The organism is Bifidobacterium tissieri, from assembly GCF_002259645.1.
Taxonomy (GTDB): Bacteria; Actinomycetota; Actinomycetes; order Actinomycetales; family Bifidobacteriaceae; genus Galliscardovia; species Galliscardovia tissieri.
Genome location: NZ_MWWV01000004.1, coordinates 346,029 through 403,699 on the forward strand (window position 1 = coordinate 346,029; position 57,671 = coordinate 403,699).

Below are 57,671 nucleotides of genomic sequence, written 5' to 3' on the forward strand. Positions count from 1 at the left end.
ACTACACGATGAAGATCAACTCCGTATTCATCTACCGCGTCTTCAAATACGATTTCCAGGGATTCTGGTTCGCGTGACGTGGGCCGCGGTACGTTACGTGGGCCGTCAGCCCCACATAACCAGTCCTCGAAAACGTTGAAATTTCAACGTTTGTACAACACCGTTACGAGAGCCGCCCGGCCCACGTAACAGCATACGGCCCACGTAACGATGTCCCCTCTCCGTAATCTTGAGGCACCCCCTATACTGGAGGAATCATTCAAGCGAAGGAGCCAACCATGGGATTGTCAGATTTTCTGGGAACGCCAAAGAACAATGTCGCCCATCCATACGAAGCCAACGGCCATGCGGTCACCTGTACGCAGTGCGGCGGACGATCGTTCGTCAAAGGCGAGGCGTTGCTCAACACCGCAGGCATGACCTTGCTTGACCTTGATTTCCTCAACCGATCCGCCGACATCCTTGTTTGCGAAGAATGCAGTCACGTTGAGTGGTTCGTCAACCACGTCCGCCAGACCGACCTGTAACCACATCACGCATAACGTACATTATGTAAGAAACGGACGTGGCTGTGTGCGATTATGACAATACACGCGTTCATGCACTTACTCTACGCCCAATCGTATGGCGAAGGATGAGTGAGGGAACGACGACTCCATGAGGCACAGACAGCGCCTCGCATAAGCCGCACAACGCAGTCCGCGTGACGCCGCGGAAACATCGCCATATATGGATATATACGACGATCGCCGTTGGTTCCAGCCAATAATGGACTGGGACCAGCGGCGATCGTTTCGTTTGCGATTCCCCGGTCAGTGCATGATCAGGGGAATCAGTGAGCTGAAATCAACGAAATCAGCTGTGGAAGCCGGTGTAGTTCGGGGCCTCCTTGGTCATCACGATGTCGTGCGGGTGGGACTCACGCAGCGCGGCGTCGGTGATGCGGATGAACTTGCCCTTCTCCTTGAGCTCGGCGATGTTGTGGGCACCCACGTAGAACATCGTCTGATGCAGACCACCGACCAGCTCGTACAGCACGTAGTTGAGCGGTCCGCGGTAGGGCACCTGACCTTCGACGCCTTCCGGAACGACCTTGTCGCTGCTGGTGACGTCGGCCTGGAAGTAGCGGTCCTTGGAGTAGGACTTCTTGCCACGCGGAGCCATGGCGCCCAGCGAGCCCATACCGCGGTACAGCTTGTACTGCTTGCCGTGCAGCAGCACCTTCTCACCCGGAGCCTCCTCGCAGCCGGCGAGCAGACCGCCGAGCATCACGGAGTCGGCACCGGCCACCAGGGCCTTGCCGATGTCGCCGGAGTAGTGGATGCCACCGTCGGCGATGCACGGCACGTTGGCGGCCTTGCAGGCGCGGGCGGCCTCGTACACGGCGGTGAGCTGCGGCACACCAACGCCGGCCACCACGCGGGTGGTGCAGATGGAGCCGGGGCCCACACCCACCTTGACGGCGTCGACACCGGCCTCGATCATAGCCTTGGCACCGTTGTAGGTGGCCACGTTGCCGCCGATGACCTGCACGTTGTTGAAGGCACTGTCGGCCTTGATGCGACGGATCATGTCGAGGGCCAGACGGGCCTCACCGTTGGCGGTGTCGACCACGAGCACGTCCACACCGGCCTCCATGAGGGCGGTGGCACGCTGCCAGGCGTCGCCGAGGAAGCCGATGCCGGCGGCTACGCGCAGACGACCCTGCTCGTCCTTGGTGGCATCCGGGTACTGTTCGGTCTTCACGAAGTCCTTCACGGTGATCAGGCCGGCGAGCTTGCCGTTCTCATCGATGAGAGGCAGCTTTTCGACCTTGTGCTGGGCGAGAAGACGGTGGGCGTCCTCCTTGGAGATGTCGGCCGGACCGGTGACCAGGTTCTCCTTGGTCATCACGTCGGAGACACGAAGACGGTCGTAGTCCTCGGAGGCGATGAAACGCATGTCACGGTTGGTGATGATGCCGACCAGATGATCGTCGTTGTCGACAACCGGCAGGCCGGACACATGATAGGCGGCGCACAGCTTGTCGAGATCGGCGAGCGTGGCGTCGGGGTGCACGGTCAGCGGGTCGGAGATCATACCGGACTCGCTGCGCTTGACGATATCGACCTGATTCGCCTGATCCTCGATGCTGAGGTTGCGGTGGATCACGCCGATGCCACCGTTACGGGCCATCGCGATGGCCATCTGGGCCTCGGTGACCGTATCCATGGCGGAGGACAGCACCGGGGACTTCATGGTGATGTCACGGGTCAGGCGAGTGGTGGTATCGACCTGAGAGGGGATGACATCAGTTTCATTCGGCAGAAGCAGAACATCGTCATAGGCCAGACCAATCTGCTGGAACGGTGCTGCTACGGGATTGTAAAGGGACTCTTGTTCTACAGAAGTGTTAGAAGCCATAAAGTTACTTTATAGTGCCACGTAGACCTCGGCAAATTCGTGTGTTGTAGCTTTATCATGACTCAAGAAAAAACGCTGTCCGACGTCCGGAATCCGGGCATCGAACAGCGTCTCGCAGCATGGCAAAACCGATCGATCAGATGACGACAGTCATATTGATCACGTCATCAGTCACTTGATCAGTCGTCGTAGTACTCGGTGTTGACGTCATCATCCCGATCACGCTTGGCCGGCGGATCAACGTATGGAACACGTGACGTGGCCGCCGTATGGATCTCCGCACCCAGGATCACGGCCGCACCGATCAGCATGAAGATCGCGCACAGCTTCGGATTGAGCCACGACGCATGCTGTACGCCCATGAGGATTACGACCACGATGGCGATCTTGAAGATCCAACCCAGCAGGAACCACGTCAGATACGCGGCCGGACGCAGATGCATACGGCTCAGCACCGCCACCAGCACCGGATTGGTCAGACACAGCAACACCACGGCCACGATGGCCACCAGCGCCGACCATACGCCCAGGATACCGGAGAACATGTATCCGGCGATGGCGCTGAGCACGGCGAACACCAGCAGGAACATCACGCTCTGGTAGATCGCACGATACATCAGGTCCCACACGGTCTCCTCGCCGGCACGACGCGGCTTGGCGAAAAGACGACGTCCTTCCTGACCTGATTCCTGACCTGATTCGGAGTTCGGCGCCGCAGCGGCCCCGGCATTCGTCTCCGTATTCTTCTCCTCCGTCATGTCTAAGCCTTCCCTTCCTTAGGCGTCTGCTCGTCCTCGATCACGGTATCCGTACTGTGTTTCGGTCGCCCGTTCGTCGCGCGGGCGGCGGCCAGCGCCGCGTTCTCCTCGCGGATCTCCGGAATACGCCGGCGAGCGTACGGATACAGCGTGGCCACGGTCAGCAGAATGGTCGCGATCGCGAATCCTATGGCAACGTACTGCGCCTTGAAGAACAGAATCATAATCGAACCGAATGAAATCAGCGCGGCCCATCCCCACAGGATCAGCACGGCTCCCTGCACGGTATGACCGATACGCAGCATGCGATGATGCAGATGCATGCGATCGGGGTGCATCGGCGACTGTCCCTTGCTCACGCGGCGCACGATCGCCAGGATCATGTCGAGCACCGGCAGGAACAGCACCAGAATCGGCAGCAGGATCGGCATGAACACCGGCAGGTAGATGCTGGCGTGAATGGTGGTGGGGTCGAGTCGACCGGTCATCACGATCGATGCACAGGTGACGAGATATCCCAGCAGCATGGAACCGGAATCACCCATGAACAGCTTGGCCGGATGCCAGTTGTGCAGGATGAACCCCACGCAGATGCCCACAAGCGCCACGTCGATCATGGTGGCCATGGATGCGTAGCTGGGCGAATTGCGCGCGATGATATACGAATATATGGCGAACGCGATGCCGCCGATCGCCACGATGCCGGAGGCGAGTCCGTCAAGACCGTCCACGAAGTTCACCGCATTGATCGAGGCGACGATCAGTATGGCCGTGACGGCCATGGATATGCTCGGCGATGTGGCCACAAGCGAACCGAATGGCAGCGAGACGACCTTCAGGCCGCCCCACGCCACGAACACGGATATGATGAGCTGCCCGGAAAGCTTGAGCATCCAGTCGAGATCCCACCGGTCGTCGCATACGCCGAGCAGGCAGATCAGCACCGCACCCACGGCGATGACCACCGGCTGCAGATTGTCGTGAAACAGTCCCTCGGTCAGTGACAGCTGGCTGGCGAAGCACATGGATACCAGAAAGCCGAGCATCATGGCCACGCCCCCCATGCGCGGGGTGGGCACCTTGTGCACGTCTCGGGCGCGCACCTCGCCCACCGCGCCGAATTCTATGGCGAGATGTCTGACAAGCGGCGTCAACAGAAACGTTGCGCCACCGGCGATGGCCGCGATGAAAAAGTAGATCCTCACGCCGTAATACCTCCGTCGTCGTTCGCGTCGGAATCCGCGAGCGGCGAGGCGGCATTGTGCAGCCGCTGCGATTCGCTGTGCAACCGCAGCGATCCGTGCAGAGCCTCTCGAATGCGGGACTGCGGTATCACGCCATCGCGGAAGATGGTGATGCCGTCACGCCCGTGCGGGTCCGACGCCACCACTGTACTCGAGAGTGGTCCCGGAGTGGGGCCGCCGTCAAGATACAGAGCGATCGCATCGCCGAGATCGGCGGCTGCCTGTTGCGCGGTCTGTGCGGAATCATGACCGGAAAGGTTGGCGCTGGACGCGGCGAGCGGACCCGTGGCCCTGAGAATGTGCAGGGTGTCCGCCGAATCCGGCACGCGAATGCCCTGTGTGCGCGACGGATGCGACTGCGGGTCCACTCGTACGGTGGCCAGTGCGCAATCATCGCGTGCCACGCAGATCGGCGAGAACGCGCCGGGCAGGAACTCGTTGGACAGACGGTCGAGCGGCACGGGCAGATCAAGACCGAGCGCATCGATGTCGTTCACGGATGCGAGCAGCACCTGCAACGACTTGGCACGCGGACGACGCTTGGCCTTGAAGATGCGATCCACGGCGTCCGGATTACGCGGGTCGCAGGCCACGCCGTACACCGTATCCGTGGGCACCACGATCAGTTTCCCCGCCTGCACGAGTTCGGTCGCCAGCGCCAACGACTCCTCGCAGATCGGCATGATTCGCACCATATGAGGCTCCTCCACTACCGGATAACTACCGGATGATCAATTTCAGATGATTTCAGCGATACCGTTCAAGCCTCACCATTGCATCACCGCATACCGACGAAAGCGATCAGGGACAAATCAGGGCAGGTCCTTTTCGGACAGCGTGCAGGTGTTGATCATTGTGGATTTATCCGCATACCATTGCACGAATTCCGCGTCGGAAAGCCGGTCAAACCGTCCCTGGAATTCGGAGTACACCGGCTTGCCGCTCTCCTCCCCCACACCGACGGGGATCCGGGAACCACCGCTACGGAATGCAATGGACGATTCCAAAGCCATGACAATCTCATCACGTGCCATATCCTCGTCTGAGGATTGCTCATTGACCGGGCATTCCTCCTGCCCGCTCAATCTATATGCCAATGACGAAATAATGACGTTCTGCGACTCATCCACGTTCTCTTCACCAGTGAACATTATGTACGTTGCACGAATATCGGATCGGGAATCAGAGCCATCAATCCGCGACCCAGAGTCTCCTTCGACCACCTGTAATCGTACCGATTCGGGAACGACTGTCAGCGTTCGTTTCATGGCCTGAGACAGCATATCCTCCATAATCGCATCAGCAGGATGCATACAAAGTTCAGCATTCTGTGTCACGGCTTTGCATACCAATCTGGCAGCGTCGCGCCTCACCAGAGGCGCGGGATTGACGAGAGAACCCACAACAATAGCTAACGACAGTATTGCGCATAGCCAAGCGGTTGCATCAGTCAATATTCGTTCGCCGTTGAGGTTCCGCCAGGATAGTCTGACTACAGCGCAGGAAAGCAATAGATACAACGCAATGCGCATCAGATTAGTCTGTGCAGTGACAGCCCAGCCCAATGTAGGGAAATCATCCATCCACACCGGCGCAGCCTGCAATGACGACAGACCCGTATTCACCAATACGGTCTGATTGACAAGCACGGGTAGCAGCACAATGAACCCCATGATGGTCGGCACCAATACGACAGCCCACCGAGTGGAAAGCAACGCCCCCAGTGATATCGAGCAAACTGCGACACAGCACAGCACCAGGCAGCTGGATGACAACGACAACACATCTACGCTTCCCCACGAAGCACGATTCGCGACATGGATCGTCAGAGGTAGCAGTCCGATGATAAATCCGGAAACTGCGACGAACACCAGTACCATCATTCGCGGAAGAAAAACACGAGAGTATCCTTGATATGCCATTCTCCCTACAACGACATTACGACCGCTGTGAGCTATACCCAGATATCCTCCGATCATTCCAAGTATCAATATGCCAAACAACATACCTTCTCGACTAACGGTGACAAGAAATGACCATCGCGCAAATCCACCACTTAGATAACGCCAACCAGACATGACATAAGCGAAGGAAATAATAACAATTGCAAGTCCATAAAGACACCACTCACGTTGATTAACCCAATGATATTTCATAAACAGTCTATTCACAATAAGACCTTGTCTTCGCTATTTACACTATCTGATTCGCATTGTTGCACATTGTCAATAACTCCAGATTCACCGGAATATAGACGACCATTCATCAGCATCATGATGTTATCAGCAAATGATCCTAACTCCTCGACCAAATGAGAACTCATCACAATTGCCGATTCTCTACCCATCACAGAGATCACATGGTTCATTTGCCTTCGATGGGATTCGTCCAAGGCCACAGTAGGTTCATCAAGCAACAACACTTTAGGTCTATGAGCCGTGGCGCAAGCGAACCCCAAGCGCTGACGCTGACCTCCGGACAGCGTTTTTGCTCTCACATTGGTCACATCCAGCAAATCGACATTTTTCAAGGCATGATGCACCATAGTTGGCATGTCATCCTCAGCGACGCCATGCGCCCATGCCGCATAGGCCACATTGTCCAAAACCGTAGCGCCACGTATAACATCGAAAGTCTGAGGCAGGTATCCCATCATGGATCGGATTTTTGTCCTTCCCTGCTTATCAGCTATGTTCAATCCGTTAACACAAATCGTCCCAGTTTGAGGACTCCCCATCGTCGCCAGTACGTTCAACAACGTGGTCTTTCCGGAACCATTCGCCCCGACGAGACCGGTAACCCCTAGCGAAATATTGAAATCAGCATGATCGATTACACGACGACGGCCATATGAAATCGAAAGATCATGACCACTGATCATTACTGTGTTTTGCTTCATTATCCAGACTCCTAATTTATGATTTCATTGCAAAGAAATCGCCAATCAAGTTTCTGCTACTCCATTTCCAGTAGCAAATCAACGCAAGTACATACAAAACAGCAACAATCAACATCCAAAGCATTACCAGACCATCCTCACTGACGCCAGTCAACGACAGAGGCGAACATGGTGCTATTGACGGAATGAGGGATAGCACTACATTAAAGACATATAGCATTACAACTATCAACGATCCAAGAATCTTTCCCAATAACGAAATAGCAGCAATCGCACAGGATAGGAAAAACATCGCAGGTATTACATAAACGGAAAATCGATAATCGGAAATTACTTCAGAGAAAGACGCCGAACCTGTAGCATCCATGGAATCAATACCTGGAACATATTTTCTAGGCAAAATCGACAGTAATCTAACCGGGAGCAATACAGAGCCGATTATCAAAGCTCCAAGTACGACGTATGCTGCCAATCCCACAAATCTTACATTTTCCAAAGCAATACCATCTATCCACGGCATGGGCGACGCCAGCATTGCTGCGGATACGACCCCCAGAACGATCGGCAGCACGTTCACGGCCCTCAACCAAAGTTGCACACCGCTCACTGAAATTTGTATGGGCACGCCAATATGCCATCCATAGAAACAAGCCACATATGTCATCGCCATCATTAACGCGATCCACTCCACATGACGGCTCTTCGCCCACACCCAGACACCACTCATATCCTCTTCTCCAGCCGTACAAACAATCCCAGCTTTTCTGCAATGACAACAGATGAGTGAAGAAGATGGCAAGGCTTGCCGTGGGAGACACGGCAAGGGGTGATGCGGTAGGGCAAATCGGGAATAATGAGGACTCATGAAATCAGCGAGCGCTATTGGCTCAGCAAGTCAGAAGGTATGTCAGGAAACATGCAGCAGAGTCAGACACCGATCAGCGTAGGCATTGTGGACAACGATCCCTGTGCGCTACGCATATTGACTGCGATCGTCGCAGCAATCCACAATTGCAGACTGCTGTGGACCTGCGGCACGGGAGCGACCGCGATTCAGCGATGTCTTTCCCAGAAGGGGCGAACGCCCGACGTACTCATCGTGGATATGTCGCTCGACGACATGCCGGGAACCACCGTATGCGAGACCGTAAAAACGGTCTCCCGCAATATCACGGTAATCGCAATTACCGCATACTCCGCGCACCGATATCAGGAAGCATCATCCAGAGCCGGCGCATACACGCTGATCACCAAGGATCACCTCAATACGGATCTCCCCAAAGTCATCCACGATATAGCAAATGGCCTTCCCTCAGACATGATTCCACACTCCCCCGAACGATCGATCAGCCATGCGACCTCCTCGGAGGAACACCATGACTACGACAAAGCGCTATCGGAACGCGAACAGAAAACGCTTGGACTGTATGCCGAAGGCTATTCCACGCGCGATATCGCAACGACCATGAACATCAGCGAATCAACCGTGTATTCCTATCAAAATAGAGCCGTCAGCAAACTGCACGCCCGCAATCTCGCCCATGCGATTGCCTTGGGAGCCAGAAAAGGATTGTGGTAGACATGGCCTACGTTCCCGATAATTCACATACACGTGCACACGCACGACGATCTTCATTCAGACAGGCCCTGCACCGTCTGATATCACGGCATTGGCGCAATTGGCATGTCATCATCTGCATCGCCCTTGCCGTAATGACGGTTGTGGAAACGATCGGATTCATGATTTACGGCATCGTATCTGCCAAACCAGCCGTCGCGCTCTGTCTTACGTCGGCCTTGACCGTGGCATTGCTTCCGCGATTGCCGCGGATCACGCCGTGGTTTTTGCTGATCCTGTATGCATTGGGCGATATTTCAGCACTCACCATGCCCAGCGCCATGTTTTTGAGTGCATTGTTTTCCATCGCATGGCTCACCTATCATTCCGCGTGGCGGGGATTCATCGGCGCACTGATACCGGTGACGGCATCGATGACCGTCATTCTTTCCGAAGGCGGATATATCCCATGGATTATCGCTTCGACGACCCAATATGCATGTTGGTATTTCTCCTTTATGGGCGTCGGATTATGGGTGCGGAAAACCAGAGCATACGAATTACTGAAAAATCAGCAGCAACAGAGGCGACTGTCGGAGCAGTTGCAGATGCATCTCCACGACTCCGCCGCGAACGATCTGGCGTATGCACTCACGATGATCGATCTGCGAACGTCGAACGGCGATGCCGATCATGCTCAGGATCGGGAGACGCTGCTCGCGGTCCGGGATGCCTGCGAGGATGCCTTGCAGCAGGTCCGTAGGGCGATCGACGTGGTCCGGGACAGTGATGGAACAGTCATGGATTTCTCTGATACCGCTACCAATACTGCGACGAATGTCGATTCCTCCGACTGGCTGCATCAGATCCGCATCATGATCGACGACTGCGAGCGGCAGCTTCAGGAGCTGGGATTCCGTGGTACCGGCATTGTATCCGGCGAGGGGCATACGACTCCGAGCAACGACTCACGCGATATGATCATCTCGTTCATCCATGAGATCTATGGCAATATCCTCAAGCACGCAGATCCGAAGGAATATCACATCGTCGCCATACAGCCCATGCCGAATGGCGTCGTTATCTCGTCCTCGAACATTCGTCGTCACAAGGGGTTCGGTCCGTCGGCATGCGATCAGGGAGGAACTGGACTGCAACGCTATGAGCGCCAATTGGCTCAGGTCGGCGGAACGTTGGACATTCTCGAGGACGACAATGAGTGGTCGATAACGGCGCTGATCCCGTATTGTCAGTCGGGACAACACACAGGCGGATCGCAGATGCTATGATTTAGATCGTTCAAGATAATGCGTACGAACGTACACATTTGCCATGTCGCCATGTCCGACAGGCAGTTGGATGGCAACATGATACAAACGCCACGACAAGGAAGTGAACGATGAGCGACGAAGCCACGCAGACGAACACGAACGTGCAGAACACGCCGAGCGCACCCGCGCAGCCAGAGCCCTCCGCACAGACCGCATCGAAGTACCCTCCGGTGGAGTTGCGCACCCCGCGTGCCAGCGAGCGCGAGGAGATGCTGAACGGCAAGCTGTACGACGCCTCCGATCCCGAACTGGACGCGTTGCGCCGCAAGGCCGGCGATCTATGCACCAGGTTCAACGGCCTGTCTCGCGACGACACCAAGACTCGCGCGGCCGTTCTTGACGAACTGCTGCCCGGTCACGGTGAAAACCTCGATGTGATGGGACCGGTGTTCTTCGACTACGGTTGCCACACCACGATCGGTGATCGCGTGTTTGCGAATTTCAACTTCACCGTGCTGGATTGCGCGCCGGTGACGATCGGCAACGATGTGCTGTTCGGGCCGAATGTGTCGCTGCTGCCGCCGATGCATCCGCTGCGCTGGCAGGATCGTAATGTGCGTACGCGCGAGGATGGCACGGCATATGACTATGAGTACGGTCGACCGATCGTCATTGGTTCGAACTGCTGGTTCGGCGGCAATGTGACCGTGCTGGGCGGTGTGACCATCGGCGACGGTTGCGTGATCGGCGCAGGTGCCGTGGTGACGAAGGACATTCCGGCGAATTCGGTGGCGGTAGGCAATCCAGCGCGTGTGATCAAGACGATCTCCGACGCGGATGCCGCGGAACTGCAGGAATACGCGCAGTAGCAGGAATACGCGCCGCAGTGAAGTATGCACGGCAGCAGGAATACGTGCGGCAGTGGCGTGACTGCACATTCGTCAATGCCGTCAATACATGCATGAACCCCCGTTCGGTGTTGGCCGACGAGGGTTCTGCATGTTCGCGTTGGTGTTATTTCGCCGCCGCTATTTCGCCATTTTCAAGGCGAACAGGTAGCGCGGTCGACCGGTGAGATCGTTGCCGGTTCGAGCCTCGCCGAATCCGTGCGTCAGCACGTACTCACACAGCGCATCGCCCTGGCTGATGTCATGTTCCATCACCAGTGCGCCACCGTCGCGCAATAGTGTCGCCGAGCGGTCGATGATGCGTTCGGGGATGCGCAGTCCGTCCGCCGATCCTCCGTACAGTGCGAGTTCGGGATCATGGTCGCGCACTTCGGGCTGTTCGGGGATCTCGGATTCGGGGATGTACGGCGGGTTCGTGATCACCAGATCGACGCTGCCGTCGAGATCACGCAACGTTTTGTCCGCAGTGGCGTCGCCGAGTACGAGATGATAGCGGTCCACCACATCGGGATGGTCGTGAATGACTCGCTGTCGATTGCGCTCCGTCCACGTATATGTGGTTTCACTGAGTTCCACGGCCCACACGTCACCGTTTGGCACCTCGACCGCCACCGACAGGCCGATGATGCCGCTGCCGGCGCACAGATCGACCACACGAGGATGCTGCACGTCGACCGTCGCCAGCCAATCCAATCCGGCCTGCACCACGATCTCGGTCTCCGGACGCGGGATGAACACGCCGGGACCGACCTCGACCTCAAGATATCGGAAGGGCGCGATGCCGACGATGTACTGCAACGGCTCGCGCGCGGCACGCCGTTCGATCATGGCACGGTATGTGGCGCGGTCGAACGACGGCGGCAGATCACGGCCCATCAGCATGATCATGTCGAGATCACGCAACGATATTCCGGCCGCGTGCGCCATCAGCAGTTTGGCATCATGCTCGGGCGTATCCACGCCGGCGCGACGCAGAACGTCGGACGCGCTGTGCATTAAGCGCGCGGCATCGGTCGTCTCACTCGAAAATGTCATGCTTCCAGAATCCCACCTTCTTAGTGTGATCACACTAAAAAAACAGGACCCTTGGAATTTCAAGGATTTCAGCCTGTTCAGCCAGTTAGCGTGATCACACTAAGGAAGTTGCTTTACTGCTTGTCGGCCTGGGCGAGGCGTGCGGCCTCGTCGGCCTGGATGTCGGAGTCGATCACGGCCTGCAGGTCGCCGTCGAGCACCTGGTCGAGGTTGTACGCCTTGTAGTTCGTACGATGATCGACGATGCGGTTCTCCGGGAAGTTGTATGTGCGGATGCGTTCGGAACGGTCCAGCGAACGCACCTGCGAGTGACGCATGTCGGCGGCCTCGGCGGCCTCCTGCTCGTGCTTCATGGCCAGCAGTCGGGACTTGAGCACGCGCAACGCGGCGGCACGGTTCTGGATCTGCGACTTCTCGTCCTGCATGCTCACCACGATGCCCGTAGGGATATGCGTCATGCGCACGGCGGAGTACGTGGTGTTCACGGACTGTCCGCCGGGGCCGGAGCTCATGAAGATGTCGATCTTGAGGTCCTTCGGATCGATTTCGATCTCATCGTCATCGTCGTCGGCTTCGGGGAACACGATCACGCCGGCCGCGGACGTCTGGATGCGCCCCTGCGATTCGGTGACGGGGATGCGCTGCACGCGATGCACGCCGCCCTCGTACTTGAGCGAGGCCCATACGCCGTCGGCGGGGGCCACGGTTCCCTTGGCACGAATGGCGATCTGCACGTCCTTCACGCCGCCAAGCTCGGTGCCGTTCTGGCTCTGGATCTCGCACGACCATCCGCGGCGTTCCGCATAACGCGTGTACATGCGCAGCAGATCGCCGGCGAACAGTGCGGCCTCCTCGCCGCCGGCACCGGCCTTGATCTCCATGATCGTGTCACGGGCGTCGTCCGGATCGCGCGGAATCAGTGCGGTACGCAGCTTTTCGCGTGCCTCGGGAAGTTCACTCTCCAGCTTCTTCGCCTCGTCGGCGAAGTCGGGGTCTTCGGAGGCCATTTCCTTGGCGGCCTCATAGTCGTCGTTGATCGTCATGTACCGCTGGTATGCGGAGACGATCACGCTCAGCTCGGCATGGCGACGACCGAGTTTGCGCATTTTCTCGGGGTCGGACGCCACTTCGGGCTGGCTCATTTCCTGTTCGATCTTGTGATATTCGTCAACCGCGGTCTTCGCCGCCGGGAATTCTTCCGCCATGTTCGCTTTCCGTTCTCTGTGCAGGTCGTGTCTGCGGTTCCAATCGTGGTCAACCTGCCGTGGTCAAACCTTGTTCAAGCATACAAAAACGCCAGTCCCGCGGATGGGCCGAAAGGGCCCGGACGGGACTGGCGTTGCAACGTCTGCTACTTGGCCTTCTTGCCGTAACGACGCTCGAAGCGAGCCACGCGACCACCGGTGTCCAGAATCTTCTGCTTGCCGGTGTAGAACGGGTGGCACTTGGCACACACGTCGGCCGTGATGTGGCCGGAGGTGATGGTCGAACGGGTCACGAAGGTGTTGCCGCACGAGCACACGACCTCAGTGGGCACGTATTCGGGATGAATACCCTGCTGCATGATTACTCCTAGGATCTATTTCAGGACCGGGTCGCCGTACCCCAATGGCATGACGTGAACCGGAACCTATGGGATTATACGCGCAAGTCTGGATTACGACAAGCCGGCATAACGACGGCACGATAACGGTACGATAGCGGCACGATAACGGCATGAAAAACGCCCCGGCAGGGATTCGAACCCCGTCGAGGCGCTGCAATTCTCATTAATCCGGCCCGAGGCGGCGGAGAGAGAGGAGATCCAGTCGCTTCGGGCAAGTGTGTGATATGGGCCGTATGGCCCGACCGTCACTCGGCGAGGTCGTGGGCCATTTCCTCGAAGGCGGCGAGGTAGGTGTCGCAGGCCTTCTCGTCGTGGGCGACGGACAGGGTCCATTCCTCCTCGCGACCGGGGGCCATGTAGACTCCACGGTTGGCCTGATACAGCCATGCGAGCTGGTTCAGCGCCGCGTTCTGGCCCTTGCGGAAGCTCACGTAGTCGGTGATCTTGTGCGGGGAGAAGGTGACGCAGCCCTTGGCACCGAAGCCCTGGGCGTAGCCGGGGAAGTCGTACTTCTTGATGATCGCACTGCAGCCGTCCATCAAGCGCTGGTTCATCTTGTCAAGATGTTCGTAGGCAGCGGGCGTCAGCACCTTTTCCAGGCTGGCACGGGCGGCGGCCATCGACAGCGGATTGCCGGAGAAGGTGCCGACCTGATAGACGGAACCGTCCTCGACCACGCTCATGACCTCATCGTTGCCGCCGATGGCACCGGAGGGCAGACCGCCGGCGAGCGACTTGGCGATGGTGACCATGTCGGGGGTCACGCCGAACAGCTTGGTGGCGCCGCCAGGGCCCACGGTCAGGCCGGTCTTGACCTCGTCGAAGATCAGGACGATGCCATGCTTCTTCGTCACCTCGCGCACACCCTCGAGGTATCCGGGCTCCGGCGGCACGATCGACATGTTCATCAGGCAGGCTTCCATGATGAGGCAGGCGGGAGCCTCACCGGCGGATTCCATCTCCTCGATGCGGTGCTCTAGCGCATCAAGATCGTTGAACGGCACCGGCACGGTCAGTTCGACGGTGGCCTTCGGGATGCCCGCGCCGTAGGGCAGGGACTTCAGGTGGTAGCGGTCGCCGATGTTGTTGTAGTCCTCGGAGATGGAGATCATCACGGCGTCGTGATGGCCGTGGTAGGAACCGAAGATCTTCATGATGTGGTCGCGGTGCGTGTAGGCGCGGGCGATACGGATGGCGTCCATGGTGGATTCCGAGCCGGAGTTGTTGAAACGCCACTTCGGCAGTCCGAAGCGTTCGGTCAGCTCCTCGGCGACCACCACGTCATCCCAGTCGGGCATGGCGAAGTGCGATCCCTTGGAGAAGCGGTCGTTGACGGCCTCGGCGATGATCGGGTTGGCGTGGCCCTGCAGCATGGCGCCGAATCCGTTGTTGAAATCGTAGTATTCGTTGCCGTCGACGTCCCACATCTTGGCACCCTGGCCGCGATCCACGTAGATCGGCCACGGATCGCGCAGCTGGTAGGAGGACGCGACGCCGTTGCACAGGTGCTTGCGTGCGCGTTCGTACATGTCACGGGACTTGCCGAGCTTGGCGTTGAGCTTCTCACCTTCCTTCTCGGTGAGTTCCTTGATTCGGGTTTCATCGATCGTCGTTGTCATGGCCAACTCCTTTACTGCGTTTTCCCTAATGCCTATAGAAAACCACCTATTTATTTCGCAGTTATTAACTAATTTATCTACGATTTACATATCCATATCGCCGTAATGACGACGACAACGTCATAACAGCACCGTGACGATACCGATACCGTGACAACGCCGTCCGAGACAACAAAAAGCCTCCCCGGTGTGGGGAGGCTTGGCGACGATGGCATTGGGAACGACACCGGCAGATGCCGAACAATGCCGGGCACTATCAACGACGTCAGCTACGGAAGTCCTCGAACATCATGGTGTAGTTGTCGTTGAGCTTGTTCGAGCAGCGTTTTTCCAGAATCGCGTGCTTGAGTTCGTCGGCGGACGGCACGATCACGTTCTTGTCGCGCATGTCCTCGGGCAGCAGTTCGTCGCCGCCGTCCAGCACGCTGCCGGCGCCGGCGCTCTGCTCCACCGCGGTCTTGTTCTGCGGGTCGAGCATCCAGTTGATGAACGTCTTGGCCTGATCGATGTTCGTCGCGCCGCGCGATATCGCCACATTGTCGACGAACTTGTTCGCCCCGTCGGACGGGAACACGAATCGCAGGTCGGGATTGCTCGACATGGCCTGATAGGCGTCGTAGCTCCATGCCATACCGACCTTCTGCTCACCAGACGCCAGACGATCGGCCACACCCTCCGAACTCAGCACGCCCACCTTCGATTTATACGACTGCAGCAGATCGCTGGCGTTCTGATAGTCCTGCGGCTTGGTGGCGCACTGATCACTGCCGACCGCACGCAACGCGGCGTTCACGATCTCAATCTGATCGTTGAGCAGCTGCGTCTTGCCCCACGACGCCTTGGGATGGAAGAAATCATTCCACGACGTCGGCGCATCGGACTGCGGAATCGCCTTCGCGTTGTACACGATGCCCGTGTAGCTCACGATGTACGGGATGGAGTACTGCATCGTCTTGTCGTAGTAGGGATTGCGGAACTCCTGCTTGATGTTCTTCGCATTGGGCAGCGAGTTCACGTCGAACTTCATGAGCAGCCCCTCGTACTTGAGTTGCTCGACCATATAGTCGCTCGGCATGACGATGTCATAGCCTTCGCCGCCCGTGGACTGCAGCTTGGCCTCAAGAGCCTCGTTGCTGTCGAAGGTGTCGACGCTGAGCGTGATGCCCGTGTCCTGCTCGAACGCCTTGATCACATCGTCGGGCATATAGCCGGCCCATGTGTAGATGTGCAGTTCGCCGCCGTGCGCCTCATGATATGGTCCAGTCGCCTCGGCCGTGCCGCCGCTGACTGATACGTCACTCACGCCGCCGGAGCAACCGGCCAATCCGAACACCAGACCGGAGCATAATGCCGCTGCGAAAACCTTTACACAGGAACTCGCGATCTTCGAAATTCGAAATTGTCTGCGCGAAGTATCCGAATCCGACAACGTTCCGTTCATCGCACACGTATTCATAGGCATGATCATGATTCCCCTCCCCTACTTGCTACTTGCTCTTGCGGTTCGTCAGCACCGTGGACGTGACCGTGATGACGATCGCCAGCAACAGCAGCAGCGTGGCGACCACGTTGATGCTCGGGTTCACGCCCTTGCGGATCAGCGAGAAGATGTAGATCGGCAGCGTGGTGGTGCCGGCGGTGGTGAGGAAGTTCGAGATCATGAAGTCATCCATGGACACGACGAACGCCATCAGCGCGCCGGAGATCACGCCCGGCGTAAGCAGTGGCAGCGTCACGCGCGTCACCGTGGTGAAACCGGGTGCGCCCAGATCCTCGGCGGCCTCGAAGCACGCCCTGTCGAGCGTCTGCAGTCGCGCGCGGATCGGCATGACCACGAACGGAATGCAGAACGTGGTGTGCGCCAGGACCAGCGGCACGTATCCGGGGGCCATGCCGATCAGTCGGATGAACGCCATGGTGGCGACACCGAGCACGATTTCCGGGATCAGCATGGACGCGTTGATCAGTGCGGTGGCGAGTTCCGAACCGGCTCGGGACATGTGGTCGATGGCCAGCACGTAGAGCACGCCGAGCAGTGTGGACAGCACGGTGGCGATCAGCGCGACGATCAGCGATGTTTCGGTGGCTTTGATGATCGCACCGTTGGTGAACACCTCGCCTTACCAGCGGAACGAGAAGCCTTCCCATAGCAGGGCCTGTCGGCCGCCGTTGAACGAGAAGAACACGACGATCGCCATCGGCACGTACAGGAACGCGAGTACGAAGACGCTGAGGAATCCGACGGCCGGGAACCGTTTCAGTGAATTGTCGCGGTTGCCGGAGCGACGGGTGCTGAGCGGCCGGTCGGGTTTCTTCTCCTCCAGCCAATCCGGCATCTGCGCACCGGAATCGGCGCCATCCGCCGCACGCTCGGCCTGGGCTCGGGCGACGAGCGCACCGAACTCGTCACTGTCGGAATACTTCACGGCCTTGGGATCGACATCATCATGCAACATGCTCATAGCGTCATACCCGCCTTTCGAGAAGCCTTGCCGCCGAGTACGGTCGCCAGGAACGCACCAAGCAGGGTGATGGCCAGAATCACTGTGGACAGCGCCGCGCCGAACGGCCAGTTACGAGCCTCGGCGAACTGCGAGGCGATGAGGTTGCCCACCATGAGCACGCGTCCGCCGCCGAGCAGCACGGGCTGCACGTAGGAGCCGAACGCAGGGATGAAGCACAGTGCCACGCCGCTCATCACGCCGGGCATGGCGGCGCGCAGGATCACACGACGCATCACGGTGAGCTTGTGGGCGCCCAGATCGTAGGCCGCCTCGACGAGACGGAAATCAAAGCCGGACAGTGCGGAATACATCGGCAGGATGGCGAACGGCAGGAACGTGTAGATCAGGCCGATCACCGAGGCGAACGACGTATACAACAGCTGCTGCTTGCCGATTCCCAGCAGGTTGGCGGCCCAGTTGATCGGTCCGTTTTCGTTGAGGATGAGCATCCACGCGTAGGTGCGCACCAGCAGGTTGGTCCAGAACGGGATGGTGACCAGCAGGACGAGAATCTGCTGGACTTTCGCGCTTTTCATTGACATCCACAGGGCGATGGGGAACGCGAGCGCCACGCATACGGCGGTGGTGAGCAACGCCTGCCACAGGGATGTGCCGAAGACCTCGAGGTATCGGGTGTCGAAGAACCGGTTACCGAAGAAGTCGTGGCGGAAGAGCAGTTTTTCGTAGGCGTCGGTGGCGAACTGGAACTTCACGCCACCGCCCATGTCGGGGCGGCTCATGAACGAGAACGCCACGATCACGCACATCGGGCCGAGGGTGAACAGCAGTCCGATGAGAATGGACGGAATGGCGTAGGCGCGGTGGAGCAGACCAGGTTTCACGGCGTGCGGGGAACCGAACCAGCGGTGCCATGCGGATTCCGTGGGCGCGGTCGCAGTCGCGGCGGATTCCGTATGCACGGTCGCGGTGGTCACGGTCGCGGTGTTGTCCAACGCCGTCTTCTGGTCGATCGGCGGCTTGTCGCTCTTGGTGTTGGAATCGGAATCGTTGCCGGTCATTATCGTTCCACCACCCTCATATGTTCGGCCTCCACGTGCACGCTCACCGTGGCCCCCTGATAGAGGACGCTGGTGTCGAACGGCGGTGAGACGCGAACGAGCAGCAGCGTGCCGTCGCCCAGTCGCACGTGACAACGCACGTCGGCGCCCATGAATACGACGGTTTCCACGGTTCCCTGCAGTGCGGTGTCGTCCGGCGCGGCCAGATTGATGCGTTCGGGGCGCACGGCGGCGCAGATCTCGGCACCGTCGGCCAGATCGGAGATGTCCTGCTTGACGTGGAACGGCACGCCTTCGACGGTGATCACGCCGTCACCGCTCTTGACCGCGTCGAGGAAGTTGATGTCGCCGATGAAGTCGGCTACGAACCGGTTGGATGGCTCGTTGTAGATCTGTTCCGGCGTGCCCACCTGTTCGGGACGCCCCTTGGAGAAGACGGCGATGCGGTCGCCCATCGAGAGGGCCTCCTCCTGATCGTGGGTGACGAAGATGAACGTGATGCCGGTCTCACGCTGGATGCGCTTGAGCTCCACCTGCATCTGACGACGCAGCTTGAAGTCGAGTGCGGACAGGGATTCGTCGAGCAGCAGCACCTTGGGACGCTTGGCGAGCGAACGGGCCAATGCCACGCGCTGCTGCTGGCCGCCGGACATCTGGCTGGGTTTGCGGCCGCCGAAATCGCCAAGGTGCACAAGGTCGAGCATCTCCTGCACGGTTCTGGCGATCTCGTCCTTGGGCTTCTTCTCCATCTCCAGACCGAACGCCACGTTCTGCGCGACGGTCATGTGCGGGAACAGCGCGTAGCTTTGGAACACGGTGTTCACCGGTCGATCGTAGGGAGGCAGAGGATCGATGCGCTGGTCGCCGAGGTAGATTTCGCCGGCGTCCAGACTTTCCAGGCCGGCGATCGACCGCAACAACGTGGTCTTGCCGCAACCGGACGGGCCAAGCAGAATAAAGAACTCGCCCTTGTGGATTGCCAGACTCACGTCGTCGATGGCATGGACCTCCTTGCCTTCCGCCGATATGAACGTCTTCTTCGCATGATTAATCGTCAGACCGGATTCACGCAGCTCGACCTCCGGGTCGCGAGCTACCACCACCTTCTGCGCAGCACTCATCGCGCCTCCCTTGTTGGTTCACATCACGAAGCCTATACAAGGGGACTGTGGTTTCAGTAAGGTAAACAAGACATTGCGACTGATTTCGAGGATTTACATACGGCAGACGGCAGAAACCGTATTAGCATGTGTATTTTGTGGCGGAAATCGTATGATATAGGCACGCCGAGGGAGGGTCCAAGATTCGAACCCTCCTTGTCTCATTCTTGCGCATCAGACGTAACGTGTCATGACACCGGTCATGCCGAGTACACCACGTCGCCGTCCACCACCGTGCCGAGAATCGGCATCGTGCCGATCTCCTCGGGAGTGAGCGCATAGGGGTCCGCTCCGAACACGGTCAGGTCCGCCGTATACCCCGGGGCCAGCTGTCCGGATGTCGCGCTCTCCCCACGAGCCACAGCGCATGAACGGGTGTATCCGTCGAGCAGCTGCGGAACGGTCAGCGACTCATCCGGCACCACCGGGCCCAGATCAGGACGATCAAACGGACGACGCAGCACGCCATCGGCGATGGTGAACCTCGGATCGTAGGGAGCCACCGGCCAATCGGAACCGATGGCCAGCACGGCACCGCCGTCGACCAGACTACGCGTACGGAACGCATACCCCTCACGAGGTTCGCCAAGCTTGCGGGACCAGTTGTCAGTGTGATCCGCCAACAAGAAGCGCGTGCAATGCAATGGCATCATGCTCAAAAACAGCGGGCTGGACGTCACCGTACGCACCACGTCATCATCCATCATCTCCAGATGTTCGATCGAATGCGAACCATGCGAACCACCGTTGACATCCCCCAGTTCGTCCAGCAACGCGGACACCACACGCACATGAGTGAGCACACCCTCATCGCCAATCGCATGCGCCACCGTATCGATACGCGCCTCGATCAGATTGCGCATCAGATTCCGGTAGGCATCCAGATCGGTCCACGCACCGAAATCACTGTCTCCGTGCACATCCGGCTTCTGCAGCCATGCCGTACCGCCATCGATACTGCCATCCATGAACAGTTTCACGCCGGTGACCGCCCAACGACGACCATGACGCCCGATCAGCTCCTGCAGGTAGGAGATGTCGGAACCCATGGCCTGGCGCGCCACCGGATGGATCCGCAGTTTGATACCAAGATCAGTGGTCTCCTCGGCCTTGGCAAGCAGCGCAAGATCCTCCGCGCTCATATCCATCACATGGGCACCGGTCAGGCCAGTGGCCGCCATACCGTTCAGCACGTCAACGATACGCTGGACCTTCTGTGCCCCCGTCAACGGCGGCATTACGGCATAGATCAGATCCTTCGCCTCGAACTCCAGAACATGCCCGGTGGGCGTACCATCTGGATAGCAGGCGATGCACGCCGACGAATTCGGAAAATCAACAGGGCCGGAAATTCCTGCGGCCTTGAGCACAGCAGGAGACACCAGCAACGAATGCATGTCTGCCAGAGCGATCACGCACGGGCGCTCGCCGATAATCGAGGCAAACGGTTCGAACACGATTGGGCCTCCATGGTATAGGGTCGGGTCCAATCCCCATGCATACACCCACTCCCCTGCGGGAACCGTAGCCGCATAATCCGCAAGACGACGCTGAGCCTCCTGCATGGAGACCGATCCGGTCATGTCCACGCCGAGAGCGTCGGAGGTCGCGCCGGAAATGGGATGGCTGTGGGAGTCCGTAAGCCCCGGCGTGATCACGCCACCGCCGAAATCGACGATCGTCACGTCGTCTCGCTGACGCAGGTCATCGACCGCGCCGACCGCGGTAATCGTGGAGCCATCCACCAGCACGGCGTTGGCATTGCGATCATCGGCAGCGGTCATGGAATGGACGGCGTCGGCCACGAATAATGTCGACATGATGCTTCTCCTTGCTTATTCGTCGAAATTGGTTCGTATTGATTCGAAACGGTTACGGTTATGCAGCGATTGAAAACGCGGACGATGGCAGGACCTGCGCACAGGATTATGCGGTTACTATGCGGTTAGGCGCCGAGCCCTTCACGACGCAGCAAACGCCCATAGGATTCGGGACGGCGCGTCTTATAGAACGGAAACAGTGTAATCCAGTCGTCACGTTGCGCCAGATCAAGATGGGCTACCAACACGGCGTCACGATCACGCGGCGCCTGCACGAGCACGCGACCGAACGGGTCGGAGATGAATGACGATCCATAGAACGTGACCTTGCCCTCGTTCCCGTATCGGTTCGGCACCACCATGAACGTGCCGTTGGCAATGCCGTTGGCGCGAATCGTCTGCTCCCACAACGGCTCGGTGTCGAAATCCGGATAGTCCGGTTCGGATCCGATGGCCGTGGGATACGAGAGGATCTGCGCACCCTGCATGCCGTACATACGAGCGGTTTCGGGGAACCACTCATCCCAGCAGGTGGGCAGCCCCAGACGCGGCTCACCTTCGATAGGCAGCGTCACCACCGGATATGGGTTCTCCGCGGTATCGTCGTCTGCCGGTCCGGGAGCGAAATATTCGTCCTCGTAGTATCCGGCGGTGATAGGGATATGCATTTTGCGAGTGCGCTGGACCAGCGTGCCGTCAGGAGCCACGAGTACGGCGGTGTTATACCCGCGTTCGGAGTCGGCACCGGTTTTCTCGAACACGGATCCTGCGATATACACGTTGTGCGCACGGGCCTGTTCGCGGAAGAACGTTACGCTCGGACCGTCTTCAAGACTTTCCGCCATGGCCGATCGCGCCGATGGATCAGGACGTACGTCAGCCATGTAACGCAGCATGGTCAGCTCCTGCAGGAACACGATGCGTGCACCGGCTAGCGAAGCCTGAATGATTCCAGCCGCCAGGACGGACCGGTGTTCTTCCGGGTCTTCATGCCATTTCGTTTGCACCAGTCCCACGCCCACGACGTTGGGTTCACGTTCGACGCGAGGGCAAAGGCTGGGCAGGTTTTCCGCCGTATACAGATCCATGATGAGCTCCTTTTCAACGTTATTCGAATACTGAATGCCGGTCGCCAATACAGCCGATTGGTATTGGGACTGCGACTAGTCGACCGCCGGCTGCTGCTGGGTGATGCAGTGGATGCCTCCGCCGCGGTCAAACAGCGGTTTGGCGTATATCGGCTCCACGTGACGGCCCGGATACGCCTGTTCCAGTACGGCGAGCGCCTTGTCATCGTTGGGATCGTGAAAGGTGCAGGCAACCACGACACCATTGGCCGCGTAATGATTGATGTAGCTGAAGTCCGTAGGAGTGCCGTCCGTCTCATACCCCTGTTGCGGTGCCGGTACGGGAATGACGGTGAATTGGCGCCCGGTCGCGTCACGGGCTTCGGACAGCACACGTTCGATCTGGCGCGAGACCTCATAATCGGGGTGATTCCGGTCCTGCTGATCATGGAACAGCACGACGCCGGGCTGCGGCATGCATGCGACGATGTCCACATGCCCGCGCGTGCCGAATTCGCCGTAGTCCCGGGTCAAGCCGCGTGGCAGCCAGATGACCTTCTCCACGCCAAGCATGTGATGCAGTTCCCGTTCGATGTCCTCACGCGTCTTGCCGGGATTGCGATGCGGGTCCAACGCCACGGTTTCAGTGAGGATTGCGGTGCCTTGACCGTCCACGTGGAAGCCGCCGCCTTCGAACACATAGGAGCTGCTGATCGCATCAACGCCGGCCGCATGTGCCACGCGTTTGGCGAGTAGCTCGTCCTTGTCCCAGGTGGACCACTGCTGTTGCCCCCAACCGTTGAATACCCAGTCGACGGCTTTGAGAGTGCCCCTGACGATTGGAGTAGACGATGTATCGGAGCCGTGTTCGATGACGAATGTGGGGCCGCTGTCACGCATCCAGCAGTCGTTCAGAGGACATGAGTGGAGTGTCACGTCATCATCCAGCACGCCTGCGGCGATCGTTTCCAATGCGGGATCGACCATCATCGACACTGGTTCGTACCGCGCGATGATGTTCGCCACCGAAGACCATGTGCCGATGGCCTCGTCCCGCGATTGTGCGGTACTACCCAGCACATAGCCTTCGGTCGGGAACGACATCCATGTGCGTTCGTGCCTACCTGTTTCTGCAGGCATTACATAGGTCATTGCTGTCACCTTCCGGTTCCGTTTTGCTCCGGATTGCTTGGGTTGCTTTCCGGGTTTTACACGTTGGCTCGAATGCTCGTCATCTCGCCAGCTTGGGTGCGGCTGCCAGCAGTTCGCGCGTGTAATCGTTACGAGGATGCGAGAACATCTCGGATACCGGCCCGGATTCAACAAGTTTTCCGTTGTGCATCACCACGGCCGAATCACATAGATAGCGCACCAGATCAAGGTTGTGGGTCACGGTGAGGATCGTCAGCCCGGTCCGGGCACGCAGGTCCTTGAGTACGTCGAGGATCTGCGCCTGCACCACCACGTCCAACGCACTGGTCGGCTCGTCAGCCACCAACAGTTTGGGATTGAACGCCAGCGCGCGAGCGATGGCGATACGCTGCTTCTGTCCACCGGACAAGTCCTTCGGATAAGCGTCGGCCGTATCATGCGGCATGGCGACCATGTCAAGCAGTTCGTTGACGCGATCGGGGATGGCGTCAGCATCGACGATTCGATGGACACGCAGCACTTCGGCGATGGTCTGGCCGGCCGTCATCATGGGGTCGAGCGCGGTTCCCGGATCCTGGAACACCATCTGCATGGATTTGCGCAGATCGGAGTATGCGCCCATGTTGAGAATGGTGCCCTGATAGCGCACGTTGCCCGAATCAATGGGATTCAGCCCCATGATGGCACGCAGCAACGAGGATTTCCCTGACCCGGATTCGCCGACGATACCCACGGATCCCCCGGTGGGCACATCGAACGACACGTGGTCCACGGCGGTGAATCGAGTGTCCGGCTTATGCCGCAGACGATCCAACAGGGTCGGCTTGTCACCGTACTTAATCACCAGGTTCTCGATGCGCAGAATCAGCGGATTCAGCATGACGCACCTCCATCCTTTGCTGCGCCGTCATCGCCCATATGCCGCATGCGATAGTCGAGATCGGCGTCAAGTAGTTTCTTCGTGTACTCCTGCTGCGGATGATGGATGATGTCCTGAGTGGACCCCTGTTCCACGATCCGTCCGTACTGCATGACGATCACCTGATCGCAAATCTCGGAGATCACCGCCAGATCATGACTGACGAAGATCAGGGACAGGTTGTCACGTTTCGCAATATCCTTCAGCAGCTTGAGAATCTGCGCCTGAACACGCACATCCAATGCCGTGGTCGGTTCATCACAGAACAGGATCGCCGGTTCGGCGGCGAGCGCTGCGGCAATCATAATGCGCTGTCGCAGGCCACCTGACAGTTCGAACGGCCATACGTTCATCTTGTCCTTCGCATCCGCGATACCAACCTTGCCCATGAGGTCGATCGCGTGCGCGCGGCAGGCGTCCCATGAGTCCTGTGGATGATGCATCTGCCATGTCTTGGCGACGAATCGTCCTACGCGCATCGTGGGGTTGAGGCTGGTGGCCGGCTCCTGGAAGATCATGGCCGCGTCAGCCTTCGTCACCGGTTCCACATATGTCATATCGCCGGTGGTGTGCAGAGACGACGGCAGGATGCCGACAATCGCTTTCAAGGTCAGGCTTTTGCCACTGCCGGATTCACCGACGATGCCCAGTCGTTCGCCACGGGCCAGCGTGAAGCTGGAGTCGTGGACGAGCACGTCTCCGTAGTCGTTGACAATCGACAGGTCAGTGACCGTGAGTACCGGACGAGCGCCCGGCACGGTCTTCGCCGTCGTCTCGGCAGTTGTTGCCGCCGTCGTTGCGGTCGCTGTCGTCGCAGTCATCAGTGCACCATCCTGTCCTGCAGGGCGTCGCCGATGAGGGCGAGGCCGAATGCGAATACCGTCAACGTGAGTCCCGGAATCACGACGAGCCAAGGGGCGAGTCCGAGGAACTTCTGACCGGAGGAAATCAGCGATCCCCATTCGGGGGTCGGCGGCTGGATGCCGAATCCAAGGAAGCTGAACGCGGCGAGCGCCACCACGGAGAACACGAGATCGGAGGTGAGGTAGATGGCCACTTGTCGGATGACGTTTGGTGCGATGTGACGGAACAGGATGCGTTCGGTGGAGAATCCGGACGTCCGCGCCGCCATGATGAACTGCGATTCCTTGATGCGCATGACTTCGGTGCGGGTGAGTCTTGCGTAGACCACCCAGCCGACGATCGTGAAGCTGACGATCAGCGACGGCACACCTGCGCCGAGCACGAACACGAGGACGATCATGAGCACGTACTGCGGGAACGCCTGCAGCAGGTCACCCACACGAAGGATGATCATGTCCCAGGTCTTGCCGAAATATCCAGCGATGAGGCCGAAAATCGTGCCCAGTACGCAGGGGAGCACGGTACATACGAGGGTAACCGGCAGGTCGATCGCGGCAGCGCGCATCACGCGGCTGAACAGGTCACGGCCGAGTTCATCGGTGCCGAACAGATGCGCCGCATTGGGCTGCTGCAACACCGCGGTAAAGTCCTGTTCGATCGGATCGTACGGGGTCCAGATCAGGCTGACGATGGCGGCCGCCACGAACACGACGACGATTGCGAGACCAACGACGAGCTTGCCCGTCGACGGCCTGCGACGGCGACGACTGTGGACCGTTGACAGACGGGATGCGACGGATGATGCGGCAGCCGGTGCTGTTGTTGCTTTGACTGAGGCGGTCATGATTCGATCCTCACTCTCGGGTCAATAACGGATGTGATGATGTCGGCCACCAGATAGATAACGACGATGGCGATGGCGAATACGAAGGTGTAGCCCTGTACGAGAGGAAAGTCTCGCTGGCTGGCCGCTGTAACCAACCCCTGTCCGATGCCGGGCAGGCTGAACGCGACTTCGACGACGGTGGTGCCGAATAGTGCGTACCCGGCCTGGGATGCAGCGACCACCACAAGCGGGCCAGCCGCATTGCGCAGAATGAAACTACCGGTCAGGTTCCAACCCGTGAATCCCAGTGTGCGGGCGGCGAGTACATAGTCGGAGTTGCGCACGTCAAGCAGTGTGGCCCTGAGACTACGGGTCATGGGTGCGGTGAGCGATATGGCCACGGTGAGTATGGGCAGGATCATCGCCCGGATGTGGTCGGATATGCCATCACCGATACCGGCGACGGGGAACACCCGTGTGGGAAGCGCCACGTAGCTGATGAGCATGATGGCGATCCAGAAGCTCGGCAGTCCGATGCCCACCACGCACAGGATGCGCACGATCTGGTCGGCAAGTCCGTCGGGCTTCTGCACGGACAGCATGGCCAGCAATACGGACAGCAGCAGAGCCACAAGAATGCCACCCACGGCGATGCTCAGCGTGATCGGCAACTGCTGTGCGATCTGCGTGCTCACGGTCTTGCCGGTTTTGAACGATGTGCCGAAGTTACCGTGCAACACGTTGATCACGTAATCGACGTATCGAATGAGGAACGGTCTGTCCAACCCCATCTGCGAACGCACGTGGGCCACGTCCTCGTCACTGGCACGCGGTCCGGTCACCAGTCGTGCCGGATCGCCCGGAGTCAGATCAAGCAGCAGCGTAGTCACCAGCAAGATACCCAGTATCAGTGGGATCAACGTCAACAGTCGTGTGACGATAAAACGATATCGGTTCTTGGTCATGGTCTCGTCTCACCTCGTTTCGGTTCGCGATCCGACAGTCATACAGGTCAGTGCGAGAGGGTGTCGTAGTAGTAGCAGCTCCATGGCTGCACCTCCAATCCCTTGATGTCCGGTTGTTTCGCGACGATCACCTTGTTGGCGTTGAGCACCACGTATGGCACTTCGTCTGACAGGTAGTCGTCGATCTGTTGCACGATCTGCTGTTTGGCCGCGGTATCGGCGCTTTCCTTGTACGAGGCGATAAGACCGGCGAGAGTATTGGTGTCCATCTGGGCATACAGCATCTTGGTGCTTACCACATAGGACGGTGCATCAATCAGGTCCGGGGAATTCGCATTAGTGGCGAAGGTGCTCATGTCGAACGTGCCGGCCGACAGGGATGACGACCATGTGCCGCCGTCCACGGATTTCAGTTCGACATTGATGCCTACCTTCTTCAGATCTGATTGGATGATTTGCACCACGGCGGCCGAGATGCCGGACGTCGGGTAGGTCAGTGTGATCGATTCCGGAATATCCACGCCCTTGAGCAACTGCTTGGCCTTGTCGATGTCCTGACGGTAGTACCCGCCTGTGGTCTTGGGCGAGCCTTCCAGATTCGGAGGCAACGAACTGTTCGGCAGTTCTCCGAATCCATAGAAACCGTATCGTTGCAGGGATTCGTAGTCGATCGCGTAGGCAATGGCCTGACGCACGCTTTTGTTCGCCAGGAACGCGTTCTGCGTATTGAGAACCAAGGTGGGAGTCTGGTGGGCCGGAACCTTGGCGATGTAGCTTGAGTCGAGCAGTTTGGCGGTGATGGAGTCCAGCTGGTTGACAAGGTCGATCTGACCGGCTTTGAGCTGCAATGCCACGGAGTTGGAATCGGGCGTATAGGAGTTGATCACCCGATCGGCTTTCGGATATCCCTTCCTGTAATAATGGGGGTTCTTGTTCAGCACGATATCGCCGTCGGTGCTCCACGATTCCACGGCGAATGCCCCGGCTCCCACCGGATGCTGGTAGAACTCCTTAGCCGTCTTGCCACCGTAATCCTTGGGGATCACGCCGGCCACGGCATACGAAAGGAACGCGGGGATGGAGCTGTCCGGCTGGGAAAGATTGAAGACGATGGTGTGATCGTCTTCAACCGTCGCCGACGCGATGGACGAATAGTTGGCGCCATAGTTCGGGCCGGACTTCCACACTGACAGGCTGAACGCCACATCGTCGGCGGTCACGGGCTTGCCATTGCTGAATGCGGCATCGGGATTGAGCTTGATTGTCAGCTGGGTGTCATTGTCGTTGTATTGCCATGATTGAGCGATTCCCGGCTGGAGTTCCTTGCCTTCGTTGCCCACGCGGATCAGCGGTTCCATCACCGCGGTGGAGATGGCGTAATCCTCATTCAGCAGTTCCTGATCGAGCGTGAAACCGTCAAACACCTCGGTACGACCGATATGGATCTGATTGGCGGAGTCCGCGGACCCCGAGCCGTCCCCGCACGCGGCAGTGCCGAACACCAGTGCCGCAGTCAGAGCGAGCGCTCCGATCTTCTGCATTGCCCCCATGATCATATCCTTCCTAATTCGTCCACACATATTGTTTTGGAAGTTATTCACAAAGAGTAAGGGCATAAAATTTCGAAATCTTAAGTAAAGTTACGCTTTTTAGTTCGATTTACATTGTCGATATCTATAATTCACAGAGATAACATCATCATCTTCGGGAAGCCACAACGAAAACGCATTGTAACGGCTTTTCCTATAGTCTTGCAGTATGAAGAAAAAGCAATCCACAGTCCCTTCGGGCAACGGAAACGAATCACAGCCCACTCGCGAAGGCACACTTGACGACGTCAACAAGAAGATCGTGGCCCTGCTGCAGGAAGATGGACGCCGATCATATGTGTCGATCGGTAAGGAGATCGGACTGTCGGAGGCGGCGGTGCGATTGCGCGTACAGAAGATGCTCGACGACGACGTGATGCAGATCGTCGCCGTGACCAATCCGATGGAGATGGGCTTCCGACGTCAGGCCATGGTGGGCATCACCGTGAACGGCGATATTGAATATGTGGCGCAGAAGCTCAAGGACATCCGACAGATCGACTACATCATCATCACCGCCGGACGGTTCGACATCCTGGCCGAGGTGTTCGCCGAGGACGACGAAAGCATGCTCGAGCTGGTCAACCGTCAGATCCGCAAGATCGACGGCATCGACCGCACCGAACTGTTCACCTACATGCGCTTGGAATCCCAGCGCTACGACTGGGGCGTGCGGTAGGCGTGTTGTGCAATTGGCGAAGATTAGTAGATTCTCAACATGTGGGTACACATATGTGGGAGCCGCGCACTAACTACTCGGCTCCCACAGTCATAAACGTACGATACGGATTTCGTATGGATACATCATTCAAAATCCGGTATTCGCAATATCAGACGGACTGATTCTTCTCTCTCCATGGCACGCTGATGTCGTAATCACCTCCCGGATATTCGACATCATCAGAGCCCGGTAGTCGCAACACAGCAATGGCCCCATAAGGGACGGTCAGATGAATCGACATCAGACCATCATCGCAACCTGCAGTCTCTGCACGATCCGCATCCTTTGCAGATGTCACACTCCACTCAATACCGACCATGCCATACGGACTCATGTGCGAGGTCGCCGCGTGCGTGATGCCACCGCCCGGTCGAGGTGCCACAAGAATCCGTTTCCACCCCGGTTCCATCGGCGCAATGCCACCAACCGTGGTATGCACCCAATCGTTTACCGAACCCAGAGCGTAATGATTAAACGACGTCATGCCACCGGGGTTAACCTCACCATTCGGCAACATGGAATCCCAACGTTCCCATGTAGTGGTGGCACCCATGGTGATCTGATACATCCAGCTGGGACATTTGGTGGACAGGAACAGCGCATACGCCTCATCCATATGCCCGGTGCGGGTGAGCGCCGGCAACACGAACGGCGTGCCGGCGAATCCGGTACCGATTCTGCCGTCGGCAAGTCTGACCAGTTCGGCCAGTCGATTGCCGAACGACCGCTCCTGCGCAGCACCATCTCCCAGACCGAACATGATGGCGAGCGCATAGGCGCATTGCGTATCGGACGTCATGCGAGCATCGGAGCCGGTGCCTGTCACGATGAATCGAGCTCGGAATCCACGACGTGCATGTTCGGCCAATTTCATAAAGCGCTCCGCATCATCCCGCCGTCCCAGCGTGTTCGCAATACGTACCATCAGATCACAACTGTGTACATAGAATGCGGTGGCCACAAGTTCCTTGGCGGTCATGGCACGATCGGGCTCTTCAGGCGGAGCCTGCGGATCGAGCCAATCCCCCAGCTGTCCGATGGCATAGTCCGGCCGTCGGTCCCATACGCCATCCGGGGAAAGATATCCCGTGACCTCGTTCATCCATGCGATCGAGCAATCATAGCTTTCCGACAGAATCTGCGTATCTCCGCTGGACATATACACTGCCCATGGCACGAGTACCGCCGCATCGCCCCACAGCGCAATGGCCGCAGGATCAGACCAGATCCCCATAGGCACGTAGGGAATATAGAACGGCACGGTTCCGGTCTTGCGTTGTTCAAAAGACACGTCACGCATCCAGTTGCGTAGAAATCCGGTGGCGTCATACAGGTACAGCGCAGTGGGTGCGAATACGGCAATGTCAGCGGTCCATCCCACACGTTCGTCACGTTGCGGACAGTCGGTGGGGATGGACATGAAGTTGGACTTCATGGCCCATACGGTATTTCGGTGCAACGCGTTCACCATGGGGTTTGAGGATTCGAACCAGCCTGTGCGTTCCATGGCCGTGTGGTATACGGTGCAACGCACATCTGCGACGGTGAGTTCCGGAAGCCCGGTGATGCGTGCGTAACGGAATCCGTGCATGGTGAACCGTGGTTCCCACCAGGAATCGCATCCATTGGACGTGTATCGGTCACGTTGCACTCCACGGTGGAGGATACGCTGAACCGGCTCGCCGTTCCCGTCCAACACTTCGACGTGTTCGATGGTGACGTTCTGTCCTGCCGAAAGTCCTCGGAAGTGGATATTCATCCGTTGCGAGCAGTTCTGCCCCATGTCGATCATCCAGATGCCGCGACCATCATCGGTCTCGCCGATGCGTTCGATGGATGATGGCGTATTGGTACCGTCGGGCTGAATGGCTTCCATGACGGGGAACTCGATACGATGCTCGTCAAATGGGATCTCGCTGACGGGCTTCCAATCGGAGTCATCGAATCTAGGCATGCTCCAACCGGACTGCTCGAGTCGGGCGTCGTAATACTCTCCCTCGTACATGTTCGATCGTGTGATCGGTCCGAGAGTGATTTTCCATTGCTCGTCGGAGGAATTGGAATACCATGATTGCCGCGTACCGTCAGCGTAGGTGACTTCGAGTTGTGCGAATACGCCGATACGGTCTCCCCACACGTTCGCTTCGCCGCCATCAAATCCGACGCGTCCGCGATACCAGCCGTCGGCCAGCCAGAATCCCATCGCATTGCGACCGATGTTCAGCTGGTCGAGCACGTCGTAGGTCCAGCATTCCACTCGATTGTCGTAGCTGGTCCAACCGGGGTTAAGCACGTCATTGCCGACCTTGCTACCGTTGAGTTCGGCTTCAACCAAGCCAAGTGCGGTGAGGTAAAGCCGGGCGAGCACGGGCTTGCGTGGCAGATCGAATTCGGTGCGGACGATCGGCTGGTGTCGGTGGTCGGTCTGGAATTCCGGCCAGGATGGTCCGATGAAATCGGCCACGCGCTGATGCGGCTGGAGTAGGCCGACGTCGAAACGTATTGGTTCGGACCACTCCCCCACATCATCCGTCGTGATAACACGTACCATTGCCTCGACGAGTTCGCGTGAGTCAAGTGGCGCGAACTGCCACGGCAGAAGAACATTATCAGCGACGGAAATGATGGCGTGATCTTCTCCAGTGCCGTGACGCGGTTTACGTCGACAAATACGCAGTTCGACTTTGGCGTTAGTCGGCAGTGTCTGCGTGTATTGCCACGACAGTCGCGGAGTCGCCGTACCGATGCCTAGTACGTCACCGTCGAAATGCTCGACTTTCATATTCACCGGGGCCGCAATCATGATGTTCCTTCCTTACGATTGTGACGAGATCATTCCGAAACGCTCATTTGGTGCCGTTAAGGGCCTTCGGATTAAAACGCGGATCCGGAATCTCGTGGTTTCGAATGAATTTCATGGCACACAGTGCAGTGACGAGCGAGAGCACGAGCACACCGACGAGAATCCACAGCAGCAATGACGGCGAATATGCCATCAGGGACGGAGTGACGAATCCGAAGATCGCGGTGAGGAATCGCACGATCGCATAGGTGAATCCGGTGGCCGTGGCGCGCGCATTGGCGGGGAACAGCTGCTGACTCCAGATCTTGTAGATGGGTTCGCCATGCAGGGTGTTGGTGATTGAGTAGATCACATAGCAGATGGTGAACACCATCCACTGTCCACCGGCGAACGCGGACACCACCCAGGAGAGGATGCCGCACGTCACACCCACGATCATGACAATGTAGCGCTTGGATGTGTCGGCGAACCGCACGAACACCGCGTAGGTGGTGATGATGGCAAGTACGTTGGCGATGAATCCAACGGCCGTGGCATAGGACTGGCTACGACCGCCGATGGTGACCATGAAATAGGTTTGGAACGAACCCCACGTGTTGGCCGAGAGATTCCACATCAGGTAGTACACGGTGAGGAAGATCAGCGGAACAAGGAAACGCTTGTTACCCAGCAGTCCACTGAGCGGATACGCCTTGTCTCCATTGCCACCGTGCGCCGCGTTCTCAGCCGCGTTTTCAGCCAGCAGTTCGTCTTCAAGCACCTTGAAACTCGGCATAGCGATACGGACGAGCCACGTGATCAAGGCGATCAACGCGATCAGTCCGAACATGACATAAATGCCCGCATAACCGATGCCTGCCACCAGGAATCCCACGCCTTGAGGAATCACGATGCCGCCCAGCCAGAACAGCTCGGTGGACGAAATGATCTTGCCTTGGAACCGTTCAGGAACGCGTTCGGATATCACGGCCAGCGATGTGGGAAGGTCCGCGCCTGATGCCAGACCGACGATCACAATGCCAGCGACCAGCACTGCGAGGTTGGGCGCGAACGCCACGACAAGCGCGCCGATCACCACAAACAGAATATCGAGGTTGAAGACCATCACGCGTCCAAACCTGTCGGACAGTCGTCCTCCGAAGAAGGACCCGACCGCCACACTCAGTGTGAGGATGGTGCTCAATGCACCCACCCACCAGGTATTCATGGAGAATCGCTCGGTCCACAGCGGCAGAGCGATGCCGGCAGAGATCAGAATGGCCGCATCCAGATACGAGGCCATGGATGCGTTGATGGAGAGTTTCCAATATCGAGGGTCCAATTTCACCGGTGTGTTTGTCATTTCCGCTCCTTCGCGTTGGCGTGCAGTACATCCGGCAGGGTCGAACAACATCGTCTTCCCCCTTCACCTGTCATCACTGTTCAAGATGAAGTTGTTTGAAATCATATCGACATTTTATTGAAATTGTCAAATCTTGGTTTGAAATTTCATTTCATTGCCATAGCACCCTCGCGAAATCACAGAACCATGCACTTCTCCTGTACTATGGAATCCAGTATTTTCAAGGCAACAAAGGATACGAAAGCCCATGGCACAAACCAGCGAACACGGCAACGATCAGCCCAACACCACGCCACGGCATCGCCCCAACGTCACCGATGTCGCCACGCTGGCCAACGTATCCATCGGCACAGTTTCAAATTATTTCAATTACCCGGATCGCGTTTCGGATCTCATGAAACAGCGCGTCGAACAAGCCATCGAACAACTGGGATACCGCCGCAGGCAATCCGAAACGCCGACCGTCAAGCGCAAACCCATCGTGCCGTTCATCATGTCCAGCGTGGAGAACTCCATCTACACCTCAATCTTCCAAGGCGCCCAGGAGGTCCTTAACGACAACGGCATGATTCTCATGGCGTCGAACTCCCTCACCGACGAAACGGAACAGCGTCGCCTGATCGACGCATTCCTTTCGCTGCCGGTATCGGGATTACTGCTCAGCACATCGCGCGATTCGTCCGAGGACATCAGCAGAATCCAAAGCCACGATATCCCCGTCGTCGTAGTCGACCACGTGGAACGCACAGACGACATATCCTGCTGCAACGTGGCCGAAGACAATACGCAAGGCGGATACCTTGCGGCAACACACCTCATCGAGCAAGGATGCCACACCATCATCTACGCCGGACACGGATTCGAATTCCAACCCGTCGAAGAGCGTTACGAAGGCATCGGACGCGCGGTACGACGAGCCCCCAACACCACTCTGGAATTCCTCGACTCCCAAGGATTCCTGTTTGAAGACGGCCTCGATCTGGGACACCGCCTATCCGAACGGTACGCCAGCCACGACAACGCCGATCACAGCACCGACGAACACCACCCAATCGGCATCATCTGCTGCTCCGACGCCGTGGCCAATGGCATCATCGAAGCGCTCGCCAATCGCATTCCCCACGACTTCCTTGTCGCAGGAACGGAAAACAACACCTTCGCCGAACGCGGACCGATACGGCTGACGACCGTCAACAATCCCGGCGAAGACATGGGCCGGCGCGCCGCGCGACTATTACTCGATGAGATCCGCAATCCCGACGAGCACATTCATTCCACCGTGCTCTGCCCGCCCACAATCACACTTCGAGAATCCACGATCAGATAGTATCTTGGCCGGCTGCAACGCACACTGCAACCGGCCAAGATTCTGCACTCACACCCAAGCAAACGACAACACAAGCAAACCTAGAACCGGCCCACCGCGTTGGTGCAGACGAGCTTGAGGTTCACGAACTCGCCCATGCCGAGCGATCCGAGCTCACGGCCGAATCCGGAGTTCTTCACGCCGCCGAACGGCAGTTCGCACGAGTCGGCGCCGACCTCGTTGATATAGGTCATGCCGGTCTCCAGTTCGTCGGCGATGCGCTCGCCCTGTTCCTCATCGGTGGTGAACACGTAGGAGCCGAGGCCGAACGACGTGTCGTTGGCGAGCGCCACGGCCTCCTCCTCGCTGGACACCCGGTAGAACTGGGCGACCGGTCCGAAGAATTCCTCGTAGCGCACGGGGGAATCTTCGGGGATGTTCGTGAGAATGGTGGGCTTGAAGAACGCTCCGTCGTTCCTGCCGTCGCCGTATTCGAGGGTGGCACCAGCTTCCACGGCGCGGGCGACCTGTTCGGCGAGGCGCTCGGCGGCTGCCTCGGAGCACAGCGGGGCGAGTTCCACGGTCGCCGACGCCTTCTTGAACTTGTCGAGGAATTCGTCGTACAGGGAGTCGATCACGATGAATCGCTTGGAGCCGTTGCACACCTGACCACAGTTCTCGTAGCGTCCGGCCACGGCGGCTTCGACCACGGCGTCCATGTCGTTCGTGCTGAGCAGGATGAACGGATCGCTGCCGCCGAGCTCGCACACCACTTTCTTGAGTGCCTTGCCGGCTTCGGATGCGACCGCGGTGCCGGCACGTTCGGATCCAGTGAGGGAGACGCCGCGCACGCGGGGGTCGGCGATGATGTCGGCGGCCTGCTCGTTGGTGGCGTACACCTTGGAGTATGCGCCTTCCGGGAAGCCTGCGTCGAGGAAGATCCGTTCCATGGCTTCGGCGGACTTGGGGCATAGCGGTGCGTGCTTGAGGATGATCGTGTTGCCGAGCATGAGGTTGGGGCCGGCGAAGCGCGCCACCTGATAGTACGGGTAGTTCCACGGCATGATGCCAAGCAACGGTCCGACTGACTTGTGTCGAATCACCGCAGAGCCCTCCGCCTCGCGCTTGATCGGCGTATCGGCCATGAATGCCGGGCCGTTGTCCGCGTAGTACCGGTAGATGGCGGAGGAGAACTCCACCTCCACTCGGCATTCGTCGAGTTTCTTGCCCATTTCGTGGTTGATGATCTCGGCGAGTTCGTCTTCGCGTTCAAGATACAGGTCGGCCACTTTACGCAGCAGTTCCGCGCGCTCCTCGGCGATGGACGTCTTGCCCCAGGTGGCGTAGGCCTCCTGCGCCTTATCCACGGTTGCGGCAATCTGTTCGTCGGTGAACGTTTCGTAGGTCTCCTCGACCTCGCCGGTGGCCGGGTTCGTTACCGCATACATGCTCATGTCGACTCCTTTCGCGCCATGACGCGTGCCTGACGACCGGTCATGACAAATGATTCGCGATTCGTTGCTGGAATCCAGTTGTATGCTCACTTGGTTTCGATTTCGTTATCGTTATACGAGATTTATTTTCTTATTCGAAACAATATAGCGATTGCCATTCGTAAACCGAATATCAATCGCCGTGTTGAGTGCAAACCAATCGTTGACCGAAAGCGAACCGCCGGCCGGCCCCAAACCGCCCTTACCGTTGCAGGCTAGTTTGTTTTAGCTTGCAGAACGCTCTTGCGAGTGTTCGCTCCAAGTCTCACGCCGTGTGTGCGGCTGCTTGGTTCACGTTTCACTGCGGATTGCCCGCCACCCCGGAGGGTGGCGGGTCTTACGCCCGCTCCACGTGCGTTTAGGGTCTCCGGGGCACTCCCGGCGACCTTGATGTTGATCGCGGCGTTGAGGTCGCGGTCGATGATGAGACCGCACCCGTCGCAATGGTAGACACGCTCATTGAGGGAGAGTTTGGCTTTCACTTTCCCGCAGTTCGAGCAACGCTTGCTTGACGGATACCAGCGGTCGATGACGTGCAGTCGAGTGCCGGTGCGTGCGGTCTTGTATTCCAGTTGGCGGCGCAGCTCGAAGAACGACGCGTCCATGATCGCCTTGGCGAGCCGATGGTTCCTGACCATGCCGTTCACGTTCAGGTCCTCGATGCAGATGTCCGAATACGTGACGGCGAGCCGTGTGGTGAGCTTGTCCAGCAGGTCGCGCCTCTGGTTGGCGACGCGCGCGTGCAGACGCGAGACCCGTTCGCGCGCCCTATGGCGGCGGTTCGAGCCTTTCGTCTTGCGGGACAACGCCTTCTGCGCGTGTTTCAACCGGCGTTCGCCCATGTTGAGCGTGCGCGGGTTGGCGATCATGGTGCCGTCCGACAATACGGCCAGTGTCCTGACTCCCAGATCGATGCCGACCGCGCCGCCCTTGGATGGGATGGTCGGCGTGGGGTCGGCGCGTTCCACGGTCAGCGAGGCATGCCAGCGTCCCGCGTGTCGGCTGACGGTCATGCGCAGCACCCGAGCGCCGCCGACGCGGGCGGTGACGTTCTCCATGCAGTGCACGCGGCCAATCCTCGGTAATTTAAGTGCGTTCGCGTCACCGTCGATCAGACCGTATGAGCCGGTCGTGTACGCGAACCGGGGTGTCGTCCGATTCCTCGCCCTGAACTTGGGGAAGCCGACGCGACGGCCTTTGCGTCGTCCCTTCCGGCTTTTCGACCAGTTCATGAGCGCGTCGGACAATGATTCCAGTCCGCTGTTGTACGCCTCCTTGCTGTTCTCCGGCCACCACGGCACACCGTTCCCGTCCACGGCCAGCGTGTTCTTGTTGGCATTCCACCAGCGTCGCAGCGCATACAGCGACCACTCCGGCTTCTCCTGCGAGTCGATCATCGTCTTGACATGGGCAAGACCTGCGTTGAATGCGAACCGTGCCGCACCCGCATGCGCGACCAACAGACGCTCCTGCACGGGGGTCGGGTCCAACGCCACCTTGACCGCCTCAAGCATCACGAGCCGCCTTCAACGCGGCCTCCGCCTTGTTCCGTGCGGCACGCCGACCGTAGAGGCGCGCGCAGAACGAGGTCAGCACCTCGGTCATGTCACGCACCAGATCATCATCCAGCTCCGTGTCATCCACGACGATCAGCCGTCGTCCCGCCGCCTTCAACGCGCTTTCGACCAGTCCCGCGTTCATGCGGGCAAGACGGTCGCGATGCTCCACGATGATCATGCCCACGGTCGGGTCCGCGAGGATGCGGTTCAATTTGCGCCGCCTGTCGTTCATGCCCGAACCTGTCTCCGTGACCACCTCCGGGGATTCGACGCCCATGTTGATGGCGAACGCCTTCAACCGGTCCGCCTGACGTTGCAAATCCGTCTTCTGGTCGGCGGAGGAGACCCGCGCATAGCAGACGGTGCGGTTGCCTACGGCGGGGACGGCGGGGGTCTCGTATTTCGGGTCGTGGATGAGCCAAACGCTCCCCGACCGCTCGAACGGGACGGGCATACGATTCTCACGACACCACTTCCACACCGTCTGCTCGTTCAAACCCTCACGAGCCGCCCATTCCTTTGCACGCATGACACAATCATAACACACCAAAACAAGGAAAAACAAATCAACACAGCATCAGGTGACAGCCCTTTTCGGGGAAGCGGGTGAATTTGCAGGCGAACCAGAGTTCGGCGGTCGTCTGCGGGTCGGTGAGGTCCACGGATAGCGCCTTGGCGATCTGGGTCATGTATTTGGTCACCGTATGGCGGTGGATGCCCAGCGTTCGGGACACCTCCTCGGTTTTACCGCGGCACTGCAGCCAAGTGCGCAGTACATCCACGGCATGCAGACTCATGCCGTCCGGCTCACCCCAGTCGTCGGGCTGCACGGACGCCGGGGAACCATCACGCCCACCGTGCGGCCCCACGGACAGATTGAACACCAGCGACGATATCGGAGCGAGTTTCAGATCGGCGAAGGCGCGCATCCTCGACGGCTCCACCATGCCCTCCAATGATCCCGCGCCCTCACGCTGCCCATATCGCAATGACTGCAGGCCCGACGTCATGGCCTCGGACGCCGCCTGATACGCCTCATGTCGAGCCCTCGGCAGATCCCTCCAAATGCATCCCGACGACAATCCGACGATCACACGGGAGTCACGGAGCAGACCCTCCACCCACTCCCCCACGTTCGACTGGGAAACCACCACCCATAGGTCGTTCTCGATCATGCCGAACACTGCGGGATTCATGTTCTTGGCCAAGGATTTGCGGAACGGTTCGAACAGGCGCTGTGCAGCCTCCAACGCCTCCTGCTCCCCGGTGACGCGCAGCACGGTCAACGGTTCGGCAGGCATGCCATCCCACAGATCGGAGGCGTACGGACGCACGAGTTCGGCACCGCCCTCCAGGCACTGCCGCATCATGGCCGCACGCAACCGGCCCAGCGCGCGATTCGCGTCGGCCGAACCGCTGATGGCCAGCGACAGCAACGCCGCCGCCTGCGCCGCCAACGGATGGTCAAGCGTACCCTTCTCACCACGATGGCCGGCGACCAGATACCCCAGGGTCTGACCGGTCGGAGACGCGATGTGAAACGCGGCGATGTCATAGCCGCGCATGGCCACGAACTTCGCCTCGCCAAGCACACTGAACGTCAACGCATCACCAAGAGCGCTCATTTCGACAGGCAGGAACCGATGCGACGATTCGATCACCGTGCCCGCCGGATTCAACAACGCCGCCCAACCGCCGATCAGCTCGGCGGTCTTCGACACGATCGTGCTCACCGGATCGAGCGTATGCACCGAGCGCAGCAACTGCTGCTGATTGCGATACAATCTGGCGAACCCCTGCTGCTTGTCGTCGGCGATACCACGGGAGATGGTTTTCGTGATTGCGATGAACGACACCTCCAACGGCACGGAGAACAGCGGGATCTCACTCGCCTCACACTGCCGGACCAGCCATTCGGGAATGGCCGCATGATGCACGCCCACGCCGAATCCAATGCCACGGATGCCGCATTTCGCCAGCCGGTCCGCATACAAACGAAAATCCTCCCCCGGATCATCCTCGGGCATAAGCAATCCGGTGAGCAGCAACAGCTCGCCACCTTCCAGATATGGCGTAGGATCGGCGGATTCCGAGGAATGCACCCACGAGATCGGCGTATCCAAACATCCCGCAGCCCCCTCCACCACAAGGGAAAGATGCAGGGATCGTTGTTTCAGCAAGGCATTCACGGTGATCGACATGTCTTCACCATACGCCGAAAACCGTTATTGAAGACAATTCGTCCACGATTTTCGACTATTTACTCCGTATTGTCCATAACATTCTGTTGCAACCGGTCATATCTTTGGGAACCAACGACGAACACAGACGTCGGAACACCCCCGTCGGGACTGACGAATCCCAGTAGCGAGAACGATTTTCCCCGTTCCGCACAATCGATTCAACCCCCGACCCCAACCTAAGGAGAAGGCAATGACCGAGCTCAGCGCACTGACCATCGCCATGGCTCAGTACAGCCAGCTGCCGACCGGCAAGCCCTTCGGCAGGTTCGCGAATTCCGTCCGGCACATCGTAGACGTCCATTCCACCGCAGGCGCTCGCCCCGAACTCGTGATCTTTCCCGAAATGCACCTGTTCGGCACCGGTGACCTGCCACAGGATCAGGCGCGGCGCAGCGAAATCGCCGCCGCCACCGATTTTCACGACGAACTGACCGAGAACCTCAAGGCGCTCGCCCGGGAACTCGACATTTGGCTCATCCCCGGAACCGTTCCCGAACAGGATGGGCACGGCGGAATCTTCAACACCGCCCCCGTGTTCTCCCCGGCTGGCGAACTGGTGGCCGCCTACCGCAAGATCTGTCCGTGGCGCCCGTTCGAGCAGTACACTCCCGGCGATTCGTTCACCGTATTCGACATCCCCGGCAAGGGACGGATCGGACTGACGATCTGCTACGACGCCTGGTTCCCCGAGATTTCCCGTCAGGTGGCATGGCTCGGTGCCGACATGATCGTCAATCTGGTACGCACCACCACGCCGGACCGCCGTCAGGAACTGGTGCTGGCCCGTGCCAACGCCATCGTCAACCAGACGTTCCTGGCCAGCATCAACGCGGCGGCCCCGCAAGGCGTCGGGGAATCCGTGCTGGTGGACCCGGAAGGCAACGTCATCCGACAGATCACCGGCAGCCAGGAGGGATTGATCACCGCCACCGTGCAACTCGATCAGGTCCGGCGCATTCACCAGACCGGCACCAGCGGCACCAACAAGGTGTGGGAGCAGTTCCACCCCGGCGACACCCCGGTTCCCTTACCGCTCTATGAAGGCCGAATCGACCCGGAGCGTTGGAGCGCACCGGTCGACTAAGCCGGCCAAGACGCCCAAGCCCTGCCATTGCTCCACAGCAAGCCCGCAATTCTCATTCTTCAATTCCATCTCTCATCCCCATATCCCGATCGCAGTATTCGCTACAACGAACCGCTCGCACAATATAGAGAGGACATCGCCATGACCACGCAGACCATTACCGGCACGGCCATAGATGCCACACCGGTGACAGCCACCGTATCCACACCCCAACTCCAGCGCACCATGGGACTGCGTTCCATCGTGCTACTCGGACTGGCCTACATGTGCCCGATCATCGTACTCGGCACGTTCGGCGTGATCTCCGCCACCTCGCGCGGCGCCACGGCCATGAGCTACGCCGCAGCCACGATCGCCATGCTGTTCACCGCCGGAAGCTACGGCCGTATGGCGGTGCTCCACCCGGAGGCCGGCAGTGCCTACACGTATGTCGGCAAGACGATCAGCCGCAAACTCGGGTTCCTTGTCGGATGGGCGGTGCTGCTCGACTACATGTTCCTGCCTATGGTGGTGTGGCTGATCGGCGCGTCCTATCTGTCCGCACGATTCCCCGCCGTTCCCATCTGGGCATGGGTGCTTGGATTCATCGTGATCACCACCGGCATCAACATCGTTGGCCTGAGCGTGGCCGATAAGGTCAACTTCGCCCTGATGACCTTCCAGGCGCTCGTCATCATCACCTTCGTGGGACTGTCCATCCACTCCGTGGTTGACGGCGGCAGCGCGACCGCTCTGATCAGCACCGACCCGTTCATCGGACAGGGATCATCACTATCCGCGGTCGTGGCCGGCGGTGCCATCGCAGCCTACTCGTTCCTCGGATTCGACGCCGTGACCACGCTGAGCGAGGAAACCCGCAACCCGAAGAAGACCATGCCTCGCGCCATCCTGCTCATCGCCGGACTCGGCGGTCTGATCTTCATCGCCGTCTCGTACTTCACCCAGCTGGTGCACCCCGGCGGCGTGTTCATCGACGAATCCTCCGCAGCCTATGAGATCGCCGCGCAAATCGGCGGCAACCTGTTCACCTCCGTGTTCATCGCCGGCCTGTGCTTCGGCCAGTTCACCTCCGGCATCGCCACGCAGGCCAGCGCATCCCGACTGCTGTACGTGATGGGCCGCGACGGCGTGCTGCCGAAGAAGTTCTTTGGCCGACTCAGCGCCAGGTTCGATACCCCCGTGCTTTCCATCCTGCTGGTGGCGGCCGTCGGCCTGATCGCCATGTTCCTTGACGTGGCCACGTCCACGTCGTTCGTGAACTTCGGCGCTTTCACCTCCTTCACCCTCGTGAACGTCTGCGTGATCGTCGCCTATCTCAAGGCGAATGCCGAACAGCGGAAGAAGGACTTCTCCGGCGGCGCACTCCGCAACATCCTGCTGCCGATCCTCGGCGCACTGTTCTGCCTGTATCTGCTCGTGCACCTCGACGTCCACGCACTGGTTCTCGGACTGTCATGGCTGGCGATCGGCGTGGTGATCCTCGCCGTGCTCACCGGCGGATTCAAGCACAACCCGCCGGAATACACCCACGACTGATGGCCGACAGGCATCAGCAGCCAGAGCAAACACCACTGCAGCAAACACAACACTTGGGTCGCCACATACCTGGCAAAACCGTACGGCGACCCACCAACTACACCAATTCACCAATTCACCAATTCCAACAACCAAGACAACCAATCAACACCCTGTTTTCATCATCCAGAGAAAGGAATCATCATGTCCGTTCCTCAGGTAGCACGCAAGCTCGTCACCGCCATCCCCGGACCCAAGTCCCAGGCGCTTGAAGAGGAGCACCACAAGTACGTGAGCGCCGGCGTCGGCCAGGGCATGCCCGTGTTCGCCGAATCCGCCTCCGGTGCCACCATCACCGACGTGGACGGCAACCGCTTCATCGATCTGGCATCCGGCATCGCCGTCACCGGCGTGGGCAACTGCGCCCCCGAAGTGGTCAAGGCCGTGCAGGACGAGGTCGCCAAGCTCACCCACACGAACTTCGCCACCACGCCGTACGCCAACTACATCGAAGTGTGCAAGAAGCTCGCCGAGCACACGCCCGGCGACTTCCCGAAGAAGAGCGTGCTGGTCAACTCCGGTGCCGAAGCCGTTGAGAACGCCGTCAAGATCGCCCGCAAGTACACCGGCCGTTCCGCAGTCGTGGTGATGGAGAACGCCTTCCACGGCCGCACCAACCTGACCATGGCCATGACCACCAAGTCGATGCCGTACAAGCGCGGCTTCGGCGCCTTCGCTCCCGACATCTACCGCGTGCCGTTCAGCTACCCGCTGCGTGACGAGTTCGGCACCGACGGTGCGGCCGCCGCCAAGGCCGCCGCCGCGAAGATCGAACTGCTGGTGGGACACGAGAATGTGGCCGCGGTGATCGCCGAGCCGATTCAGGGCGAGGGCGGATTCATCGTCCCGGCCCCCGGCTTCCTGTCCGGACTGGCTGACTGGGCGCACGACAACGGCGTGCTGTACATCTCCGATGAGATTCAGGCTGGTTTCTGCCGCTCCGGCAAGTGGTTCGCCTGCGAGTACGACGGCGTGGTCCCGGATCTGATCACCACGGCCAAGGCGCTGGGCGGCGGTATGCCGATCGCCGCGGTCACCGGCCGCGCCGAGATCATGGACAGCGTGCAGCCCGGCGGCATCGGCGGCACCTACGGCGGCAACCCGGTCTCCTGCGCCTCCGCACTGGCGGCCGTCAAGCTCATGGAGGGCAAGGATCTGCCCGCCCGCGCCGCGCACATCGGCGAGGTGGCCGACGCCGCTCTGAAGCCGCTGGTCGATGAACTCGACACCGTGGCCGAGGTCCGTGGTCATGGTGCCATGATCGGCATCGAATTCGTCAAGCCCGGTTCGATGGAACCGAACAAGGAGCTCGTGGGTCGCATCGCCAAGCGCACCATTCAGGAAGGCCTGATCATGCTCACCTGCGGCATCTACGGCAATGTGATCCGTCTGCTGCCCACGCTCACCATCACCGATGAGGAGCTCACCGAGGCGCTCGACGTGCTCAAGGAGATCATCGTCGAGGAAAGCGCCAAATAGGCGATCCCCCCAACGCTTCCATCCATCAGTTCAGCGCACTATCTATCAGTTCAGCGTACTAAGGACATCATTATGAAGTTGCTTACCGTGGGACCGAAGGACATCTTCCAATTCCCCACCGTCAAGGATTTCGCCGACGCGTTCGATCTGGGGCCAAAGGATCTGGTCGTCAGCATCGCAATGATTCACGACAAGTTCCTCAAGCCGTATCTCAACGGTGCGAACGTGCTGCTCGTCGACAAGTACGGCAATCAGGAACCCACCGACGTGATGATCGACGAGATCATCGCCGACGCCGGCAAGTTCGACTACGATCGCATCGTCGCCATCGGCGGCGGCGCGGTGATGGACATGTCGAAGGTGGTGGCCGTGGCGAACGGCGCCAGCATCGACGACGTGATCGATCATCTTCCCGATTTCAAGCGCACGGTCGACCTGGTGCTCATCCCCACCACGTGCGGCACCGGCAGTGAGGTCACCGAGATCGCCGCCATCAACCGCACTCGCCTGGGATGCAAGGCCGGCATCGCCAGCCCCGAGATGTTCGCCGACCACGCCGTGCTCATCCCCGAACTGCTGTACGGCCTGCCCGACCACGTGTTCATGACCAGCTCGCTTGACGCACTCGTGCACTCGGTGGAATCCACGCTCTCCCCCAACTCCACGCCGTACACCAAACTGTTCGGCTACGAGGCCATGAAGACCATCCTCAACGGGTACAAGGCCATCGTGGCGGCCGGTGCTCCGGGCAGTGATGAGCGTCGCGCCAAGCGCAACGAACTCATGAACGACTTCCTGATCGCATCCGACTACGCGGGCATCAGCTTCGACACCGGCGGGTGCGCGGCCGTGCACGCGCTGAGCTACCAGCTGGGCGGCAAGTACCACGTGCCGCACGGCGAATCCAACTACGCGATGTTCACCGGCGTGCTGCGCAACTACATGGAGATCAAGTCCGACGGCGAGATCGCCAAGCTCAACGCCGTCATCGCCGACGTGCTCGGCTGCGACGTGGCCGATGTGTACGACGAGATGGAGAACCTGATCAACCAGCTGCTGCCCAAGAAGGCGCTGCACGAGTACGGCGTGACCCGCGAGGATCTGCCCGAGTTCACCGAGCGTGTGATGACCACGCAGGAGCGTCTGATGCGCAACAACTTCGTACCGCTTGACGCTGATCGCGTGCGCAAGATCTTCGAGGAGCTGTACTGATCGGAATACTGCCGACCAGTCGTTGATCGGATCGCCGAGCAGTGCGATATCGACAGCGATACGAACAATGGGTTTCAAGCCATCGGGTTTGAGACCCATTGTTCGTCGATACGTCATGGATTGCGTCACGCCGACGACACGTTCTATTCCAATACACCCACCTTGCTATTATGGAAAAGTTGCCTCGGCAACGTGGGGCTGTAGCTCAGTCGGTTAGAGCAGCGAACTCATAATTCGTCGGTCCAGGGTTCAAGCCCCTGCGGCCCCACCACCTTCACTTCACATTCCGCGCGATTCCGCAATACGCCGCGCGATTCCTCAATACGAAATACACTCCATCCGCATACCCCATCCATCTGGGTTACTCTGGAATCATGAATCCGTCAGAGCCGACGACGAAGTCGAATATTCCGCCGCGATCCCCACAGCCGCCGCGATCCCCGCAACCTCCACAGCCCCCACAGCCCGTATGCCATCCCCGCCGCCGCATCACACTCGACCAGTGGCGTCGCTGGACCGAGTGGCCCATGACCGGTGCCGCCGTGGTCTTTCTGATCGCCTACTCGTATCAGGTGCTCGCACGACCTGCCAGCACGCTGCTCACCGAAGGCATCATGAACGTGATCTGGGTGCTGTTCGTGGTGGACTACGTCGTGTCGCTCATCCTGTCCGACAATCGTCAGTTCTGGTTCTTCCGGCATCTGTTCGACCTCGCCACCGTGGTGCTGCCGATGCTGCGACCGTTGCGACTGCTTCGGCTGTTCATGGTGCTCAAGGTGCTCAACCGCACGTCCGGCATGGCGTTACGCGGCCGAATCGCCATCTACGTGGTCGGCGCGGTCGCCATGATGATCTATGTGGGCGCGCTTACCGTGTACGACGTGGAGCAGTACTCCCCCGACCGGCAGATCGACGACTTCGGCGACGCCGTATGGTGGGCGTTCGTAACGGTGACGACGGTCGGCTACGGCGACTATGCGCCCGTGACATGGCAGGGGCGTCTGGTCGCGGCGGCACTCATGCTCGGCGGCATCACACTGATCGGTGTGGTATCGGCCATGGTGGCGTCATGGATCATGGAACGCGTACAGGTCGGTAATCAGAAGATGTTCACTCAGAATCTGGAGGCGCATATCGAAGCGAATCTGGAAGCGCAGCTGAGTCGTGAACTCAACGAGGATGCCAAGGCCGACGCCGCCCGCGACGCCCAGTTGGAGGCCAAGATCGACGCGCTATCCGCCCAGATCGCGTTGCTCACCGCCGAACGAAACGCACACAAGCCCTCGTAGGTACGGTCAACGGCAGCCGGTGATCTCCTCGCCAAACGCGATCATCTCCCGCATCGCCTGCGCCCATGCCCGACTCTTGGGAATATGCCCACTACGATCAAGCCGCACATACCGCACGTTGGAACGGCGAGCAGCGAGCGCGGACAGTTCGTCGGGCAATACGTATCGTTCGGCATCCCCCTGCAGATAGAGGATGGGCATGTCGAGATGTTCGGCAAGCGCCCACAGGTCGATGTTCTCCATGGAGTCCCAGAGCGTGTGGAATCGGCGGGAGAGGCGACCGTATGGCAATGTTCCCATGGCCGCGCCGATCAGGTCGATCGGATGGTAGTCGCCGGATGTGATCAGTCGCAGCAACCAGCGGTGGAACATGGCATCGTCGTGAATCATGCCGCCCTTGCCTCGGTCCTGGCCTCGGTAATGGCAGCAGTCCGTATACGCGCCGGCCAGTCGTTCCACATAGGCGGCGTAGGGATCGTATCGGCCGCTGTTCCTCAGTCGCAGCATTCGTTGTCGTTCACGATCGGTCAGATACGGTTCGCATGCTGTGCGGAAATGTTCGGTGGCTTCGCGCATGTTCATGATTGGGCCGAGGTTGATCGCGCCTGCGATGTCCGTTTCCCGGGCGGCGGCCACCTGCATGGTCAGATAAGTGCCGAACGAATAGCCGTTGAGCAGGATCGGACTGTTCGGGAATCGACGGCGTATCTCATCGGTCAAGTCGATGGCCATGCGCGCGAACGTCTCCACGCTGATGTCGGCGGGGATGTCGTGCAGTCGTCGGGCGTTCTTGCCGCAACCGTACTGATCCCACCATACGAGTGTGAACCGGCTGGACAGTTCCGGATAGAAGCCGCGGTAGGCGAGTCCGTAGATGAATGGCGCCCACGGTCCGCCGTGAAACATGATCATGACGGGCGCGTCGCCTCCGGGGCCTTCCACGGAGATCTTCTGCGGCACTCCCCCGAGCATCACTGTGTGCCGTGCGCTGATCGCCGGCTGCCATCGTCCGAGACCGGCATGTTTCATTCGTGTCGCCATCTGTGACAATACCCGTTGCGGTTCCGATAGCCTCTGCATCGACGTCCGTGTCGATGCCTCGGATGTTTTCCTGCCTGTCATATCTGTATTGTGCGTCGGCCGCACTCGGCAGGGCGTTGATCTTGCCGTAAGCTGGAACGGTCAACGGTCCGGTTGTGACAACCGTCACCAACCGGACCGTCAGCACGTATCGTCACCATCCATCAAGGAGCTCCTATGCGTCGACCGATCATGACTTCCGCGGCCTTCCTGTCGCAACCGTCCGCTCTCGCCACCAGAAACGATGGCAAGGTGGCTCAGGATCTGCTGGATACGCTTGCCGCGCACGCCAACGAATGCGTGGGCATGGCGGCCAACATGATCGGCATCGCCAAGCAGGTGATCGTGTTCGACGACAACGGTACCGCCCGGGCCATGTTCAATCCTCGGATCACCGCCCAGTCGGAACCGTACAGGACCCGCGAGGGCTGCCTGTCGCTGATCGGCGAGCGCGAGACCACACGGTATCGTCGCATCACGGTGGCGTTCGACGATATGACGTTCGCACATCGGTCCGAGGATTTCGCCGGCTGGACGGCACAGATCATCCAGCATGAGATCGATCACTGCAACGGCATCGTGATCTGATCGCACGAAAGCGGTCACGGCCCGTCATCGCTTTCGTGTCGGTAGAGCGTCTACTCGGCTGAGCCTTCCGCCGATTTCTCGGACGGCTCAGCTTCCATCACCTTGTCGAACGGCGGGTTGAATCGGCGGTCGCGCCAGTAGTATTCGTCGTCGTGTTCGTTGATGTCACGAACCACCGTGCATGGCGTACCGAACGCCACCACGTTGGCGGGAATGTCCTTGGTGACGAGACTGTTCGCGCCGATCACGGTGTTGTCGCCGATGGTCACGCCCGGCATGACCGTCACATTCGCGCCGATCCACACGTTCCTGCCAATGTGAATGGGGAACGAATACTGTGCGCCCTTGAGTCGTAGATCGGGACGTACCGGATGTCCCGTGGCCACAAGCGTCACGTTCGGTCCGAGCATCGTATAATCGCCGATGAAGATCTCACCGTCGTCCACGAGGGTGAGGTTGAAGTTGGCGTAGCAGTGCGCGCCCCAGTAGGTGTTGCACCCCCAGTTGGCGTATACCGGGCATTCGAGATAGAGATCCTCGCCGGCTTCGCCGAAGAATTCGGTCATGAGTTCGGCTTTGCGTTTCTGATTGCTCATCGGCGTGGCGTTGAGTTCCATCTGCAGGTCGCGCTGCGCCGCCTGTACCGGGAAGAAGCGCGGATCGGTGGGCAGGTAGACGTCGCCGCCGAGCATCTCGGCAAAATGTTCGCGCATTTCCGCTTTTTCTTCAGCGTTCATCAACATCCTCGTTTCATCGTCATGTGGTTTCACAGCAGTGTTTCACGACGTCGTCTCATTGCCATCATGATCACGCCAACCATGGTACGACAGAGCGAGCCGATTACCGATTTCATCGATACCGGCGGCGTTTGCCCACGTCGATGAACAGGTACCACAGGGCGTAGGAGATCGCGGGACACACCAGAAGCGAAGTGAGCACGTCGGTGGGGAAATGCAGGCCGAGCACCAGTCGGGAAAATCCGACGACGACTACCAGCAGAATGCCGATCGCCACGACCGCGTGTCGGATGCGTCGTTTCATGCCACGCGTCATCAGTACGCCCATGGTGGCCACCATGACCGCGCCGGCGGTGTGCCCACTGGGGAAACTCGGATCACCGGGCAATAGTGACGAACCGGCGGACGTGGAAGGACGCGGACGTTCCACCACCTGCTTCACGCCGGTCACATAAGCGGTGGGGCTGACGGACACCACCAGATTCCGCACCACATTGCGCACCGACCGGCTGCTGCGGTACGCCACGTACGCGAGCGCCGCCATAATGATCACGCATCCGATGCCGGAGAACGCCCATGCCAGTATCGTGGAGATCACGTCGAATCCGACGGGCAGATCACGCAACGACTGTAGAAACTCCGTCTCCTCCAGCATCGTTTCCGTCGAATCACGCAGTCCGGTGCCGATGGCCGGCATGATCGCGCATAATATGGCTACCATGGGCACTAGAATCGTGCTGCGCGAGTTTCGCCACAGCGTTCTCCAGACCATTCGAAATGTTCGTTTTCCCAATGTTTTCATTCGCACGGGGAGCCATTATTCCCCATGCGCACTGAGATGCTACCAAGATTCATCAGACCATACAGCAACCACACACGTTGTTCGATTCACCGGTCAGTGCGCAGATATTCCGCAAGATACCTGCCGGTGATGCTGTCCTTGGATTCCGCGATATGGTCAGGCGTTCCGGTCGCCACGATCCGGCCACCTGCCGCTCCCCCGCCCGGTCCCATGTCGATCACATGGTCCGCGTTGGCGATCACATCGAGATCATGCTCGATGACCACCACGGTGGCACCATGATCCACCAGACCATCGAATACGCCAAGCAGCACCTGCACGTCCAGCGGATGCAAGCCGATCGTCGGCTCGTCGAACACGAACACGGCATCCGACTGCGCACGACCCATCTCACTGGCGAGCTTGAGCCGCTGTGCCTCGCCTCCGGACAATGCCGGCGTCGGCTCGCCAAGTGTCAGGTAGCCGAGACCGAGATCGTGGAGCACGCCAAGCTTCGCGTGCACCTTGCGCAGATCACCGGTGACACGCATCGCCTCGTCCACGCTCATCGACATGAGCTGGGGCAGGGTCAGCAGCGTGCCATCCTTGGACCGGCGATGGATACGCCCGGCCTCAACCGAATATCGCGATCCACGGCAGTCGGGGCAGTCGATATCCACGTCGGGCAGAAACTGCACGTCAAGACTGATCTGACCGGTGCCGTCACAGGTCGGGCAACGCAACCGTCCGGTGTTGTAGGAGAAATCGCCGGCCTTGTACCCGGCGGACTTGGCCTCCTCACCACGGGCGAAGGCACGGCGAAGCTCATCATGGACGCCGGCGTAGGTGGCCACCGTGGACCGCACATTGGCGCCGATCGGCGTGGCATCGATCAGATTCGCCCGGTTGATGCCCTCCGCATCGATCGCGCGCACATGACCGGGCAACGGCATACCGTCGGCCATCGCCTTCAACGCCGGAATCAGCGTTTCCAACACCATGGTCGTCTTGCCAGAGCCGGACACGCCCGTCACCACGGTCAGCCGGCCCTGTGGAATATCCACCGACAACGGTCTGACCGTATGCAATGGACCGGTATCCATATGAATGCGCCCATGGTCGAACATCCGACCGTCTGCCACACATTCCCGGATCCGTCTCGCAGCCCCTTCGCGCAGGAACGGCGCAATGCGACTGGCGGGATTCGCTTCCACATCAGCCACCGTTCCCTGTGCGATCACATGACCGCCGTCGGCACCGGCGACCGGTCCCATTTCGATGAGGTGATCGGCGGCCTTGAGCACACGGACATCGTGATCGACCACGACCACGGAATTGCCGTCGGACACCAGATCGTCCATCACTCCGAGCAACCCGTCCACGTTCGACGGATGCAGGCCGATGGACGGCTCGTCAAGCACATACAGCACGCCCGTGGTGCGGTTGCGCACGGCACGGGCGAGCTGCACGCGCTGCCGTTCGCCCGTGGACAGCGTCGAACCGGCACGATCAAGCGAGAGGTAACCCAATCCCAGTTCCAGCAGTCGTTTCGCCACGTCGAGGAAGGATTCGCAGATGTTCGTCGCCATCGGTCGCATGTCCTCATCCAACGATTCCGGCACGCCCTTCACCCAGTCGACCGCCTCATCTAACGTCATGGCGGTTGCCTGTGCCAGATTCAGATCGCGCACCTGCGGATCGCGGGCCCGTTCGGAAAGCCGTGTACCCTGGCAATCCGGGCAGGGGCTTTCTTTGAGGAACCGTACCACCCGTTTCAGGCCCTTCTCGTCCTTGGCTTTGGCGAGCGCGTTCTCCACCGTGTACACCGCGTTGTAATACGTGAAGTCGAGTTCGGCGAAATCGTCACCCTTCTTCGGCTTGTACAGAATATGTTTTTTGATGGCGGGACCGTTGAACACGATGTCGCGTTCCTTGTCGGTGAGGTCGTGGAACGGCACGTTCGTGCGCACGCCCATGGCCCCGCAGACCTGTTTCATGAGATCCCACATCAGTGACCCCCATGGCAGGACCGCCCCGTCGTCAATGCTTTTCGACTCGTCCGGCACCAATGCCGCCCGGTTCACTTCCCGGACGATGCCCGTGCCAGAGCAGGTGGGACACGCCCCACCGGAGTTGAAGGCGAGACTTTCCGCACCGGGACCGAAGAACGTACTGCCGCATCCTGTGCACACGATCGGCTGCTCGGCGGCCACGTTCAGTGTGGGGTCGTTTCTGGTGCCGCAATGGGGACAGGAGTGTGAGCCGACACGGGAGAACAGCAGTCGCAGACTGTTGAGCAGTTCGGTCATGGTGCCGAATGTGGAGCGGATGCCCGGCACGCTGGGACGCTGATGCAACGCCAGCGCGGCGGGCACATGCAGCACGTCGTCCACTTGAGCGCGCCCGGCCTGGGTGAGGCGACGTCGGGTGTAGGTAGACAGTGCTTCCAAATACCGTCGCGAGCCTTCCGCATACAGCACACCCAACGCCAGTGAGGACTTGCCCGATCCGGATACGCCGGCGATGCCGACGAGTTCACCCAGGGGAACGTCGACATCGATGTTCTTGAGATTGTGTACGCGGGCACCTCGTATTTCGATCGTCGATGGACGATGCTCGTCTCGTGTCATACCGAATCCCCTCCCTGCCGCTTGTAGCGTGCGCGACGGCGACTGTGATCAACAGATCACGTGGGATACCGCAATATCGCACGCCATGAATCAGTATAGAGAGGGCGAGGTCATGCCTACAGGTTCAGGCCGCCCGCCCACTTGGCGAGCGCGGTTTCGCTCTCGTTCGCGGCGATGCGACGTCCATCCACCCAGTTGGCGTTCGGCGCGGAGTCGTGCAGTTGCACGCCGTCCGCTCCACGCGTGCTGGATCCGGAGGTGGCGAAGGTCACGATGGTCTTGCCGGACCAATCCTGGCTTTCCAGGAACGTGCGTACCACGCGGGGCGCGGTCTCCCACCACAGCGGATAACCGACGAATACCACGTCGTAACCGCTCACGTCGATCGGATCGGCCAGTTCGGGACGCAGGGACCGATCATGATGTTCCACGCTTGACCGGCTTGACGAGTCACGCCAGTCAAGATCCGCGGCGGTATACGACTGGGCGGGCACGATTTCCGTGATATCGGCACCGATCGCCGACGCCAGACGTTTGGCCACCTTGCGTGTGGTGCCCGTGGCGGAGAAATAAGTGACAAGAATGCGCTTGCTCATGGCAGGTCTCCTTCCAATATTGCCGTTTGCGATCATCAACGATCGTCGTACCGTCCATCGTGCCGACTTCGAGTGCTCGAAGTCAATATCACTGTCGTCATGGCTTCGCCGTCAGCGCAATACACGATCATCGCGTCCAGTGGACGTTCAGAAAACCTCCGGTATTTACATTCCGAATATCGAGTACCCCTTTCGTTCCCCCGAAGACACCCTTACGGCAAGACCTGTTCAATGAAGACATCACGCAGAAAGGGTAATCATGAGCAGAACCAGACCCGCGGCGTCAGCGAATACGACACGACAGGCCGCTTCCTTGAACGCCGACAATCACAAGTCCAGTCATCTTGGTCCGAACCTTGCCCGTCCAGCGATCGCCACGAAAAAGCTGGCTGCGATCGCCGCCGCGGTCTCACTGGCCGCAGGATTCGCAGGCGGAGCCTCCGGAGCATTCGCCATCCAGCATTTCCCATCATCTGCGATGTCCCAAAACGGCATGCCCGGCGGCATGGGAGGGGCAAACACCATGGAATACGACTATTCCGGCTCCTACTCGGCCACACTCACCGCCGACGGTGCCGATAAGACCTCCGACGGCGAGACGATCGACGCCTCCGAAGCCGATACCAACGTCACGCTGGCGCAGAACGGTGGCACACTCGCGCTCACCAACGCCACCCTCACCAAGTCCGGCGACAGCGATAACGCCGACAACAACAACTTCTACGGCACGAACTCCGTATCGCTCACCGTCGGCGAGGATTCCAAGACCGTCATCAACGGCAGCAAGATCACGGCTTCCAGCTCCGGATCAAACGGCGTATTCGCCACGGACTCAGGTACCGCGCTGGTCAATGACACGACGATCAGCACCACGGCCGACAATTCCCGAGGTCTTGATGCCACGTATTCCGGAACGATTCTGGCGGGTACGGTCACCGCGTCCACGCAAGGCGATCACAGCGCCACGGTCGCCACGGATCGCGGCGGCGGCAACGTGTCGATCACCGACTCCACGTTGACCACGGAAGGGTCCGGTTCGCCGCTGCTGTATTCGACGGGCGACGTACAGGCGAACAACGTAACCGGCACCGCGTCGGGTAGCCAGATCGCCGGTATGGAAGGATACAACACGATCCTCATCAACAATTCCACATTGGAAAGCACGAACACCGACAAGACCGGATCGGACCCGATCGCCAATGGCGTGATCATCTACCAGTCCACGTCCGGCGACGCGGAATCCTCCACCGGCGAGCATGCCACGTTCCAGGCCAAGGATTCCACGCTGAAATCGGCCATCGAATCCGGCTCCATGTTCTATTTCACCAACACCACCGCCGACGTGGTGCTACAGAACACCACGCTCGATTTCGACACCTCCAAGGCCACGCTGATCAACGCATCCGGCAACGATGCGAACAACTGGGGCTCGGCAGGCTCGAACGGCGCGACCGTGAACTTCACCGGTCGCAGTCAGACGCTGGAAGGCGAAGTGACCGCGGACACGATCTCCACGGTGAACCTGTATCTGCTCGATGACACCACATGGACTGGTTCGGCATCGATTACGGAGAACTCGAACGCGACCGATGATACGACCAGCGACGCCCCGATCACCGTGAACGTGGATGGCACCTCCACGTGGGTGGTGACCAAGGACACGACGATCTCCGCACTCAACGTGGCGAACGGCGGCAAGGTGATCGACTCGGATGGCAATACCGTGACGATCAAGGCCAATGGCAAGACGGTGGTTTCAGGAGACAGCGACATCACCGTGACCGTGACCGGCGACTACTCCACCACCGTGAACGCCAGTGAGGATACGGAACTCGCCGACAGCACCATCGACCGCAGCGACTTCGATACCCAGTTCAACACCAGCACCTCCTGGTCCATGAGCTGACCAACAACAACCATCATCACAACAACTCACCAAGGAGCATCATCATGACAGGAACCAACCCCAACAACTCCAACAACCCCAACAACCCCAACAACCCCAATATTTCGCAGCAGGGATCCGTCCAATCGCAGTCATCCTCTCAGCAGCCGGCGCAACCCGTGCAGGCAACGCCCGTCCAGCCGCAGCCATACGGGAATCCCGCATCCGCCGCGTTCCCGCAGCAGCCTTCGAACACGCAATCGTATTCGCAGCCGTATGCCCAGCAGCCACAACCGCAACAATTCGGTGCCACGCAATCCCCCAGCACAACACAGTCCCCTACCCCCACGCAACCGGCAGGTGCCGCGCAAAGCCCGTTTACGCAGAACGCCACACAGCCGACTCCGTCATCGCAGACATCCGACGGTCTGCTTCATCCCCAGAATGGCTCGCAGCCGGTTAAGGGACCGGGCACTGCATCCAACGGCAAGGTTCCCGGCAATGGGCTCAGCAAAAAGATGTGGGGCATCATTGCCGGAGTCTCCCTGCTGTGCGGTCTGATCGGCGGCGCCGCAGGTGCCGGCATCGTAACCGCACTGACCGTAAACGATCATGATGGTCCCGGAAACAACATGCAGATGCCCGGCGGCAATAGCGGCAATTCCCAGCAGGGAGGCGGCATGGGCCAGCCGCCGAGTGGAGGCTTCGGCGGCTCCAATGGTGGGCAGAGCGGCAATGGCATGTCCGGCTCCGACACCAATTCCGGCAATTCGGACTCCGATTCCGGTAGCGCCAACTCCAGCGGGTACACCAGCTCCTCCGAATCCTCGCTCATCTGATCCCATCCACCGATCGCCGGCTGGCGGAGGCACACGGTCCTGCATCCGCCAGCCGGCATATTGTTTTCTACCGTTGCCGGGAATCATCGAATCGCCTTGTACGGCATCATGATCGCACCTGTCGCGTTTGCCGTTAATGTCATCATTCGTGTAGCGTCATCACTCGTTTCGATACGATCGGTATCATCGATGGCGTCAATCATCGTTTCACGATTTTCAAAAGGTGATTCCCCATCATGACATCGCATCTTGCCGAAGCGGGACGCACACTGATTCCTCGGAACAATGACCGGTACGGTCTGCTGTCCCCCGCGCTGGTGATCCTCACGTTCGTCGCCGGACTGGTGGACGCGTTGAGTTATCTGGCAATGGGGCGCGTATTCGTGGCCAACGTGACCGGCAACATCGTCTTTCTGGGATTCTCCATCGCCCACGCCCAGGGCTTCGTCTGGTGGACATCCACGCTGGCGCTGCTGGCGTTCATCGTGGGCGCGCTCATCGGGGGCCGTATCATCCGCAGATTCGGCGACAATCACGCCAAGCATCTGCTGGTGGCGACCGGCGTGCAGACGCTGTTCGTGATCGCCGCCCTGATCGGCATCTATCTGCTGAACCATTTCTCGTCCGAACCGACGATGGGCGGTACCGCAGCCGCCGCTGCCGCGCGGGCGACGCCGAGTCTGATTTTTCCCACGGCCAGTCATATCGATCTTCACATCATCATGCTCATTGTGCTGTTGGCACCGGCCATGGGCATTCAGAACTCCACCGCGCGCAAGCTGTCGGTGCCCGATCTGCCCACCACGGTGATGACGATGACCCTGACCGGCATCGTGGCCGACACCTCGGCCCGCGGTCATGAGCATTCCAAACTCGGCCGTCGTGCGGTGGCGATGACGGCATTGGCCCTCGGCGCGTTGACGGGTGCGCTGTTGCAGACGCACGGTCATGAGGATGTGATCCTCATCGTGATGATCGTCTGTCTGCTGCTGGTCATCGCAATGATGCTGCCACACATCCACTCCGACGCCTCATGGACGATCGCCGAAAAGAGTCCGGTTTCCAAGTAACATAACGGCCGCGTCACATATGTCGTCATAATGTGACGTGGCCGTTGTTTTCCATTGCGTGTGATTGCGTTCAGCAACGAATCATCGGCGAATGATCAGAACCGGATCAGCGCCTTGATGACCTTCCGCTGGTCCATCGCCTCGTAGGCGTCCTGAATATGATCGATGTCATA

Annotated in this window: 52 protein-coding genes and 1 tRNA gene (2 of these 53 cut by a window edge); 16 read left to right on the forward strand and 37 right to left on the reverse strand. The window is 59.3% G+C overall.

Going from position 1 to position 57,671, the window contains the following annotated elements:
* On the forward strand, positions 1-77 hold the end of the coding sequence (locus BTIS_RS04315; protein WP_094662963.1) for an aryl-sulfate sulfotransferase. It extends 1,576 nt beyond the left edge of the window; 77 of the gene's 1,653 nt are visible here — the last part of the coding sequence; its start codon lies off the left edge, out of view; the stop codon is at positions 75-77.
* 210 nt (positions 78-287) lie between these two features.
* On the opposite strand, the gene BTIS_RS11675 is transcribed toward BTIS_RS04315, so the two are convergent.
* The 8 genes from BTIS_RS11675 to BTIS_RS04355 all read right to left on the reverse strand — a co-directional run bounded on the left by BTIS_RS11675 (position 288) and on the right by BTIS_RS04355 (position 8,031).
* Complete coding sequence (locus BTIS_RS11675; protein WP_158216836.1) at positions 288-533, reverse strand: hypothetical protein; 246 nt, start codon at positions 531-533, stop codon at positions 288-290.
* A gap of 322 nt (positions 534-855) precedes the next feature.
* Positions 856-2,403 (reverse strand): IMP dehydrogenase, encoded by a 1,548-nt coding sequence (gene guaB, locus BTIS_RS04325; protein WP_094662967.1) that lies wholly within the window; start codon positions 2,401-2,403, stop codon positions 856-858.
* A gap of 179 nt (positions 2,404-2,582) precedes the next feature.
* Positions 2,583-3,161, reverse strand: a complete 579-nt coding sequence (locus BTIS_RS04330) for a Cg1360 family ATP-synthase-associated protein (RefSeq protein WP_094662969.1) — start codon at positions 3,159-3,161, stop codon at positions 2,583-2,585.
* A 2-nt stretch (positions 3,162-3,163) separates the two neighbouring features.
* On the reverse strand, positions 3,164-4,366 hold the full coding sequence (locus tag BTIS_RS04335; protein WP_094662971.1) for an MraY family glycosyltransferase: 1,203 nt from the start codon (positions 4,364-4,366) through the stop codon (positions 3,164-3,166).
* Positions 4,363-5,100, reverse strand: coding sequence for an L-threonylcarbamoyladenylate synthase (locus BTIS_RS04340; protein WP_094662973.1), 738 nt, complete (start codon positions 5,098-5,100; stop codon positions 4,363-4,365). Before BTIS_RS04340 ends, BTIS_RS04335 begins: the two co-directional genes overlap by 4 nt.
* Before the next feature lie 117 nt (positions 5,101-5,217).
* Complete coding sequence (locus BTIS_RS04345) at positions 5,218-6,576, reverse strand: hypothetical protein (protein WP_143248866.1); 1,359 nt, start codon at positions 6,574-6,576, stop codon at positions 5,218-5,220.
* Entirely contained in the window at positions 6,573-7,304 is a 732-nt protein-coding gene (locus BTIS_RS04350) for an ABC transporter ATP-binding protein (protein WP_094662977.1), read from the reverse strand. The genes BTIS_RS04345 and BTIS_RS04350 overlap by 4 nt, the downstream gene beginning before the upstream one ends.
* A gap of 16 nt (positions 7,305-7,320) precedes the next feature.
* Complete coding sequence (locus BTIS_RS04355) at positions 7,321-8,031, reverse strand: hypothetical protein (RefSeq protein ID WP_094662979.1); 711 nt, start codon at positions 8,029-8,031, stop codon at positions 7,321-7,323.
* A 189-nt stretch (positions 8,032-8,220) separates the two neighbouring features.
* Here BTIS_RS04355 and BTIS_RS04360 point away from each other — a divergent pair, with 189 nt between their 5' ends.
* From BTIS_RS04360 to BTIS_RS12210, 3 genes are all read left to right on the forward strand, one after another.
* A complete protein-coding gene (locus tag BTIS_RS04360; protein WP_158216837.1) occupies positions 8,221-8,883 on the forward strand; it encodes a response regulator transcription factor in 663 nt (220 codons plus the stop codon).
* A gap of 2 nt (positions 8,884-8,885) precedes the next feature.
* On the forward strand, positions 8,886-10,151 hold the full coding sequence (locus BTIS_RS04365; protein ID WP_094662983.1) for a histidine kinase: 1,266 nt from the start codon (positions 8,886-8,888) through the stop codon (positions 10,149-10,151).
* Between the two features lie 110 nt (positions 10,152-10,261).
* Positions 10,262-11,002, forward strand: coding sequence for a sugar O-acetyltransferase (locus BTIS_RS12210; protein ID WP_275542043.1), 741 nt, complete (start codon positions 10,262-10,264; stop codon positions 11,000-11,002).
* Positions 11,003-11,161: 159 nt separating this feature from the next.
* Here BTIS_RS12210 and prmC read toward each other — a convergent pair whose 3' ends face one another.
* The 17 genes from prmC to BTIS_RS04455 form a co-directional block, all read right to left on the reverse strand.
* Positions 11,162-12,076, reverse strand: a complete 915-nt coding sequence (prmC, locus tag BTIS_RS04375; protein ID WP_094662985.1) for a peptide chain release factor N(5)-glutamine methyltransferase — start codon at positions 12,074-12,076, stop codon at positions 11,162-11,164.
* A gap of 113 nt (positions 12,077-12,189) precedes the next feature.
* Positions 12,190-13,281, reverse strand: coding sequence for a peptide chain release factor 1 (prfA, locus tag BTIS_RS04380; RefSeq protein WP_094662987.1), 1,092 nt, complete (start codon positions 13,279-13,281; stop codon positions 12,190-12,192).
* Between the two features lie 146 nt (positions 13,282-13,427).
* Positions 13,428-13,640 carry a 50S ribosomal protein L31 gene (gene rpmE, locus BTIS_RS04385; protein WP_093959848.1) on the reverse strand — a complete coding sequence of 71 codons (213 nt, stop codon included), beginning with the start codon at positions 13,638-13,640 and terminating at the stop codon, positions 13,428-13,430.
* 287 nt (positions 13,641-13,927) lie between these two features.
* Positions 13,928-15,301 (reverse strand): aspartate aminotransferase family protein, encoded by a 1,374-nt coding sequence (locus BTIS_RS04390; RefSeq protein ID WP_094662989.1) that lies wholly within the window; start codon positions 15,299-15,301, stop codon positions 13,928-13,930.
* Between the two features lie 265 nt (positions 15,302-15,566).
* Positions 15,567-16,604, reverse strand: coding sequence for an ABC transporter substrate-binding protein (locus tag BTIS_RS04395; RefSeq protein WP_158216838.1), 1,038 nt, complete (start codon positions 16,602-16,604; stop codon positions 15,567-15,569).
* Positions 16,605-16,788: 184 nt separating this feature from the next.
* Positions 16,789-17,415, reverse strand: a complete 627-nt coding sequence (locus BTIS_RS04400) for an ABC transporter permease (RefSeq protein ID WP_094662993.1) — start codon at positions 17,413-17,415, stop codon at positions 16,789-16,791.
* Positions 17,416-17,421: 6 nt separating this feature from the next.
* Positions 17,422-17,763 carry a hypothetical protein gene (locus BTIS_RS04405; protein ID WP_094662995.1) on the reverse strand — a complete coding sequence of 114 codons (342 nt, stop codon included), beginning with the start codon at positions 17,761-17,763 and terminating at the stop codon, positions 17,422-17,424.
* Positions 17,760-18,824, reverse strand: coding sequence for an ABC transporter permease (locus BTIS_RS04410; RefSeq protein WP_094662997.1), 1,065 nt, complete (start codon positions 18,822-18,824; stop codon positions 17,760-17,762). The genes BTIS_RS04405 and BTIS_RS04410 overlap by 4 nt, the downstream gene beginning before the upstream one ends.
* Positions 18,824-19,945, reverse strand: coding sequence for an ABC transporter ATP-binding protein (locus tag BTIS_RS04415; RefSeq protein ID WP_094662999.1), 1,122 nt, complete (start codon positions 19,943-19,945; stop codon positions 18,824-18,826). The genes BTIS_RS04410 and BTIS_RS04415 overlap by 1 nt, the downstream gene beginning before the upstream one ends.
* 239 nt (positions 19,946-20,184) lie before the next feature.
* Positions 20,185-21,804: an amidohydrolase gene (locus tag BTIS_RS04420; RefSeq protein ID WP_094663001.1), complete on the reverse strand. Its 1,620-nt coding sequence runs from the start codon at positions 21,802-21,804 to the stop codon at positions 20,185-20,187.
* Positions 21,805-21,929: 125 nt separating this feature from the next.
* Complete coding sequence (locus tag BTIS_RS04425; RefSeq protein WP_094663003.1) at positions 21,930-22,892, reverse strand: nitrilase-related carbon-nitrogen hydrolase; 963 nt, start codon at positions 22,890-22,892, stop codon at positions 21,930-21,932.
* A gap of 75 nt (positions 22,893-22,967) precedes the next feature.
* Positions 22,968-24,011 (reverse strand): agmatine deiminase family protein, encoded by a 1,044-nt coding sequence (locus tag BTIS_RS04430; protein WP_211279424.1) that lies wholly within the window; start codon positions 24,009-24,011, stop codon positions 22,968-22,970.
* Positions 24,012-24,102: 91 nt separating this feature from the next.
* The gene (locus tag BTIS_RS04435; protein WP_094663007.1) at positions 24,103-24,903 is read right to left on the reverse strand and encodes an ABC transporter ATP-binding protein; all 801 of its coding nucleotides are present in this window, start codon (positions 24,901-24,903) and stop codon (positions 24,103-24,105) included.
* On the reverse strand, positions 24,897-25,763 hold the full coding sequence (locus BTIS_RS04440; protein ID WP_094663009.1) for an ATP-binding cassette domain-containing protein: 867 nt from the start codon (positions 25,761-25,763) through the stop codon (positions 24,897-24,899). The genes BTIS_RS04435 and BTIS_RS04440 overlap by 7 nt, the downstream gene beginning before the upstream one ends.
* The gene (locus tag BTIS_RS04445; RefSeq protein WP_094663010.1) at positions 25,763-26,650 is read right to left on the reverse strand and encodes an ABC transporter permease; all 888 of its coding nucleotides are present in this window, start codon (positions 26,648-26,650) and stop codon (positions 25,763-25,765) included. Before BTIS_RS04445 ends, BTIS_RS04440 begins: the two co-directional genes overlap by 1 nt.
* The gene (locus tag BTIS_RS04450; RefSeq protein WP_094663012.1) at positions 26,647-27,597 is read right to left on the reverse strand and encodes an ABC transporter permease; all 951 of its coding nucleotides are present in this window, start codon (positions 27,595-27,597) and stop codon (positions 26,647-26,649) included. Before BTIS_RS04450 ends, BTIS_RS04445 begins: the two co-directional genes overlap by 4 nt.
* A 47-nt stretch (positions 27,598-27,644) precedes the next feature.
* Positions 27,645-29,147, reverse strand: coding sequence for an ABC transporter substrate-binding protein (locus BTIS_RS04455; protein WP_158216839.1), 1,503 nt, complete (start codon positions 29,145-29,147; stop codon positions 27,645-27,647).
* A 208-nt stretch (positions 29,148-29,355) separates the two neighbouring features.
* On the opposite strand from BTIS_RS04455, the gene BTIS_RS04460 reads away from it, so the two are divergent.
* The gene (locus BTIS_RS04460; RefSeq protein ID WP_094663016.1) at positions 29,356-29,865 is read left to right on the forward strand and encodes an Lrp/AsnC family transcriptional regulator; all 510 of its coding nucleotides are present in this window, start codon (positions 29,356-29,358) and stop codon (positions 29,863-29,865) included.
* A 151-nt stretch (positions 29,866-30,016) separates the two neighbouring features.
* Here BTIS_RS04460 and BTIS_RS04465 read toward each other — a convergent pair whose 3' ends face one another.
* Both BTIS_RS04465 and BTIS_RS04470 read right to left on the reverse strand, forming a co-directional pair.
* Entirely contained in the window at positions 30,017-32,710 is a 2,694-nt protein-coding gene (locus BTIS_RS04465; protein WP_094663018.1) for a family 78 glycoside hydrolase catalytic domain, read from the reverse strand.
* A 43-nt stretch (positions 32,711-32,753) separates the two neighbouring features.
* Positions 32,754-34,052 carry an MFS transporter gene (locus tag BTIS_RS04470; RefSeq protein ID WP_094663020.1) on the reverse strand — a complete coding sequence of 433 codons (1,299 nt, stop codon included), beginning with the start codon at positions 34,050-34,052 and terminating at the stop codon, positions 32,754-32,756.
* A gap of 247 nt (positions 34,053-34,299) precedes the next feature.
* Here BTIS_RS04470 and BTIS_RS04475 point away from each other — a divergent pair, with 247 nt between their 5' ends.
* A complete protein-coding gene (locus BTIS_RS04475) occupies positions 34,300-35,379 on the forward strand; it encodes a LacI family DNA-binding transcriptional regulator (RefSeq protein WP_094663022.1) in 1,080 nt (359 codons plus the stop codon).
* A gap of 80 nt (positions 35,380-35,459) precedes the next feature.
* Here BTIS_RS04475 and BTIS_RS04480 read toward each other — a convergent pair whose 3' ends face one another.
* The 4 genes from BTIS_RS04480 to BTIS_RS04495 all read right to left on the reverse strand — a co-directional run bounded on the left by BTIS_RS04480 (position 35,460) and on the right by BTIS_RS04495 (position 40,611).
* Positions 35,460-36,812 carry an NAD-dependent succinate-semialdehyde dehydrogenase gene (locus BTIS_RS04480; RefSeq protein WP_094663024.1) on the reverse strand — a complete coding sequence of 451 codons (1,353 nt, stop codon included), beginning with the start codon at positions 36,810-36,812 and terminating at the stop codon, positions 35,460-35,462.
* Between the two features lie 254 nt (positions 36,813-37,066).
* Positions 37,067-38,365: an IS607 family element RNA-guided endonuclease TnpB gene (tnpB, locus tag BTIS_RS04485; protein ID WP_094663026.1), complete on the reverse strand. Its 1,299-nt coding sequence runs from the start codon at positions 38,363-38,365 to the stop codon at positions 37,067-37,069.
* Positions 38,358-38,939: an IS607 family transposase gene (locus BTIS_RS04490; RefSeq protein WP_094663028.1), complete on the reverse strand. Its 582-nt coding sequence runs from the start codon at positions 38,937-38,939 to the stop codon at positions 38,358-38,360. The genes tnpB and BTIS_RS04490 overlap by 8 nt, the downstream gene beginning before the upstream one ends.
* A gap of 37 nt (positions 38,940-38,976) precedes the next feature.
* Positions 38,977-40,611, reverse strand: a complete 1,635-nt coding sequence (locus BTIS_RS04495) for a PucR family transcriptional regulator (protein ID WP_094663030.1) — start codon at positions 40,609-40,611, stop codon at positions 38,977-38,979.
* Between the two features lie 232 nt (positions 40,612-40,843).
* Between BTIS_RS04495 and BTIS_RS04500 the strand changes: the two genes are divergently transcribed.
* The 6 genes from BTIS_RS04500 (at position 40,844) to BTIS_RS04525 (ending at position 47,292) form a co-directional block, all read left to right on the forward strand.
* On the forward strand, positions 40,844-41,737 hold the full coding sequence (locus BTIS_RS04500; RefSeq protein WP_211279425.1) for a carbon-nitrogen hydrolase family protein: 894 nt from the start codon (positions 40,844-40,846) through the stop codon (positions 41,735-41,737).
* 141 nt (positions 41,738-41,878) lie between these two features.
* Positions 41,879-43,273 (forward strand): APC family permease, encoded by a 1,395-nt coding sequence (locus BTIS_RS04505; protein WP_094663032.1) that lies wholly within the window; start codon positions 41,879-41,881, stop codon positions 43,271-43,273.
* 183 nt (positions 43,274-43,456) lie between these two features.
* Positions 43,457-44,791: a 4-aminobutyrate--2-oxoglutarate transaminase gene (gene gabT, locus BTIS_RS04510; RefSeq protein WP_094663034.1), complete on the forward strand. Its 1,335-nt coding sequence runs from the start codon at positions 43,457-43,459 to the stop codon at positions 44,789-44,791.
* A gap of 72 nt (positions 44,792-44,863) precedes the next feature.
* Positions 44,864-46,003 (forward strand): 4-hydroxybutyrate dehydrogenase, encoded by a 1,140-nt coding sequence (locus tag BTIS_RS04515; protein ID WP_094663036.1) that lies wholly within the window; start codon positions 44,864-44,866, stop codon positions 46,001-46,003.
* A gap of 194 nt (positions 46,004-46,197) precedes the next feature.
* Positions 46,198-46,274: transfer RNA gene (locus BTIS_RS04520), tRNA-Ile, on the forward strand.
* A gap of 256 nt (positions 46,275-46,530) precedes the next feature.
* Entirely contained in the window at positions 46,531-47,292 is a 762-nt protein-coding gene (locus BTIS_RS04525; protein ID WP_094663037.1) for a potassium channel family protein, read from the forward strand.
* A 6-nt stretch (positions 47,293-47,298) separates the two neighbouring features.
* Here BTIS_RS04525 and BTIS_RS04530 read toward each other — a convergent pair whose 3' ends face one another.
* A complete protein-coding gene (locus tag BTIS_RS04530; protein ID WP_158216840.1) occupies positions 47,299-48,321 on the reverse strand; it encodes an alpha/beta fold hydrolase in 1,023 nt (340 codons plus the stop codon).
* Positions 48,322-48,549: 228 nt separating this feature from the next.
* Here BTIS_RS04530 and BTIS_RS04535 point away from each other — a divergent pair, with 228 nt between their 5' ends.
* A complete protein-coding gene (locus tag BTIS_RS04535; protein ID WP_094663041.1) occupies positions 48,550-48,960 on the forward strand; it encodes a peptide deformylase in 411 nt (136 codons plus the stop codon).
* A 50-nt stretch (positions 48,961-49,010) separates the two neighbouring features.
* On the opposite strand, the gene BTIS_RS04540 is transcribed toward BTIS_RS04535, so the two are convergent.
* The 4 genes from BTIS_RS04540 to BTIS_RS04555 form a co-directional block, all read right to left on the reverse strand.
* Positions 49,011-49,697, reverse strand: coding sequence for a sugar O-acetyltransferase (locus BTIS_RS04540; RefSeq protein WP_245819281.1), 687 nt, complete (start codon positions 49,695-49,697; stop codon positions 49,011-49,013).
* 112 nt (positions 49,698-49,809) lie between these two features.
* Positions 49,810-50,418, reverse strand: a complete 609-nt coding sequence (locus BTIS_RS04545; RefSeq protein WP_245819282.1) for a phosphatase PAP2 family protein — start codon at positions 50,416-50,418, stop codon at positions 49,810-49,812.
* 167 nt (positions 50,419-50,585) lie between these two features.
* On the reverse strand, positions 50,586-53,108 hold the full coding sequence (locus tag BTIS_RS04550) for an excinuclease ABC subunit UvrA (RefSeq protein WP_094663047.1): 2,523 nt from the start codon (positions 53,106-53,108) through the stop codon (positions 50,586-50,588).
* Positions 53,109-53,224: 116 nt separating this feature from the next.
* A complete protein-coding gene (locus tag BTIS_RS04555; protein ID WP_094663049.1) occupies positions 53,225-53,704 on the reverse strand; it encodes a flavodoxin in 480 nt (159 codons plus the stop codon).
* Between the two features lie 259 nt (positions 53,705-53,963).
* On the opposite strand from BTIS_RS04555, the gene BTIS_RS04560 reads away from it, so the two are divergent.
* From BTIS_RS04560 to BTIS_RS04570, 3 genes are all read left to right on the forward strand, one after another.
* Positions 53,964-55,610 (forward strand): beta strand repeat-containing protein, encoded by a 1,647-nt coding sequence (locus BTIS_RS04560; RefSeq protein WP_245819283.1) that lies wholly within the window; start codon positions 53,964-53,966, stop codon positions 55,608-55,610.
* A gap of 44 nt (positions 55,611-55,654) precedes the next feature.
* Positions 55,655-56,428: a hypothetical protein gene (locus BTIS_RS04565; RefSeq protein ID WP_094663050.1), complete on the forward strand. Its 774-nt coding sequence runs from the start codon at positions 55,655-55,657 to the stop codon at positions 56,426-56,428.
* A gap of 236 nt (positions 56,429-56,664) precedes the next feature.
* Entirely contained in the window at positions 56,665-57,498 is an 834-nt protein-coding gene (locus BTIS_RS04570; protein ID WP_094663052.1) for a YoaK family protein, read from the forward strand.
* 95 nt (positions 57,499-57,593) lie between these two features.
* On the opposite strand, the gene BTIS_RS04575 is transcribed toward BTIS_RS04570, so the two are convergent.
* A protein-coding gene (locus BTIS_RS04575; protein ID WP_094663054.1) for a zinc-dependent alcohol dehydrogenase family protein crosses the window boundary here: on the reverse strand, positions 57,594-57,671 show its 3' end. It continues 963 nt past the right edge of the window; 78 of the gene's 1,041 nt are visible here — the last part of the coding sequence; its start codon lies beyond the right edge, outside the window — the gene reads right to left on this strand; it ends in the stop codon at positions 57,594-57,596.

What these genes read in the sequence shown, in the direction of transcription:
- BTIS_RS04555 (WP_094663049.1), bottom strand. Translation starts at nt 53,704, where the DNA reads ATGAGCAAGCGCATTCTTGTCACTTATTTCTCCGCCACGGGCACCACA.
- gabT (WP_094663034.1), top strand. Translation starts at nt 43,457, where the DNA reads ATGTCCGTTCCTCAGGTAGCACGCAAGCTCGTCACCGCCATCCCCGGA.
- BTIS_RS04490 (WP_094663028.1), bottom strand. Translation starts at nt 38,939, where the DNA reads ATGCGTGCAAAGGAATGGGCGGCTCGTGAGGGTTTGAACGAGCAGACG.
- BTIS_RS04390 (WP_094662989.1), bottom strand. Translation starts at nt 15,301, where the DNA reads ATGACAACGACGATCGATGAAACCCGAATCAAGGAACTCACCGAGAAG.
- BTIS_RS04500 (WP_211279425.1), top strand. Translation starts at nt 40,844, where the DNA reads ATGACCGAGCTCAGCGCACTGACCATCGCCATGGCTCAGTACAGCCAG.
- guaB (WP_094662967.1), bottom strand. Translation starts at nt 2,403, where the DNA reads ATGGCTTCTAACACTTCTGTAGAACAAGAGTCCCTTTACAATCCCGTA.
- BTIS_RS04330 (WP_094662969.1), bottom strand. Translation starts at nt 3,161, where the DNA reads ATGACGGAGGAGAAGAATACGGAGACGAATGCCGGGGCCGCTGCGGCG.
- BTIS_RS04450 (WP_094663012.1), bottom strand. Translation starts at nt 27,597, where the DNA reads ATGACCAAGAACCGATATCGTTTTATCGTCACACGACTGTTGACGTTG.
- BTIS_RS04410 (WP_094662997.1), bottom strand. Translation starts at nt 18,824, where the DNA reads ATGACCGGCAACGATTCCGATTCCAACACCAAGAGCGACAAGCCGCCG.
- BTIS_RS04360 (WP_158216837.1), top strand. Translation starts at nt 8,221, where the DNA reads ATGCAGCAGAGTCAGACACCGATCAGCGTAGGCATTGTGGACAACGAT.
- BTIS_RS04405 (WP_094662995.1), bottom strand. Translation starts at nt 17,763, where the DNA reads ATGAGCATGTTGCATGATGATGTCGATCCCAAGGCCGTGAAGTATTCC.
- prmC (WP_094662985.1), bottom strand. Translation starts at nt 12,076, where the DNA reads ATGACATTTTCGAGTGAGACGACCGATGCCGCGCGCTTAATGCACAGC.
- rpmE (WP_093959848.1), bottom strand. Translation starts at nt 13,640, where the DNA reads ATGCAGCAGGGTATTCATCCCGAATACGTGCCCACTGAGGTCGTGTGC.
- BTIS_RS04470 (WP_094663020.1), bottom strand. Translation starts at nt 34,052, where the DNA reads ATGACAAACACACCGGTGAAATTGGACCCTCGATATTGGAAACTCTCC.
- BTIS_RS04480 (WP_094663024.1), bottom strand. Translation starts at nt 36,812, where the DNA reads ATGAGCATGTATGCGGTAACGAACCCGGCCACCGGCGAGGTCGAGGAG.
- BTIS_RS04440 (WP_094663009.1), bottom strand. Translation starts at nt 25,763, where the DNA reads ATGACTGCGACGACAGCGACCGCAACGACGGCGGCAACAACTGCCGAG.
- BTIS_RS04550 (WP_094663047.1), bottom strand. Translation starts at nt 53,108, where the DNA reads ATGACACGAGACGAGCATCGTCCATCGACGATCGAAATACGAGGTGCC.
- BTIS_RS04535 (WP_094663041.1), top strand. Translation starts at nt 48,550, where the DNA reads ATGCGTCGACCGATCATGACTTCCGCGGCCTTCCTGTCGCAACCGTCC.
- BTIS_RS04560 (WP_245819283.1), top strand. Translation starts at nt 53,964, where the DNA reads ATGAGCAGAACCAGACCCGCGGCGTCAGCGAATACGACACGACAGGCC.
- BTIS_RS04355 (WP_094662979.1), bottom strand. Translation starts at nt 8,031, where the DNA reads ATGAGTGGTGTCTGGGTGTGGGCGAAGAGCCGTCATGTGGAGTGGATC.
- BTIS_RS04525 (WP_094663037.1), top strand. Translation starts at nt 46,531, where the DNA reads ATGACCGGTGCCGCCGTGGTCTTTCTGATCGCCTACTCGTATCAGGTG.
- BTIS_RS04515 (WP_094663036.1), top strand. Translation starts at nt 44,864, where the DNA reads ATGAAGTTGCTTACCGTGGGACCGAAGGACATCTTCCAATTCCCCACC.
- BTIS_RS04430 (WP_211279424.1), bottom strand. Translation starts at nt 24,011, where the DNA reads ATGCCTGCAGAAACAGGTAGGCACGAACGCACATGGATGTCGTTCCCG.
- BTIS_RS11675 (WP_158216836.1), bottom strand. Translation starts at nt 533, where the DNA reads ATGTGGTTACAGGTCGGTCTGGCGGACGTGGTTGACGAACCACTCAAC.
- BTIS_RS04495 (WP_094663030.1), bottom strand. Translation starts at nt 40,611, where the DNA reads ATGTCGATCACCGTGAATGCCTTGCTGAAACAACGATCCCTGCATCTT.
- BTIS_RS12210 (WP_275542043.1), top strand. Translation starts at nt 10,262, where the DNA reads ATGAGCGACGAAGCCACGCAGACGAACACGAACGTGCAGAACACGCCG.
- BTIS_RS04565 (WP_094663050.1), top strand. Translation starts at nt 55,655, where the DNA reads ATGACAGGAACCAACCCCAACAACTCCAACAACCCCAACAACCCCAAC.
- BTIS_RS04445 (WP_094663010.1), bottom strand. Translation starts at nt 26,650, where the DNA reads ATGACCGCCTCAGTCAAAGCAACAACAGCACCGGCTGCCGCATCATCC.
- BTIS_RS04365 (WP_094662983.1), top strand. Translation starts at nt 8,886, where the DNA reads ATGGCCTACGTTCCCGATAATTCACATACACGTGCACACGCACGACGA.
- BTIS_RS04570 (WP_094663052.1), top strand. Translation starts at nt 56,665, where the DNA reads ATGACATCGCATCTTGCCGAAGCGGGACGCACACTGATTCCTCGGAAC.
- tnpB (WP_094663026.1), bottom strand. Translation starts at nt 38,365, where the DNA reads ATGCTTGAGGCGGTCAAGGTGGCGTTGGACCCGACCCCCGTGCAGGAG.
- BTIS_RS04465 (WP_094663018.1), bottom strand. Translation starts at nt 32,710, where the DNA reads ATGATTGCGGCCCCGGTGAATATGAAAGTCGAGCATTTCGACGGTGAC.
- BTIS_RS04455 (WP_158216839.1), bottom strand. Translation starts at nt 29,147, where the DNA reads ATGGGGGCAATGCAGAAGATCGGAGCGCTCGCTCTGACTGCGGCACTG.
- BTIS_RS04415 (WP_094662999.1), bottom strand. Translation starts at nt 19,945, where the DNA reads ATGAGTGCTGCGCAGAAGGTGGTGGTAGCTCGCGACCCGGAGGTCGAG.
- BTIS_RS04505 (WP_094663032.1), top strand. Translation starts at nt 41,879, where the DNA reads ATGACCACGCAGACCATTACCGGCACGGCCATAGATGCCACACCGGTG.
- BTIS_RS04460 (WP_094663016.1), top strand. Translation starts at nt 29,356, where the DNA reads ATGAAGAAAAAGCAATCCACAGTCCCTTCGGGCAACGGAAACGAATCA.
- BTIS_RS04340 (WP_094662973.1), bottom strand. Translation starts at nt 5,100, where the DNA reads ATGGTGCGAATCATGCCGATCTGCGAGGAGTCGTTGGCGCTGGCGACC.
- prfA (WP_094662987.1), bottom strand. Translation starts at nt 13,281, where the DNA reads ATGGCGGAAGAATTCCCGGCGGCGAAGACCGCGGTTGACGAATATCAC.
- BTIS_RS04540 (WP_245819281.1), bottom strand. Translation starts at nt 49,697, where the DNA reads ATGAACGCTGAAGAAAAAGCGGAAATGCGCGAACATTTTGCCGAGATG.
- BTIS_RS04435 (WP_094663007.1), bottom strand. Translation starts at nt 24,903, where the DNA reads ATGCTGAATCCGCTGATTCTGCGCATCGAGAACCTGGTGATTAAGTAC.
- BTIS_RS04425 (WP_094663003.1), bottom strand. Translation starts at nt 22,892, where the DNA reads ATGGATCTGTATACGGCGGAAAACCTGCCCAGCCTTTGCCCTCGCGTC.
- BTIS_RS04530 (WP_158216840.1), bottom strand. Translation starts at nt 48,321, where the DNA reads ATGAAACATGCCGGTCTCGGACGATGGCAGCCGGCGATCAGCGCACGG.
- BTIS_RS04420 (WP_094663001.1), bottom strand. Translation starts at nt 21,804, where the DNA reads ATGTCGACATTATTCGTGGCCGACGCCGTCCATTCCATGACCGCTGCC.
- BTIS_RS04350 (WP_094662977.1), bottom strand. Translation starts at nt 7,304, where the DNA reads ATGAAGCAAAACACAGTAATGATCAGTGGTCATGATCTTTCGATTTCA.
- BTIS_RS04545 (WP_245819282.1), bottom strand. Translation starts at nt 50,418, where the DNA reads ATGGTAGCCATATTATGCGCGATCATGCCGGCCATCGGCACCGGACTG.
- BTIS_RS04475 (WP_094663022.1), top strand. Translation starts at nt 34,300, where the DNA reads ATGGCACAAACCAGCGAACACGGCAACGATCAGCCCAACACCACGCCA.